The sequence below is a fragment of the Carboxylicivirga fragile genome (assembly GCF_050589805.1).
GTDB lineage: Bacteria > Bacteroidota > Bacteroidia > Bacteroidales > Marinilabiliaceae > Carboxylicivirga > Carboxylicivirga fragile.
In genome coordinates this window covers 1-57,671 of the sequence record NZ_JBNGOY010000036.1, presented here as the reverse complement: position 1 = coordinate 57,671, position 57,671 = coordinate 1, and the positions used below count along the sequence as shown (strand labels likewise).

Sequence of the window (57,671 nt, the reverse complement as noted above, 5' to 3'; positions counted from 1 at the left end):
ATTCATTATTGGCGAACCAAAGATAAGGCTGAAGTAGATTTTATTGTGAATGAAAAAGGGAGCATGGTGCCGGTTGAAGTAAAATTTTCAAACTTAAAGCGAGGAGCAGTAAGTCGCTCGTATCGTAGTTTTTTGACAGCTTATAAACCAATGTATGGTTATGTTATTAATTTGTCGCTAGACGATATAATTATTGTGGGAGAAACCGAAGTGCGTTTTATTCCATATTGGAAATTAATGTTCTTGTAAATGCAAATGATTATACTTATATAATTATTTTACTTTTGTGCACCTTAAATAGATAGTAATGAAACGACTTGTCTTTGCTGGTATTATTGTATTTGGAATCATCACAGCCTTAAAAGCACAAGTGGATACCTTGTCGATAAAGTTGGCCACTTATGGCACTCTTTCTTCACACGAACTAAACCCACTTTGGTCGCATGCCAATAACTGGGGATTATTCGATCAATACGGGAAGAGCAATGCTCTGGTATATGGAGGAATCAAACATACTTTTATTAATAAATCGAATTTCACGCTGAGCACTGGTTTTGGCGGAGTAATGAATGCTGATATTAAAAGAAGCTTTTTACACGAATTATATGTTAAAGGAGAAGTTTGGGAAATTGACTATTCCATGGGAATGGAAGCCTATAGTCCCATTACTTATGATGAAAAACTAACATCTGGTTTTTTTCTGATGAGCTCCAATGTGCGACCAATACCTCGAATTACCTTCGGCTTTAATGATTATATACCCTTGGGTTTTACCAAGAACTGGTTAGAGATTAAAGGAGGCATATCTCAAGGTGTATTAAATGATGACAGAGGAGAGAAAAGTAATAGTGCCAGTAATGTACTCTTGCACGAGAAGTGGGCCTATGCCCGATTGGGAAATGTAAAGTTGCAGCCCTATGCAGGAATCGTGCATTCGGCCTTATTTGGAGGTACTCGTCCTGATGGTACAAAGATACCTATTGATTTTTGGGCCACTTTTATGGCTAAAGGTTCAGCTAAGCTTGGTGGAGGTGAAGAGACTAATGCTGCCGGGGCTCATATGGGCCTATGGGATTTTGGCTTGTATTATAAACACGAGCTGTTAGATTTGCAATTTTATTGGCAGAAACCCTTTGCCGATGCCTCTGGTATGAAATTATGGAATGGTGAGAATAAGGATTATACCATTGGAATATTAGTTTATCCCAAAGAAATGTCATGGTTGAAGGGTATCTCAGTAGAAGTTATTAAACATGATGTGCAATCCGATTATGGCATACCTGATCCTTTGTATCCTGTGGATTATAATGGACACAAGGAAGGATCAATCATATGGAAAGATGATATAGAAGGTGATTTTGATAACTTTATGTACGAGGTATTTGGAGAAACAAGAACAGGATGGACCTGGCCTGAGGTAGATCGTTATATGCAAGTAGCCATGAATGAAGGTTATAAGTTTGGAGGCCGCGACGATTACATGAATAATGGGTCTTATTACACTGGGTGGACTTATTATGGTCAGTCCATGGGTACATCCTTGTACCATACAATCGAAACAGCCGATAAGTACAATTCTGGGAAAATTAATAAACATGGCAAATTCATCAACAATCGAGTTAATGCCATTCATTTAGGTGCGGAAGGTAGCATAACGAGTAGTTTGTCCTATTTATTCAAAGCAAGTTACACCATCAATAAGGGGAGTTATGCCGAAGAATTTGCCTATCGTTATAGTTGGGAACGAACTCCCAATTATTTTTATGAAGACAGTAAAAAACAATATTATACGATGTTTGGTGCTGTTTGGAAACTAGAAGCTGTTCCGGGATTGGCAGTTAATGGAACACTAGCCTATGATTTTGGGGATTTGTATGAATCGTTTGGATTTCGATTGGGTATAGTTTATCGACCAAAATTTAATTTATAGGTTTAATCCGCAGCGATGATGCTTTAAAACATGTATTGGTAATCAGGGTTTAGCGGAGCGATACAGGACAAAGACGATGTTTGCTTTGTTAAACAAATCTTAATTTCTATTTTTACACTGGAAACAAAACACACGCAATGCTGAGAGAAAAAGAGAAGGTTGTTCATAATGCTTTAGCAGCTTTAGACGTACTTATCGCCTGGATTTCATTTGAAATTGCATTGTGGTTTCATTTTGAGCAGTTGGCTTTCATTCGTAATAAGGACTCAGTCATTCTGCATTTACTTATTCTGGTTATTTGGTTAGTGCTTTCAAAGGGCCTGCGCTTGAATGAGTTATACCGTTCTCGCCCATATTCGGTGGTGCTCTTTAATGTGATAGTGATGTCTATACTAGGCTCTGGACTCTTGGCCTTATCAGTATTCGTGTTTAATCTCTTCTACATTGGCTTAGTTCCAATATTGTATTTTGGAGGCATAGTTACTTTGCTTACTTTTATTGAGAAAGTGCTGATATATCAGTATTTGAAAGGTGCACGAAAGCGAGGACTTAATTATCGAAATATATTAATTGTAGGAGATAAGTCAGCATCCACTTTCATCAATCAGATATTAAATAATCCCGAATGGGGTTATCGTATTGTAGGAATCATTGGTACAGATGAGTTAAAAGCGACACATCATGATGTGGCTCCATTTTTAGGTTCGGATGCCAATGTTGATCAGATATTAGCAGAAAGAACCATCGACGAATTAATATATTGCCAGGAGAAGGCAAGAATGGAGGAAATCATGTCTCACCTAACTTCATGTAATGAGGTAGGAGTGGTATTTCGCATGTCCTCACCCTTCTTTAATATGCTGACCAATAAAACACATTTACATTACTTCGATACTACACCAGTACTAACCATCTCGAATACACCAATGGATTATTTATCCTTAAAGTTTAAGGCTATTTATGACTTTGTAGTGTCGTTCATGGTGATTACTGTTTTTTCTCCGATATATATTGGTTTAGCTATTGCGATTAAATTAACATCCAAAGGACCAGTCTTCTTTAAGCAAAAGCGGGTAGGTATCCGTGGGCGTAAGTTTTGGGTGTATAAGTTTCGCACCATGGTTACCAATGCGGAAGATTTGAAGAAGGATTTAATGGATCAGAATGAAATGGATGGTCCAGCATTTAAAATGGAAAGAGATCCTCGCATTACAGGTGTTGGGCATTTTTTACGTAAGACTAGTTTGGATGAGTTGCCTCAGTTTTTTAATGTTTTATTAGGAGACATGTCAATTGTTGGACCACGCCCTCCAGTACCTTCTGAAGTTAAAGAATACGAACGTTGGCAATTGCGTCGTTTGTCGATGAAGCCCGGTATTACATGTATATGGCAGGTGAGTGCTTCGCGAAATGATATCTCGTTTGAAGAATGGATGCGCATGGATCTGGAATACATTGACAGTTGGTCTTTGAAGTTAGATTTTGTGATTATCCTTAAAACGGTTCGTACTATGTTGCGGGCGGATGGCAAGTAGAGTTATCTATGAAACGGTGGTTTCAAAATATTTTTTGATTTGCTTTTTCAAAATTAATGGTTGGTAATATTGCAATAGATGAACATTCAACCCATTTCAGGGTTGTGTTAGACTGTATTGGCATCCTCTGGGTTTCACCCAGGGTTATTAACGTTAAACCACTTCGTGGTTATAATACCAATTTAACTAATCGGTATAGAAGAATAATCCTGAAAGGATTGAACATTTATAGCCACGGATGAACATCGTGGTGTAAATAACAAAAACTCCACAACCCAGAATGGGTTGAATCAACCAACCTTTAAATATGATAGAGCCTTTTGTTTATTATCAAATCCTTGGTGTTTCTCATTTTTTAGTACTTTTGGTAAGCAAAAATTACCGAAATGATAAAATACCTCGTACTTAGTTTATTTGTTGTTTTAGTTTCCTGTTCTGATTATGAAGGAAAGGCTGACTTTATCCCTGATGAGGATGATATGGCTCTGTTGTTAGCTGACGTTTATGAAGTGGAAGCTGCCATATCCCAAGCAGGACGTTCAATCAACAAGGAGGATTCCAGTTTTGTCGGCTATTATCGTCAGGTTTTAAATGGGCATGGTTTGACTAAGCTAGAATTTGATTCGGCTGTAAGTTGGTATTCGGCAAACCCTTTAATTTTTGCAGATGTTTACGATGAAGTTATTTCTATATTAAGCGAAAGAGATGCGTTCTTGAAACAAGAAATGAGTAAAGAACGTGATCAAAAGTCGGATGAAATGGCTTTGATGCGTGATGTTGAGGATTTGTGGAAGGGAAAGCGGAAGTATAAGTTGCCATTTGATGAAGGCGATTCTACAGATGTTTTCTTACCATTTGAATTTGAGCTTGATTCATTGAAAAATGGAATTTTGCGCTTACATGCACGATATAAGTTTGGTAAAGCAAACGAACTGGATAGTGCCAGTATGAAGATGATTACCTTATTTGCTGATAGTACACGTGATACCTTAGTGTATCATATTCCCAAATCATTTAAAAGTGCAGCAGGCAGCCTCGCATTGCCTCTGAAGGATCAAAGGTCGTTAATAAGTATAGAGGGGCTTTTGTTTGAGCATGATACTGCAAAGGTATCGGATGTGGAAATTAATGAGGTGAAGTTGACTTTTATACCTACTGTTTTTAAAGGCCCTGATATAAAATTTAATGAGGAAATTTAGTTCGCATTATGCTTTAAGTGATGATGGAACGTGGATGAAAAGACCCATTATCGAAGTTGATGATGAGGGTTGTATCTTATCCATTAGGGAAACCGGTAATGCCTTTAAAGAAGAACCGGGCCTGGAATATTTCCCAGGTGTTATTATACCAGCCTTTGTTCGCTTTGTGAAAAAAGAAGATTTTTCGGAAACAAAACTCAAGCGGTTTATTATTGCTGGTGTTCGGCGTTTGGTATTCGATAATAAACCTCAGTTTATTATTCCTCCTAGTGTTAGTTGGGAAATAAAGCAGTTTAAGGAAGAAGTCGTTTTAAGTGATCCCTGGGAGAATATTAATGCTAATACAAAAGAAGGTCTATCATTGGCAGAAGCTCTATTGAAGGAAAGTAAGGAGCTTGCTCAAAGTGTTAACGTGTTTCCTGAATGGGGAAGTATTAATGTGGGGGCAAAGCCTGGTTTGTTGCTTTTGAAAGGAGTTGATTTAAAAACTTTCACCTTAACGGATAAGTTATCTATTCGTGTTTTAGTGGATTAATAAAAGAAAGAACTATGCATCAAAGTACAATGTTGGCCTTAAAGGCAGCTATTGCTGGAGGACAAGCAACCATGATGGTTTATAATCGTGGTGAAGTTAAAGTGATGCTAAAAAATGATCAGTCACCCCTAACGGAAGCTGATATTGAAAGTAATTTAGTCATTGAGCGATTGCTGCAAACGTCTAATTTACCTGTTTTAAGTGAAGAAGGTAAGCTGTTAAGTTATGAAGAAAGAAAGGGCTGGCATACGTTATGGATCGTTGATCCCATTGATGGCACCAAAGAGTTTGTGAAACGTAGCGGTGAGTTCACAGTTAACATTGCCTTGGTAGAGGATGGTAAGCCAATATTGGGCGTAATTGTTGCGCCGGCTTTAAATACTGTTTATTGGGGGGACGAATCAGGAGCCTACAAATCGATGCTTCATAAAAATTGGCTCAAGAAAACGGCAATGGATGTGGTTACTGATCTTTCACCAATAAAACTTCCATGTAAGACTACCGATCAATTTACTGTGGTTAGAAGTGTAAGCCATTATTCGGATGAAACAAAGGAATACATGCAGATGCTTGATGAGGAAATTCCTAATTCGGCAAGCTTAAGTATTGGCAGTTCTTTAAAGATGTGTGTATTGGCTGAGGGAGGTGCTCATTTATATCCGCGGCTTGGCCCAACTATGGAATGGGATACGGCTGCCGGCCAAGCTATATTGGAGGCATCGGGTGGACAATTGTTTGATTGGACAACTAAAGAGTCACTAAGGTATAACCGAGAAGAATTACTAAATCCCTGGTTTATTGCAACAGCTGTAAATCATAAGCCACTCGATTATTGGTTTAGTAAGGAGGAGGAAGAGTCCGAAGATTAATGTGTTTGGCAGCTTGTGGCTTATCACTTTTTGTTTTATGATTACAGTATTTCTTCCAGTTCGTAAAATAGATGTTAATATTCCTTATAAAATGACATTTCATCGGGTCATTTAGCTACTGCTTCGTTTATATTTTTGTATCTTCGCGACTCATTGTTGAATAATTAAATACATATCAAATGGCTGCAATAGACAGTTTTAACTTCGCAGGAAAAAAGGCTATCATTCGCGTTGATTTCAATGTGCCTTTAAATGATAAATTTGAAATTACCGATGATACGCGTATTCGCGCGGCGGTACCAACTATCAAAAAAGTATTGGCCGATGGCGGTGCTGTTATATTAATGTCTCACCTTGGTCGTCCTAAGGGAGAAGCTAAACCAGAATTTTCTTTAAAGCATATTGTAGCTCATTTATCTTCAACATTGGGAGTTGATGTTAAGTTTGCGCCTGATTGTGTTGGTGAAGAGGTGAAAGCTTTGGCCAGTGAATTAAAGGGTGGCGAAGTAATGTTACTTGAAAACCTACGTTTCCACAATGAAGAAACAAAAGGTGATGAAGGTTTTGCAAAGCAATTAGCTGAATTGGCTGATGTATATGTGAACGATGCCTTTGGTACTGCTCACCGTGCACATGCTTCTACAACTATCATTGCTCAGTTTATGGAGCAAAAGATGGCTGGTTACTTATTGGACAAAGAGATTAAATTCTTAGGTGATACTGTTGAGAATGCAGAAAAGCCATTTGTTGCCATTGTAGGTGGTGCTAAGGTTTCTGGTAAACTAGAAGTGCTTAAAACATTAATCAAGAAAGTCGATACAATCTTGATTGGTGGTGGTATGGCTTATACTTTCTTAAAAGCCCAAGGCCATAATATTGGAAACTCTTTGGTTGAAGACGATTTGGTTGATACAGCTAAGCAGATTCTAATTGATGCTAAAGCTAATGGTGTAAACTTCATGTTGCCGACTGATAATTTAGCTGCTGACAATTTTGCAAACGATGCTGATATTGTAACTGTAGGATGTGATATTCCTGAAGGTCGTATGGCTTTGGATGTTGGCCCTGAAACGGCTAAGGCTTATGCTGCTGAGATTGCAAGTGCTAAAACAGTTGTTTGGAACGGCCCAATGGGATGTTTCGAAATGCCTAACTTCTCAAATGGGACATTTACTGTATGTCAAGCTGTAGCTGATTCTTCTGCTGTTTCTATCATTGGTGGTGGTGATTCTGTTGCTGCAGTTAATCAAAGTGGTTTAGCTGATAAGATGAGTCACATCTCAACAGGAGGTGGTGCATCGCTTGAATTCCTTGAAGGAAAAGAATTACCAGGAGTAAAAGCCATTCGTGGTTAATACTTGTAGATAATATAACCAAGTTAGCTTGGTGAAAATGGCCTGTTACAATTTGTAGCAGGCTTTTTTTATGAAAGGATGACATCTTTATGCAAATAAATAATGAAAGATGTCATCCATACTTTTATTAGTCCTTGTATCTTTGAGGTCTAAAACAGAATAGATGACATTTTTGTATAATATAGGTATCGCTTTATATTCTTTTTTAATAACATTGGTTTCGCCATTTAACCAAAAGGCAAAATTGTTGCGTGCTGGACGAAAGGATACCTGGAGACGTTTAAAGGACTTATCTCTTGATGGACATGTGGTGTGGATTCATGCAGCTAGTTTGGGAGAGTTTGAGCAGGGGCGTCCGGTAATTGAGGCCATTAAGAAAAAGCATCCAGATTATAAAGTGGTGTTGACCTTCTTTTCGCCATCGGGTTTCGAGGTTCGTAAGAATTATGATTTAGCGGATCATGTTTTTTATCTGCCTGCTGATACAAAAAGTAATGCTAAGCGTTTTATTGACGCCATTAAACCAAAACAAGTATTCTTTATCAAGTATGAATTCTGGTATCATTACCTAGCGGCATTGAAGTCAAATGAAATCCCTGTTTATGGCGTTTCAATGATTTTTCGTGAGCAGCAAGCCTTCTTTAAGTCTTATGGAGCTTGGTTTCGACGCATGTTGAATGTATTTACAAAGTTTTATGTGCAAGATGAAACGTCGGGGAGTTTATTAGAGGATATTGAAGTTACTAACTACAGTGTTGTGGGCGATACGCGTTTTGATCGGGTTAGGGATATTGCACGTGCTTCGGAAGAGGTAGAGTTGGTCAATCGTTTTGTTGGCGATTCAAACAAGGTGATTGTAGCGGGAAGTACCTGGGCACCCGATGAGGATATTCTAATTGACTATATTCAGACTATTGGCAAGGATGTTAAATTGATTATAGCGCCGCACGAGATTCATGAGGAACACATACGTCAGATTGAATCTAAGTTAAAAGTGTCTTCGTTTCGGTATACACAAGCTCCTGATAATCCTAGTGACCATCAGGTAATGATAGTGGATACAATCGGAATGTTGTCAAGTATCTATAAATATGGCCAAGTTGCCTACATCGGTGGAGGCTTTGGTAAGGGCATTCATAATACGCTTGAAGCGGCCACCTATAATATGCCTGTGTTTTTTGGGCCAAACCATAAGCGATTTAAGGAGGCTTGTGATTTAATTGAAGTTGGAGCTGGATTTGTTGTTAATAATGCAATGGGATTTAATAATAAGCTTGAGGGCCTTTGGGATGATGATAATGAATTGCATAAGGTGTCGGATTTGGCGGGTAAGTACGTTAATAAAATGTGTGGCGCTACAAAAGTTATAATGGAGGAGATTTTCGTTTAAAACTTCTCTTCAAAAATAAAATATGTTGACCGAGTTAGGATTTCTGACTCGGTTTTTCTTTGACATTATTTTGTGTTGTTAATAAGTTTCCAAAAAATGGATAAGCTTTGTTTAATTTCAACATTATTTCGGTATTCTTTTGCGCCAAAAGTGACTGAACTGTGTGAGAATAAGGGCTGGAAATATATCCAATAGTTTAACTATTTTTATTTCTGGTTGTTTATAAAAATATCGTTTTGGGAAACTTTTAGGGTTTTGAAAAATCATAATCAAATCAAGATCAACACTTAAGGGTTTAAAAACGGACAACTTTTGCATGTTGTTGATAAGTATTGTTTGCCGAAAAGGTACACCTTTTCTATCTTGCAGTCACACAAAAAGAACAATCCTTTACTAGTAATATACAATTTATCAACGTCTTAAATTTTTGAGGAAGCATGGCAGTGAAAGAGATCGACCCGAAAACCGAAGTTATGAGAAAAACCTACACAAACGACGAAGCATTTAATTCATCATTGGAGTATTTTCAAGGAGATGAATTGGCAGCGCGCGTTTGGGTTAATAAATATGGATTGAAAGATTCAGATGGACATTTATACGAACTGAATCCGGATGAAATGCATTGGCGTTTGGCCAGAGAGATCTCTCGTATTGAAGAGAAATATCCAAATCCCATGTCTGCTGATAAAATTTATGGCTTATTAAAGAATTTTAAATACATCGTTCCTCAGGGAGGTCCAATGTCTGGTATTGGAAATGATTTTCAGGTTGCTTCCTTATCTAACTGTTTTGTGATTGGCGATGATGGGCCATCTGATTCTTATGGTGGTATCATGAAGGTAGATCAGGAGCAAGTGCAATTGATGAAGCGTCGTGGTGGTGTTGGTCATGATTTATCACACATACGCCCTAAGGGATCACCGGTTAAGAATTCAGCATTAACTTCTACGGGTATTGTTCCGTTTATGGAGCGTTTCAGTAATTCAACTCGCGAAGTAGCCCAGGATGGTCGACGTGGCGCTTTAATGTTGAGTGTTTCTGTTAAGCATCCCGATTCAGAGTCGTTTATTGATGCCAAGATGGAGCAGGGTAAAGTGACTGGTGCTAATGTATCGGTTAAGATGGACGATGCGTTTATGCAATCTGTGGTGGATGGTGAAAAGTACACACAGTACTATCCAGTAGATTCAAAAAAACCTACCTATACTAAAGATATTGATGCAACTGCCCTATGGCAAAAGGTTGTTCATAATGCCTGGAAATCTGCTGAGCCAGGTATCTTGTTTTGGGATACTATTATTCGTGAGTCGGTACCTGATTGTTATGCCGACTTAGGTTATCGTACTGTATCAACTAATCCGTGTGGTGAGATTCCATTATGTCCTTACGATAGCTGTCGTTTGATTGCCGTTAACTTATATTCATATGTTGAGAATCCATTTACCGATAAGGCAAAATTCAATTTCGACTTATTTAAGGAGCACGTAGGTTATGCTCAGCGCATGATGGATGATATTATTGATCTTGAATTAGAAAAGATTGATGGCATCTTAAATAAAATAAAGTCAGACCCTGAAAGCCAAACGGTAAAACGTGTTGAGCGTGAATTATGGGAGAATATCCGCCAAAAAGCTAATGAAGGCCGACGCACAGGTGTTGGTATTACAGCTGAGGGTGATATGTTAGCCGCTCTTAATTTGCAATATGGTTGTGATGCTGCCGTTGATTTCTCTATAGAAGTGCATAAGTCTTTGGCCTTAGCTGCCTATCGTTCATCGGTTGATATGGCTAAGGATAGAGGAGCGTTCCCAATCTTTGATTTTGAGAAAGAGAAAAACAATCCTTTTGTTAATCGTTTATTTGCAGAAGACAAAGCGCTTGAGGCGGATATGAAGCAGTATGGTCGTCGTAATATTGCGGCTTTGACCATTGCACCAACCGGAACAACCAGTTTAATGACGCAGACAACTTCGGGTATTGAGCCAGTGTTTATGCCGGTATATAAGCGTCGTCGTAAAGTTAATCCTAACGATCCTGAGATACGCGTTGATTTTATTGATGAGGTAGGTGATAGTTGGGAAGAGTATGTTGTTTTCCATCACAAATTTGTGACCTGGATGCAAGTGAAAGGTTATGATGTAACTAAAAATTATACACAGGAAGAGTTAGATGTATTGGTTGCTGAATCACCATATTACAAAGCAACATCAAACGATGTAAATTGGTTGAATAAAGTACGTATGCAAGGTGAGGTGCAGAAATGGGTTGATCACTCAATTAGTGTAACCATTAACTTGCCTGCAGATGCTACTGAAGAGTTGGTTGGTAAATTATACGTTGAAGCTTGGAAGAGTGGATGTAAAGGTGTAACTGTTTATCGCGATGGTAGTCGTGCCGGTGTATTAATTTCTAATTCAGAGAAAAAAGAAGAAAGTACTGGTAAGTTTCCTAAAAAACGTCCGACAGAATTGGATGCTGATGTGGTACGTTTTCAAAATAACAAGGAGAAGTGGATTGCCTTTGTCGGTTTAATTGATGGAAAACCGTACGAGGTATTTACAGGATTAGCCGATGATGAGGATGGTATATTATTGCCAAAATCTATTCAGTCAGGTAAGATTATTAAAAATCGTGATGAGGACGGAACATCGAGGTATGATTTCCAATTCAGTAATAAACGTGGCTATAAAACCACCATTGAAGGACTGTCGCATAAGTTTGATAAGGAATATTGGAACTATGCCAAGTTGATTTCTGGTGTATTACGCCATAGTATGCCTATCGATGATATCTTGGATCTTGTAGCGGGCTTACAATTAGATAGCGAGTCTATCAATACCTGGAAAAATGGTGTTGAACGAGCTCTTAAGAAATATATTCCGGACGGAACTGTTGCTAAAAAAGGAAAATGTGAAAACTGTAACTCTGATGAGCTAACCTATCAAGAAGGTTGCTTAATCTGTAAGAGTTGTGGTTCATCAAAATGTGGTTAATTATCTGCCAAATATTTTAACTAATAAAAAGAGGTATCCGATGGGTGCCTCTTTTTTCTTTATATGCGGATGACATCTTTCTATTGATTATTAATGAAAGATGTCATCCGTATTTTATATACAGGCATTTACTATATTTGCAAAAAAAACACGATATGACAGCTCGAAAAGTAAGGGTGCGCTTTGCACCAAGTCCTACCGGACCGTTGCACATTGGTGGTGTACGTACAGCCTTGTTTAATTACCTCTTTGCCAAGAAGCATGGTGGTGATTTTATTTTACGAATTGAAGATACCGATTCTACGCGTTTTGTAGAAGGAGCCGAAGAGTATGTGAACGATAGTTTGGCTTGGCTGGGAATGGCCGTTGATGAGGGTGTGAAAGAAGGTGGTGAGTTTGGTCCTTACAAGCAAAGTGAGCGAAAAGATATTTATAAGAAGTATGCCGATGAGTTAATTGAAAGCGGATGGGCTTATTATGCCTTTGATACTCCAGCAGAACTGGATGCTTTGCGTGCCACGGCTGAGGCTGAAAAACGCAACTTTGCCTATGATATGCATAACCGCATGCAACTGAAAAATTCATTGTCGTTAAGCGATGATGAGGTGAAGCAGCGAATGGATGCTGGCGAACCTTGGGTAATTCGTTTTAAAATGCCTGAGAATACGGATGTTCAAACCAATGACATGGTGCGCGGATCTGTTACTTTTAATACCAATACGCTTGATGATAAGGTGATTTTTAAAAGTGCGGATCAATTACCGACTTACCACTTGGCCAATATTGTTGATGACCACTTGATGGAAATTAGTCATGTGATTCGTGGTGAAGAGTGGTTGCCATCGGTACCTTTACACATCATGCTATACAAGGCATTGAAGTGGGAAGATACCATGCCGACATTTGCCCATTTACCTCTAATATTAAAGCCAACCGGAAAAGGAAAACTTTCGAAGCGTGATGGAGATAAAGGTGGTTTCCCTGTGTTTCCATTGAACTGGCAACTGGAAGATGGTGTAGCTGCAGGTTATAAAGAAAGTGGATACTTCCCCGAAGCGGTGAATAATCTACTAGCTCTGTTGGGCTGGAATCCTGGTACCGAACAAGAGTTGTTTTCAATCGATGAATTGGTTGAGAGTTTCAGTATAGAACGCGTGAATAAGTCAGGTGCTCGTTTTGATCCGGATAAGGCCAAGTGGTTTAATCAGCAGCATTTAATGCGTAAGGACAATGAAGAATTATCCTTATTATTTAACGATGAGTTGAACGAGCGTGGTGTTGTTGCTGATATTAGCTTTGTAGAGCAGATTGTTGCGATGGTTAAGGAGCGTGTTAATTTCGTGTCGGAACTATGGGAGCAGTCATTTTTCTTCTTTGAAGCACCAAGTGAGTATGATCCTAAGGTGGTTAAGAAACGTTGGAAGGGCGATGTTCCTGCTTTTATGGGTGATTTGGTGACTGAACTTGAAAAAGTGGACAACTGGGTGGCTGATGATATTAAGGCTGTTATTGCGGCTCAAATCGAAGCAAAAGGTTTAGGCTTCGGTTTGGTGATGAATGCATTTCGTTTAGCTCTTGTGGGAGGTGGTTTTGGTCCTGATTTAATGGTAATAGCCGAAATGCTAGGTAAAGATGAAACTATTTCGAGAGTAAAAGCAGCTGTAGAGAATATTGGATAGATTAAAAATGATAAGGAACGGTTCTTTATAGCAAGTCGTTTATAGAGAACCGTTCCCTTGCAAATAAAAAATAATCCCGCTCCAAGTTTTTTGGTAGCGGGATTATTTTTTCAATTAACAATTAACAATTAATCATTGATAATTAACCATTAGCTATTATTTTTTCTTCTTGCTCCAACTGTCTTTAAGAGTTACCGTGCGGTTGAAAATCACATCATCTTCTTTGGAGGCCTTATCGATGCAGAAATAACCCAAGCGTTGGAATTGGAATCGTTGTATACCATCCGCAAATTTTGAGTTGGCATCCATGTAATTCGGCTCAATAAAACAGGTATTAACAACTGATAAAGAATCAGGATTTAATAACTCAAGAAAATCTTTTTCCTTATTAGCATCAGGCGCCTCATCCATGAATAGGCGATCGTATTGTTTCACCTGAACCTGTTTGCTGTGTTCGATGCTTACCCAATGCAAGGTGCCTTTTACCTTACGCTTACTGCCTTCCATACCACTCTTTGTATCAGGATCGTAAGTGCAGTAAATTTCAGTTATTTCACCGTTTTCATCCTTTTTGATGTCTTCGCATTTTACGATGTAAGCGTTCTTTAGGCGCACTTCTCGACCAACATCCATGCGGAAAAACTTGCGAGGTGCATTTTCCATGAAGTCATCACGCTCAATGTAAATCTCACGGCTAAATGGCAAAGTGCGCGATCCCATTGTTTCATCTTCCGGATTATTGATGGCTTCCATCCATTCTACTTCACCTTCTGGGAAGTTGGTGATTATAACCTTAACCGGATTAAGAACCGCATAAACACGCGGTGCACGTTTGTTAAGGTCTTCGCGAATGCAATGCTCCAAAAGAGCAACGTCTATAATGTTTTCACGTTTGGCAATACCTATTTCATCTGCAAAGCGACGAATAGATTCGGGCGTATATCCTCTACGGCGTAAGCCAGAAACCGTTGGCATGCGTGGATCATCCCAGCCAGCAACGTAATTTTCATTCACCAATTGAAGCAGCTTACGCTTACTCATAACGGTGTAGTTAAGGTTTAAGCGTGCGAATTCAATCTGACGAGGTGTCGCAACCGGACGCTCCGGTAATTCATCAAGAATAGCGTTTAAGAACCATTCGTATAATGGACGATGAACTTCAAATTCCAAGGTGCATATCGAATGTGTAATGCCTTCAATAAAGTCCCCTTGTCCGTGCGCATAGTCATACATAGGGTAGATACACCAATCGTTGCCCGTACGGTGATGATTTGCATGAATAATACGGTACATTAGCGGATCGCGCATGTGCATGTTGGATGAGGCCATATCGATTTTGGCACGTAATACACATTCACCATTCTGAAATTCACCCTTGCGCATACGCTCGAACAAATCCAGGTTTTCTTCAACACTTCTGTTTCTAAATGGGCTTTCTGTGCCAGGAACAGTTGGAGTTCCTTTTTGTGAAGCAATTATTTCAGCACTCTGATCATCAACATAGGCTTTACCTTTTTTAATCAAGATAACAGCCCAGTCGTATAATTGCTCGAAATAATCAGATGTAAATTTTGGCTCATCATTCCATTCAAAACCTAACCAATTAACATCTTCCTTAATTGAATCTACATATTCAGTATCTTCTTTGGTAGGGTTGGTGTCATCAAAACGAAGGTTAGTACCTCCTTTATAATATTTTCCCAAACCAAAATTCAGACATATCGATTTGGCGTGTCCGATATGCAAATAGCCATTTGGCTCTGGCGGAAAACGCGTAAGTACAGCGCCTCCATTTTTATTTTCGTTTAAGTCGCTATCAATTTCCTGATGAATAAAATTTGTCTTGATCGTATCGTTCGGCTCCATCTGTATAATATTCAAGTATGTTCAATTTGAGAGTGCTGTCTGCAAGCACGAAGCACAAAAGTAATTGTTTTTAAGCTTAAATTTCTGCTCAATTGCGTATAAAAGATTATTTTCGGCAAAAAATTAAGCATATGAAGGAAGAAAAGTTACTTGGACTGATCGAATTGGAGGAGATGGAGTTTTATGCTTACCACGGATGTTTTGAAGAGGAGCAGGTGGTTGGTAACCGTTTTTTGGTAAATGTGAGTCTCGAAACAGAGTGTGCTAAGGCTACTCAAACAGACGATATACAGGATGCTTTGAATTATGTGGCTGTTTATGAATTGGTGAAAGAGCAGATAATGCAGAATTCGCACTTATTGGAACATTTAACAAAGCGGATGATTGATAGTATTATGGCTAAATTTCCGTATATCATTAAGCTTAAGGTGAAGGTATCGAAGATGAATCCTCCAATGGGCGGGCAAATGCGCTGTGTTAGTGTTACTTTAACTAATTAAGATGGGAAAGTCTGGGGTTAAAGATAAAGTCTGTCCCAAGTGTCAGGCTAAGTTTCAATGTTATGCTAACACTGATCAAGCTTGTTGGTGCTACAGTTTTGAAGTAAGTAAAGAAACCTTTAAGTTATTGTCTGATAAATACAAGGATTGCTTGTGTCCTTCCTGTCTGCCAAAATACGCTAAAAAGAAAGATTAAAAGTTGTAGGGGAATAAAATTATTACTTATATTTGCACCCCGAAAACAATGGTTCCTTGGCCGAGTGGCTAGGCACTGGTCTGCAAAACCAGGTACGGCGGTTCGAGTCCGCCAGGAACCTCTGCTTTAAATGGTAAAAGGATGATTTTCAGTAAGATGGAAATCATCCTTTTTATGTAGGGACACATATGTGATACGTTTGGTTAAAGTGTTGTTGTGGTTAAGTAAGGTTGGGAAACAATTTGTATAGTATAGACATGGACGGGAGAGAAAGAAAAAACATTAAGAAAGGAACTAAGGTAGCTATTCTTCAGAAGCAAGATGAGCGCTCAGGAACTTTAACTCATGGGGTTGTTCTTGACGTATTAGAGGATGTTGCATTTCAACTTAAAGGGATTGAGTGTCGATTGAAGACCGGACAAGTGGGAAGAGTGAAGATGATTAAGCTGTAATAGTTTAAAAGGAAATTTATTGGCTCCTAATCTCTATTGTTGAGGTTAGGAGCTTTTTTTTAGATTATTCGTTACTGTTTAGAAATTGACAACTTATTCATTCAGAATTGTGTTTAGTAACATTTTTAAACCTGACATTGATCAATTTATGAGCTAGAATTAAGCAATATTTTTGCAGCAAAATATTGAAAGAATAGTTCAGCTTAAATTATGTTGCAAAATACAGGCTCAGCTCTCAGCAATAACAGAAAGGTGCATGCCATCTTTTTTAGTCCGGCTCGCTCAACAAAGAAGATTGTTGAAGCAATTGCAAGTGGTATCTCTGATGAGTTTATTATTCATGATATTACACAAGGATTACATAAAACCATTGAGCTGAAGGCAGATGATATAGCTGTAGTTGGGGTGCCTGCATTCTCGGGTAAAGTGCCTCCTATTGCCGCTCAGTTAATTTCTAAAATAAAAGGTCAGGGAGCGCGAGCGATAGTGGCTTGCGCTTACGGTAACTGCCATTACGAAGATACCTTAAGTGAGCTAAGTAATATCTGTGTTAAAGCAGGATTTGTGCCCATTAGTTCAGGAGCTTTTGTATCGCGTCATTCCATGTTTCCAGAGTTAGGAAAGGGACGTCCTGATGAAAATGATTTGGCCAAGGCAAGAACGTTTGGCAAACAGAGTGTAAAGCATTCACGCATTACCTTAAAAGGTGAGCTAGACACTGATATCATTCCCTCCAATCGCCCTAAAGGTGTGGTGCCAGCCGTTGTTAAGTCTACATCTGATTGTAATTTCTGCAATATTTGTACGCGCTCGTGCCCAACAGGGGCCATTAGTCGTGATAACCCAAAGAAAACGGATAAGAAGAAATGCATTGCATGTGCCCGCTGCATAGAAATGTGTCCTTATGAAGCCCGTAAGTTTAAAGGTTTGATGTATCAGATTACCAAGAAACGTTTTGTTGAAAAACATCAATCGCGTAAGGAAAATGAGATTAATTTACCTTTGTAAATGCTGTTTTTTTAAAGTTTCTAATCAGGGCAGAGACCTTGTCGGCTAAGATTTAACGATTGCGAATTCTATCGCGATTCGCGCTTAATAAAAGGTTTACAAAAAGAGTTGAAAATATATCATCCATTGAAATAATGTGCTTTGATATAGAAAAAAGTTAACTTTGTACAATGACAAGGATGATGCAAGACATATTAAAACTCAGTGTTTCAGAACGTATATTAATGGTAGAAGCCATTTGGGATAGTATTGCAGAAGACGATGAAAAGCTTGAATTATCTGATGAAGTAACAGAGCTTCTAGATACTCGAATAGAAGCACATAAAAATAATCCAAGTGAAGGATCCAGTTGGGCCGATGTAAAAGCGAGAGTTAAAAAGCAGTTCTAATGTATGAGCTCATCATCAAGCCATTTGCTGAAGAAGATATAAAAGATGCAGCAAATTGGTACAATGGAAAAAGAGAAGGATTAGGGAATGAGTTTTTACTTGCATTGGAGGCCACTATAAATGCAATACAGCGAAATCCAAATAATTATCAGGTTGTTTATAAAGGTTTGAAGAGAGCTTTAACGGTTCGTTTTCCTTATGGAATATTTTTCACGGTGGAAAAAGATACCATATATGTTTTGGCAATCATGCATACAAGTCGGAGTCCAAAAATCTGGAAGAAAAGGAAATAACACCGCTTGGTGAAGGTGGGCAACTTCGTCGTTTGTAAAAGGTGGCCTAAAACGTAGCGACTGCGATTGCTATCACGTGCTAGGCTTAACGGGTTTTATAGTTAAAACTCTGATTTACAACTGAAGCTCATTTCAGCTAATGTTTCAGGATGAATAAAACTTATTTCTTCGGCATGCAATAGCAATCGTTCTGCTTTAAGTCCATATAATTCGTCACCAACAATAGGCGTGTTTAGTCCGAGCGGGTGAGCCGCATGTACACGCAATTGGTGAGTGCGGCCTGTGATGGGATAGAAGTGCACTAAAGTTTGTGTTTTAGTTCGCTCAATCACTTCCCACTTGGTGAGGGCCGGTTTGCCATATTCCCTACAAACTAATTGGCGTGGTCGATCATTTAAATCAACACGAAGCGGCAATTCAATAGTTCCTGAATTTTCTTTAATTAACCCATCTAATAGTGCCACATATCTTTTCTGGATGGTTTTATCAAGAAACTGTTTCTGTAGGTTTTCATGTGCAGCTTTTGTTTTGGCAAGAATCATTATGCCCGAAGTAGCCATGTCGAGACGGTGTACAACAAGTGGACCAGTGGCTTTAGGATAAAGCGCTTTTGCTTGTGTGAATACCGACTCAGCTTCTTCTTTGCCTGGAATGGATAATAAGCCGGCTGGTTTGTTGATGATGGCAATGGCATCATCTTCATAGAGTATTTCTATGGATAAAGTTTTGCCTTTTTGTTTTGAAGTTTCAATGTTCAATCCCGTTAGCATATGGCCGAGTATGGGTTCGCACTTACTTTTGCAGGCAGGATAGAAATAAGCATGTTTCCGAATTTCTTTTTTGGGAGATGGTCCCCACCAAAATTCTGCCATGGCCAATGGCTTCAGTTGATGTTGAAAGGCATATTGTAATAATTTAGGAGCACAGCAGTCGCCTGCTCCAGCTGGAGGTACATTCGCATCTGTCTGGCTAAAGATAGTACTGGCACTTTTTACATCTCCCTCACGGTTTAAAAAAAGGTAACTGTCGAATAGGCGCTTTTGAAGCTGAGCTGATTTTGTTTTGCGTAAACTTTTTAATTCACTTATTTTCCGAACATATGCGTGCAACTTATATTGTTTCTCTTCGATGTTCTTTTTGTGTTCTTTTTTAAGCTTATTAAAATTACTTTTCTCGGTCTGACTTTCTTTGATGAGTTGATTCAGGAGCTCTTCTTGATCTGCTTCTTTTTCGATCTCGATTCGTTTTATCTGTCTTTTCTTTTTTGAAGTGGCAAGGGCTATTTTACTTGTTTTAATCGCATCATCAGCTTTGTCTTTTGCAGTGTTTAATTCACAAATGAGTTGTTGCAACAAGGGAGAGTTTTCAGCTTCGAAAATTAAGTGATTAATCTTATTTAATTCAGCTTCTCCTTTCCGGAAAAACCCATCGGGATTTGTAATTTCAAACACTTGAGGAACAAAAGGAATGCTTGTGCATGAGTTTTGCTCATTGCCCGAATAGGCGGCAAGAAAGCCTATTTTGCCATCGTTATCTTCAATAATTAAAACGCCATACATCTTTCCTTTGATGTGGGAATCCTGAATCAGGAGATCTGATTGTATTTGTTTAGCTGCAAGTACGCACAGCGGATGAGGTGTGTAATTGAATGGGTTGGTAAAGTGCTCAGGTAGGATTACCGAGTCTATATTATTCTTAAATTCAATTAAACATTGCATTTTAATAAATTACAATAGATGCTTTGAATTGAAATTAGCTATTTCAATTCAAAGCTTGTAGTACCAATATTAAAACCATCGGCAAATAAATCGGCTTCATAGGTTCCAGATAGCAATTCGCCTTCCTCGGCATTATAGAATACACAAACATCTAATTCTTCACCGCCATATTCAATTACGCGACTGGCAGAAAAGTTGATCTCTTCACCTTCGTACTCGAATAAATCACTAATTGATTGTACCAATAAGGTATTGTCAGGTCGCATTAAGCGTAGGTAAATATTTTTCTCGCCAATGGAGGATGTAATGTTTTTTTGAATGGTGAAGCAAACTTTTATTTTGGAAACATTGCGAGCCTTCTTGGTTGCCCGGTTCTTCTTATTGAGCCCCTCAACCTCGTAGTTCATAGTTTCGAGCTGTGAGGCAATTTCAATTTTTTCTACCAATTGTTCCTTCTGCTTTTCCAGCTCTTTAAATGAGTCTTGAATATTGTCGTAGCGTTTGCGGTATTTTTTATTCTCGGCAGTTAATTCTTGGTTACGTTGGTTTAGCGAATCAATCTGCACAACAAAATTGCGCATCACATTACGAAGCGAACTAAGTTCTTTTTTGTACTCCCTAATTTTAGATGAATTGGTTGCCTTAACTGTTTTTATTTCTTCGATCAGATGCGAAATCTTTTCACGCTCTTGCTCAAGCATTAAGTTAAGCGTATCGTTCGATGAATTTAATGAGTCATAATCCAAGGCAAGTATTTGAAACTCCTCTGTTAGTAATACTTTCTCCTCATTTAATTCTTCAACCACAGCTTGGTATTCACTGCGATTACTAAAATACATATAAGTGATGGCTGCAATTATTACAATGGCAATACCAGATATGATGTAAACAAGTTTACTGTTTGATGACTTGCTTGTTGCTTCTTCCATAATAAAGTTAAAGTAGGTGTTTTATCTACGAACGCAAAGTTATCATTTTTTAGTTTGCTTACAATTGGAAAATTTACCAGATATTTCACTTTAAACTTTCACTTCTTGATGCTGAAAAGAAGTGTGCTATGTATATTTAGGGTCTTAAATTTTATTCTTTTAAATTTGCCAAAAATAAACGGATCGGTTTTGAAAAATAAATTATATCAAATAGGTGTCTTTGTTGGGATTTTTCTCATGATGTATTCGTGTGCCAATGTTGGAATGCCTACCGGTGGTGAAAAAGATGAGTTGCCGCCTGTGGTTGTTAAATCAACGCCTCGCGCTAATGCTTTGAATTATCAGAAAAACGAAGTTAGTATTGAATTTGATGAGCTGATAAAGCTTAATAATGTTCGGGAGAAGTTTGTTGTTTCGCCGCCCATGAATGAAGCGCCAACTGTTGAAGCCAGAGGAAATCGTTTGGAGGTAATCTTTAACGAAGACCTTCAGCCCAATGCAACCTATACACTTGATTTTGCCGATGCTATTGAGGACAATAATGAAAGTAATGTTTTGGAATCGTATAGTTTCTCCTTTTCAACCGGCGAATTCATTGATTCTTTACAAATATCTGGTAATGTATGGGAAGCTATGGATTTGGCTCCTTCCGAAGGGGTGTTTGTTCTTCTACATGAAAACTTAAATGATACTGCTGTTCAAACCTTGGTACCTATCCGTTTGGCAAAAACAAATTCGGTGGGCCAATTTACGCTCAAAAATATTCGTCCTGGTCAATACCGATTGTATGCGCTGGATGATGCCAATCGTAATTATAAGTTTGACCAGCCTGGCGAAATTATGGGATGGTCTGATATTGTTGTTGAGCCATCGTATGAGTACCGCGAATTTGTTGATACCATTCACATTGATTCGCTCGAAACGGATTCTTTACATTATCGTACTGAATTGGTTTATATTCCAGATAGTGTTGAGTTGTTTGTATTTCAGCATGATTATAAGAACCAGTACCTGCTAAGTGAGGAGCGAAAAGAAGCAGCAAAATTAACTTACTTCTTTAATCGACCTTTGGAAGAAGACGCTAAAATAAGTTTCACCGGGCAAGATGAGCTGGAAGATGTTTTTATGGTGGAGCGTTCTCTTAATAACGATACGGTTACCTATTGGTTAACCGATAGTACTATTTATAAGCAAGATTCTTTATCGATTAATTTGAGCTATATCATGCGCGATTCTATGGATGTAGCTTTCGAAAAGATTGACACCATTGCCATGTATCATTTTAAGGTGGGTGAGGATGAAAAGAAGAAGAAAAAGAAGAAGAAAAAGGATGACGAACCGGAGCCAATAAAATTGCTTAAGCTAAAGGATGTGAAAAGCAAGATTGATGTTTTTGGGACATTCAATTTTTATTTAGAATCACCGGCGATTAGCTTTGATAAAAATGCTATTCAGTTTTTTAAATATAATGATACAATTCCGGAGCCGATAGATCTTGAATTGGTGCAGGATACCATGCGCATTCGCCATTATAGTGTAGATCACAGATGGGAGCCCGGAGCTAAGTATGAAATGCAAATTGATTCTGCATCTATCGTTGATATTTATGGCTTGCATAATGGGCCTGTAAATGCAACTTTTACAATTAAGTCGCTTGAGGATTATAGTACTGTTTACGTTGATGTAATAGAGCCAGCCGATAATTGGCTATTACAAGTGGTGAATAAAAATGAGCTTGTTGTGCAACAGTTGGAAATACCAAAATCAGGGAAGTTAGGTTTTCGATATTTAAATCCTGGCGATTACATGTTGCGCATTGTAGTTGATGAGAACAGAAATGGTCAATGGGATAGTGGGAATTATTATGAGGGGATTCAACCCGAGTCGATCATTTATTATCATGATAAAATTAGTTTGCGCGCCAATTGGCAGCAGGAAATTCCTGGTTGGAATCCGCATAAATTCAGTGTCGATCAGTTTTCACGTCAGTATCGTAAACCAAAGAAAAAAGAATAAGTTATGTCTGTACTGCTTAATTTTGCTATGTTTCCAACCGATAAGGGAGACAGTGTTAGTCAATATGTTAGTCAATTAATTAAGAATATTGATCAGAGTGGAGTTACCTATAAATTGAATCCTATGGGAACTACTATCGAGACTGCTACCATGGCCGAAGCACTGGCCATTGTTCAGCAAAGCTATGATATTTTAGAGCCAATATCCGATCGGGTTTATTGTTCCATTAACATTGATGCTCAAAAGAACAAAGTTGGTCGCATAACTGGAAAGATTGCTTCTATTGAGAAGAAAATTGGAACTGTAAAAAAATAAGGCCTGATTATTGCTTTAGTGGCAATGTCAAATCAAATTCTCGGAATGTTAAATCGTTTGCTAAAAATAGTTTTTAGCGCATTACTGTTGTGTGCTTCTCTTTTATCAGGCCAGGCTCAGTGTGAGGATGTTAATGAGGCTTTTCAGCATGGGGAAGTTGTTAATTATCACGCCTATTATAATTGGGGCTTCATTTGGTTGAATGCTGGTCATGTTTCTTTTACAGTTGATTCAACCAGGTACGAAGGTAAGCCGGCTTACCAGATGAAAGCACACGGAGCAACTTATAAATCATACGATAAGCTTTATCGGGTTCGCGATACTTTCGAGGTTTATACTGATACTTTATTTATTGAGCCCTTTGCTTTTAAACGCATAACAAATGAGGGGAGCAAGCATGCCAGCTACCTTTATAGATTTGATCACGAAAAGCGATTCATTTCCGCTAAGATTCAGAAAGAGGATGAGGAATTAAAGAATTTAACATTCCCCTGGAAAGCTTGTTCCTTCGACATTCTAACCATGGTTTATAAGGCACGTAACATTGATTTCTCTCTTTATTCACCCGATGAGAAAATACCAATCAGTATGGTTGTGGATGGCGAAATTCATGATATTTATATTCGTTATCTGGGAAAAGAAGTGATAAAAAATAGAGACGGGCGTAGGTTTAATTGTTTAAAATTTTCACCCTTATTAGTTGAGGGAACCATTTTTGAAAGTGGTGAGGATATGACCGTTTGGGTAACGGATGATCAAAATAGAATTCCCATAATTGTTGAAGCAAAAATACTAATTGGCTCGGTTAAGGCTGTTTTTGTGGGAGCAGAAGGTTTGCGCCATACAATGACTGCTGAAATTGAAAAGAAGTAAAGTTGTATTATTTCTTATGGAATCGTTTGTACCAATCTGCCAAAGGCGCCTCAGATATCTCAACCAAGTTTTCAAATTGCACTTTTAAATCCACTGGAGCGTTAGCAACAATAAATGATGATTGGTAATGATGTAGCATGTCAATATCATTGTAATCATTACCAATTACACTCACATCTGTATCTTCTACATTAAGCTTTTTACAAAGTTGTTTAATGCCTTCAGCCTTTGAAACCTCAGAATTAAAAAACTCCATCCATATGCTTTTACCATCGATGGGCGAAGTGGCTCTAATAATTTTAATGCCGTCCAATTTTGATTCAATGGATTTAAATTGATCCATGTCTTTTACAAAAGCTAAAGTTTGTGAGTAATCGAGCTGAGGTAGTTTTGAATTCTCAGCTTCGGCATGCGACTTATTAAAATCAATGTAGCGTTCAAAGTCAGGATGCGGATTATTATTGGTTGAATGAAAAAATAAATGATTGTCAGGTATGGGGTGGTGAATGGTGTATTCTACTTCTAGTTGGTTGAGTATATTGCTAACCTTTTGAGTTTGCTCATAACCAAGGTTTGTGCTTTGAAGTAGTTTTTGAGTTTTCCAATTGTAAATACCAGCGCCAGACGAAAATACCAAATAATCAATCGGAAAATCCTTGTCAATTACAGATAGTGCAGATTGAAATGTTCGTCCGGTTGCAATGACACGGATGGTACCTTCTTGCCCAATCTTCTTCAGAACATCAATGTCAGCATCATTAAAACCATTCTGGCGATTGTAAATGGTGCCATCCAAGTCGCAGGCAAGAAGTTGTGTCATATTCTATTTTATTTCATCAATTTGGAATGGCGTTGCCTGGTAAACATAGTGGTTCAACCAATTTGAATACAGCAAACTTGCATGACTTCGCCATAAAACCATTGGATCTTTATCCGGGTCATTGTCTGGATAATAATTGTGTGGAACAGCCATGTCGAGCCCTTTAGCTAAGTCACGTTGGTACTCTTCGTTTAAAGTTTGCGCGTCATATTCTGAGTGACCAGTAACAAATATCTGGCGCCGATCCTTTGACATCACCATGTAAACGCCAGCTTTTTCCGAAGTTGAAAGAACAACCAAGCGATCATCCTTAACTAAATCATCTAATTTAATCTCTGTGTAACGCGAGTGAGGGGCATGAAACTGATCGTTAAAACCTCTCATAAGGGGCTCATCAGGTACAGATACAGTGTGTTTAAATACACCAAACATCTTTTTATAGAGCTTGTATTTTTTGATGCCAAAGTGGTGGTACAAACCGGCTTGAGCTCCCCAGCAAATATGAAAAGTACTGGTCACATTGGTTTTGCTCCAATCCATAATCTCCGTCAGCTCATCCCAGTAATTCACTGCTTCAAAATCCAAGAGCTCTACCGGAGCACCGGTAATTATTAAGCCATCGTACTTGTTTTGTCTGACCTCACTAAATACTTTATAAAATGATATGAGGTGCTCACGAGGTGTATTTTTCGACACATGACTTGAGGTCATCAAAAAATCAACTTCTACCTGTAAAGGACTGTTTGACAAGGAGCGTAGTAGGTGAGATTCCGTAGCAATTTTCAAAGGCATCAGGTTTAATATCAATATTTTTAATGGTCTGATATCCTGGTGAACAGCTTTGGATTCTCCAATTACAAATACATTCTCCTTTTCAAGTACATCGCGAGCAGGCAATGCATCGGGAATTTTAATTGGCATGTGGTTATTTTATTCTGGTGGTTAATGTTTTGCTTTGTTATCGTTTTATTAATCCATAAAACAGGATGTTCAGAATGTTTTCTATCTGAACCTTAAAGTCATCGAAGTTATTCTGTGATTTGAATAGAGGCACTTCTAAGCCTTTTAATGCGGTTGCAAACGCTACAGCTGCCATTGGTACATTTTTAACCTGAAAAGTGTTATCAGCAGTTCCTTCCTCAAGTATTTGAATAAGTAACTTGGCTTCCTCTTTTTCTCCTTTGGTTTTTAATCTTCCAAAAAATTCATAACCTCCAAGCATGTCATCTTTAAGCGCTTTCAAATAGTTCTCAAGCTGATGTATTGTTTCCATGCGTGTGATGATGTATTCACGGAGTTTACTTTTGGCATCATTTTCTGAATCCACTACTTTATGAAGTTTTGAGAACAATAGTTCTTCCTCCATTTCTATGACGGCCTGAAATATCTCTTCCTTATTTTTGAAATAATAATAAAGTGAGCTTTTACCCTTTCGAAGCGCTTGAGCTATATCTTCCATCGTGGTTTTCTTGTAACCAAATTTGGCAAAAAGCTCTCTTGCAGCTTCAATTATCGTATTGCGCATTCCATCATTTTGTGCACCAGAAGGATATGTGTCAGTCATAATCAGTTTATTCAGTTTTATAGCTGTGCTAAAATAGGAATAGTTTTCACGAAATAAAAACGCCAAATTAAATGTTCAATATTTAACTTGGCGTTTATCGCATGTAATCAGATTGTTATGTTTTTGTCGACTTTTTTGGTCGAAACATGTTATTTCTCATCTGCCAGGGCAAAATCCAGTTGTTTACGTTCTAAGTTGGCATTGGCAATAACTATCCTCAAATTTTCACCCAACTGATAACGACGGTTGTATTTACGTCCGATCAGGCAATATTCTTTTTCATCGAAATGGTAATAGTCATCATCCAAATCACGAATAGGAATCATTCCTTCGCATTTGTTTTCAAGTATTTCAACATAAAGACCCCATTCGGTTACGCCTGAAACCACTCCATCAAATTCCTGCCCCACTTTGTCTTTCATAAACTCAACTTGCTTGTACTTAATGGATGAACGTTCGGCATTGGCTGCGCGTTGTTCCATGTCGGAGCAATGTTCGCACATTTCTTCGTATTCATCTTCGTTAACCGAACCGCCACCTTTTAAATAGCGATCGAGCAAACGGTGCACCATCATATCAGGATAACGGCGAATTGGTGAGGTAAAGTGGCTGTAGTGTTTGAAAGATAAACCATAGTGACCAATGTTATGTGTGGAATAAATGGCTTTTGCCATGGTTCGTACTGCTAAAGTTTCCACCATGTTTTGCTCACCTTTGCCTTGCACTTCTTTTAGTAAGCGGTTTAAGGAAGCATTTACAGATTCTTCACCCTTAGGCAAAGCCTCGTAACCAAAACGACGAACAAATGAAGCAAAGGCCTCGTATTTGTCAGGGTTGGGCACATCATGAATTCGATAGACAAAGGTTTTAGCTTTGGAGCGACCTCCTTTATTCATTTCTTTCTTGCCAACAAGTTCGGCTACTCGTCTGTTAGCAGATAGCATAAACTCTTCTATCAGTTTATTGGCATCTTTCGATTCTTTAAAGTAGACACCCAAAGGTTTCCCGGTTTCGTCGATGTTGAATTTCACTTCAATGCGCTCAAAACCAATGGCACCATCTCTAAAGCGCTTATCCCGAAGAAGCTTAGCAAGTCTGTCAAGCGTTAGTATCTCTTTATTTAAATCACCTTCCCCGGTTTCAATTACCTGTTGTGCTTCCTCGTATGTGAAACGTCGATCAGAATAAATTACAGTTCGGCCAACCCAACTATCGAGTATTTCGGCCTGATCGCTTATTTCAAATACAACTGAAAAACATAACTTTTCTTCGTGTGGGCGCAGCGAGCAAATGCCGTTACTTAAATGTTCGGGTAGCATAGGAACAACCCTGTCGACCAGGTAAACAGAAGTCGCTCGGTCAAAAGCTTCTTTTTCGAGTATGCTATCTTCGGTAACGTAATGCGTCACATCGGCAATGTGAACACCAACTTCCCAATTACCATTATCTAACTTTTGGATGGACAAGGCGTCGTCAAAATCTTTAGCATCGGCAGGGTCAATGGTAAAAGTGGTTACTTCCCTAAAATCGCGTCGTTTTTTGATTTCTTCGGGTGTAATGCCCGCATCCATCTTTTCAGCTGCCGCATTTACGTTTTGTGGATATTTGTAAGGCAAGTTAAATTCAGCTAAAATTGCATGCATCTCGGTTTGGTTGTCTCCAACATCACCCAGTACATCAACAATTTCACCAATTGGGTTTTTTGCTCTTTTGGGCCATTCAACAATACGTGCTATTGCCTTTTGCCCACCCTGAGCATCATTTAATTTATTTGATGGTATGAAAATGTCGTGTTGCATGACACGATCATCAACCACTAAGAATGCTAAACCTCTTGAGATTTGCATAATTCCCACGAAGGTCTCTCGTTTGCGCTTCAATATTTCAATGACTTCACCTTCTGGCTGTTTATTTCGCCTTCGTGCATTCTGAAACACCTTAACGCGATCGCCGTTGAGGGCTTTATTCATGTTGTTGCGTGGAATAAATACATCTTCTTCACTACCATCATCAGGTACCACAAAGGCTGAGCCTGAAGCAGTCATGTCAATGACACCAGTAACGGTTGAACCGCGACTCAGTAGTTTGTATTTTCCAGCAATAACTTCGGTGAGGTAACCTGACTCATGTAATTCAGTCAGTATAATTTGAACCATTTGTCGGCCACTTTTCTTTTTTACTTCGAGAAGGGCTGAAACTTGTTTGTAGTTAAAAGTACGTTTGGGCTGGTTAAAAAATAAGCCTTGTATTAATTGACGTAATTCTGTTTTTCTTGATGGATTTTTCTTTTTCTTCTTTTGTCCCATGTTCTAAATTATTTCTTGGGGTATATATGATAATATTGACAATATAAGTTTAATTGTGCTGAGTTGTGTCTGAAATTATTCTAAAAAAGCTAAAATAATCTTGATAAGTTGGTGATTTAAATGGTAAGCATAGTTTGCGTGAGGGCATAAAAAGTGAGATTTAATTACAACCTTTTAACAGTAAAAGCCGTATCATTTCATGATTTCGAATTAATTATTTCTGGTCAATGACCCTAAATAACCTGAACTTGAATGGTTAATGATATGAGATTAGTATTTGCAAGTATATTATTCCTAATGTTTTTTTCTCTTGAGGGACAGAGTTATCGTGTCTATGAAGGAGATACAATTAATGTGACGGATGCCCGAAAATTGAAGCAGGGTTTATGGATCAGTTTCGATAATGTTGGTGAAAGAATTACCGAAAAAGGAACATATCTAAACAATCGAAAGCATGGTGTTTGGGAGGCCTTTTACCCATCGGGTGCAAAAAAGCATGAAATTTCTTATAAAAAAGGCGCGGCCATTGGGCCTTCTCGTTTTTTTCAAGAAAACGGTAAAGTGTCGGAAGAAGGCTATTGGAACGTTGATCACTGGGAAGGGCCTTATAAGTTTTACCATAAGTCGGGTAAATTAGCTTACGATTGGAACTACAACGAAAAAGGAACCCGTAGTGGCGAGCAGAAATACTATCATGAAAATGGTGCTTTAAAATATAAAGGTGAGTGGGATAGTGGAAAGACGGTTGGTTCGTTAAAGATATTTAATCAGGAAGGCCAGCTCATTACCGAGCGCATATACGACGATGGTAAGTTTGCTGATAATGTGGTTCACGAACCAGTCAAGGAAGAAGCGCCTGCCAAGGAAATATCTTCATTCAATGGTACAGGCATGAGCATCGTGTACAATCTGCAAGGAAAACCTGAGCGAAAAGGATTTTTTGTAAGGGGTAAACTTTTTAATGGACAGTACTACCAGTATGATGAAAAAGGCGAACTTGTTTCGACTCAGCATTATGAGAATGGTGAACTAAAAAGAACAGAGACCGCAAAAAAATCACAATAATTTGTAATTTAGCAGCTTGTTAAAAGAGAGCTAGATTGACGAGCATGGAAAACAAATTATTTATTTACAATACTCTTTCGCGTAAAAAAGAAGAATTTCAACCGCTTAATGAAAAGCATGTTGGATTGTATGTTTGTGGGCCAACGGTATATGGTGATCCGCACTTAGGGCATACGCGTCCGGCAATTACCTTCGATATATTATTCCGTTATTTAACGCACATCGGCTATAAAGTACGATATGTGCGTAATATTACCGATGTTGGTCATCTTGAAAGTGATGGTGATGTTGGTGAAGATAAAATAGCCAAGAAGGCTCGATTGGAAGAATTGGAGCCAATGGAAGTGGTGCAGTTTTATACTGATCGTTACCACCAGTACATGGATCAGCTAAACGTTCGTAAACCTAGTATTGAGCCACGTGCCTCAGGGCATATTATTGAGCAATTACAAATTGTTGAGGATATATTGGCAAAAGGATTAGCCTACGAAAGTAATGGTTCAGTGTATTTCGATGTTGAGAAATATAACAAGGATCATAACTATGGTAGATTATCGGGGAGAAATATTGAGGATCTTTTGAGCACTACCCGCGAATTGGATGGTCAGAGTGAGAAAAAGCAAAGTTACGACTTCGCTTTGTGGAAGAAGGCTTCACCAGAACACATAATGCGATGGCCTTCGCGCTTTAGCGATGGATTTCCTGGTTGGCATTTGGAGTGTTCGGCCATGAGTGCACGTTACCTGGGAACCGAATTTGATATCCATGGTGGAGGAATGGATTTGTTATTTCCGCATCACGAGTGTGAGATTGCTCAGAGCACGGTTGCTAACGGTCACACGCCGGCACGCTACTGGATGCACAACAACATGATTACCATTAATGGACAGAAAATGGGTAAATCATTGGGTAACTTCATCAATCTGGAGCAGTTTTTTGACGGCAAGCATGAACTGTTGGAACAGGCATACAGCCCGATGACCATACGTTTCTTTATCATGCAAGCTCATTATCGCAGTACGCTTGATTTCTCTAATGAGGCTTTAAAAGCAGCTCAAAAGGGAATGGAACGCTTGCTGGAAGGATATTCAAAATTGGATAAGCTAGCTGCCGGAGAAACATCTTCCTTTGATTTACAAGAATTAAAAGAGAAGTGTTATGCTGCCATTAGTGATGATTTAAATACGCCGATATTAATTGCTCATTTATTTGAGGCTGTTAAGCAGATCAATAATATGTTGTCAGGATCAGCTTCGTTATCTGCTGATGAACTGGATCAGTTCAAAACTTTCATGAAAAATATGGTGGTTGATATACTCGGATTGCAAATGGAAAGTCAGTCGCAAGAATCGGGTAATGATGAGGTGTTGAGCCAGACAATAGAGTTGTTGCTAAATTTACGAATAGAAGCTAAGACGAATAAAGACTGGGCTACTGCTGATCGAATTCGAAACGAATTACAAGCTATGGGTGTTGTTGTGAAGGATACCAAGGATGGCTTTGAATGGGGTTTAAAATAAATCGTTTACATGCTAATGATAAAAAATATAATTAAAGATGCAGGTTTAACTTTTATGCTAGGCCTGCTTTTTTTTGCTTGTTCATCTCCGGGTAAAAAAGACGAAAAGAGTTCTGGTCAATTAGAACAAAAAGCACAAGTTAAAACGCCAGTTTTTAATGCCGATTCAGCCTATCATTACATTGATAAGCAAGTGGGGTTTGGGCCGCGTGTGCCAAATACTGAAACACATGCGCAATGTGCTTTATATCTGGAAAGTAAAATGAAACGTTTTGGTGCTGAGGTGATTGTTCAGGAAGCTGATGTAGTTGCTTTTGATAATACTGTTTTGAAAGCTAAAAACATTATTGCACAATTCAATCCTGATAAAAACGATCGTTTGCTCTTATTCGCCCATTGGGACTCGCGACCATTTGCTGATCATGATGCAGATGCAAGTAAGCACAATAGTCCTATTGATGGAGCTAACGATGGTGCAAGTGGAGTAGGAGTTTTAATGGAGATAGGGCGTCAGATAGGTAAGGCAGGTATTGATATGGGTATTGATATCATCTTTTTCGATGCTGAAGATTATGGACAGCCCGATCATCTTGATTTACCCTATAAAGAGCATACCTGGTGTTTGGGTTCGCAGTATTGGGGAAAGAATCCACATCGCGATGGCTACTATGCCCGTTATGGTATTTTATTAGATATGGTTGGTGCTGAAAATGCCCTGTTTTTCCAGGAACTACATTCCTTACAATATGCACCCGAATTGAATCAGCATGTATGGAACATTGCATCTGACATTGGTTATGGGAATCATTTTGTTTTTGAAAAAGGCGGCATGATAACGGATGATCATGTGTATGTGAACAAGTATCGCAACATTCCTTGCGTTAATATTATTCAATTTAATGCTTCGTCAGAAAGTAGTTTTGGAGATTTCTGGCATACGCACGATGATAACATGAGTAATATTAATAGAGCTACTTTAAAAGCCGTTGGACAAACAGTGCTTGAAACCATTTATAGAGAGAGGTAGGGATGTGAGATGTTGGTATGTACGATGTAGTAATATGACACAGTTAACTTGCTTTATCAATTTGTTAATTTGAAGATGAATCAATTTGAAAATGTGTTGTAGTGATCTTATTTACGGACTTCGGACTTCTAACTAAAAGCTTTTTAAAATGTTACTTCCTTATCTAAATGAGAATCTAATTGAAGCTGGTTGCGATGAGGCCGGACGAGGTTGTTTGGCGGGCCCAGTGGTAGCAGCTGCAGTAGTATTACCCAAAGACTTTCGACATGAGTTATTAAATGATTCAAAGAAGTTAAGTGAGAAACAGCGAGATAAATTACGACCAATCGTTGAGAAGGAGGCCTTGGCATGGGGTGTTGGCTTTGTTGATTTTGATGAAATTGATAAGATTAATATTCTGAATGCTTCTTTCCTTGCCATGCATCGCGCCATAGAGCAGCTTAAAGTGCTACCCGCACACTTATTAATTGATGGTAATCGATTTAAACCATATGAAGGTATAGATCACACTTGTGTGATAAAAGGAGATGGTAAATATTTATCCATTGCCGCAGCAAGTATTTTGGCAAAAACCCATCGTGATGAATACATGCAGAAAATGCATGAACAGTATCCTGTATATGCCTGGGATAAAAATAAGGGTTATCCAACTAAAGCACATCGGCATGCTATAAAAGCACATGGTCCAACACCTATTCATCGCATGAGCTTTCGCTTGTTGGATGAACAATTGAGTTTGGATTTGTAGCACAAAAAAAACCGGCACTAGGCCGGTTTAAATATTGTTTAGTTTGGCTTAGAAAGCGTAACTAGCTGTAATTTGGAAACCTTTAGATTTTGCACTCCCATCTTCCTCAGTATTCTTGTTTAACTCGGATAAACCTAAAATGTAACGAGCTTCAATACCTAAGCCATTTTCTAAATCATAACCTAAGCCTACGGCTAAACCAAAGTCTATTCCTTTCAGACTATCCTTAAAATCGTAGGATTCAGATGTAATGTGTCCATCAATTGAGCTATCATAACTTGTTTTGGCAGATAAAAGAAAGTCCATTTGAGGACCTGCTTGTAAATTAAAACCAGAAGAAAGGTAGTATTTGGCAATGATTGGTATTGATAAATAGTTGGTTTTAATTGAGCCTTTATTATAGTCATTACCTTCACTGTAATTAATTTTTGCGCCTTTCATGGAATACAATAATTCAGGTTGAATCGCAAATTTTTCTGAAACCGAATATTTGGCAAATGCACCAATTGTTAACCCCACTTTGTATTCCAAACCAGGATCATAATCTACCTCAGTAATTTTCAGGTTTGCAATGTTAATACCAGCCTTAGCTCCAAATTTAACTTGTGCAAACGAGCTTGATGCGATTGCCAATAAGGCAACAAGAACTAATAATTTTTTCATAATTGTTTGATTAGGTTTATGATTAAAAGTATATATAATATAGTTTGATATTTAGATCAATAAGATTGTTTAAAAAGCATAACCTGCGGTAAATTGTACAACACCATGTTTACCATCAGTATCAATTTCATTTGAGTCTACAATATCGGTTAAGCCAAGATTATATCTTAAGTCAAATCCGAGCCCCATGTCTAGATCGTATCCAACTCCAAAGTTAATGCCAAAATCGAGGTTTTTGAATTGATCTTTAACATCAACATCAACCTTTCGGCCTAGAAATTCCATTTTTACTTTTGATGATATAAGGTATCCAACTTGAGGTCCAAACTGGAAGTTTAAACCTTTGTCAAGATAATATTTGAGCATTAAAGGGAAGTTGAGGTAATCAAATGTAGTTGTCACATCAATATTAATGCCTTCTTCAACGGCAGTTTCTTTTGAACCTTGAGGAGAATAAATAACTTCAGGTTGAAACACAAGTCTTTCCGCCATTGGAACACGAACAAAACCACCAAAAGCAGGTGCAATTCTGTTGTCAGTGTCCTTAAAGCCTTCTCCAGATCCGTTGGCAAGATTAACGCCGAGTTTTAAACCATATTTAGTTTGAGCTAAAGAGCTTGTTGTTATCGCAATTACTGCAATAATTAAAATTAGTTTCTTCATAAGTAAAAAGGATTAGGTTATAATATTTACCACTGGTGAAGATAATAATTTTTAATTGAGAATTACATCGATTGTATTTTTTTTGATGTTTTGAGCAATTCTTGATTGTGTTAAATGAGAATTTTAGGCATAAAAAAACCGGCACAAGGCCGGTTTAAATATTGTTTAGTTTGGCTTAGAAAGCATAACTAGCTGTAATTTGGAATACTCCATTTTTTCCGTCAGCCTCATCATAATCGGCAACATTAGTTAAACCTAAGTTATAACGAACATCAAATCCAAGACCAAAATCAAGCTCATAACCAGCTCCAAAATTTAATCCAAAGTCAACACCTTTCATTTGATCCTTAATATCTTCTTCTTCCTCTTGACCATTAGCTTCCATTTTGAATTTAGCTGATAATAAAAATCCAACTTGAGGACCAGCTTGTAAACTAAATCCTTCAGTAACATAGTACTTTGCCATTAATGGAATGTTTAAGTAATCCGTTTTCATAGTTACATCAACATTTACACCTTCATAGCTTTCTGACCCAGCAGCACCTTGCATCGAATACAATAATTCTGGTTGAAATGCAAATTTCTCTGACAACTCAAATTTCGCAAAACCACCAAATACAAATGAAGTTCTTGAATCTAAACCTTCTCCGTCATCACCAGTAATACTTGCGATGTTTGTACCTGCTTTAACACCAAATTTAACTTGTGCAAACGAACTTGCCGAAATTGCCAATACGGCAACAATAACTAATAACTTTTTCATGATTGTTTGATTAGATTTAATTTTTATTAAACGGTAGCGAATGTAGAAGTATTTTTTATAATAACAAACAGTTTTGAGTAGCATTTTATTTGTTCGATATCAATTGCAGCTTAGCTTGTGGCGTATTTAGGAATTGTTTTAGTGGTGTTGGTGTAAGAAATGTTGCCGTTCGTCAATTGTTGATAAATACAAGTGATTATAGTCTTAAACATGTAAATTTACTAGGACAGAGTTCTTTGATAGAGGTGGCACTCATACAGTAATTCGTAATACTAGATTTTTATACCTAAATTTGGAAACATTAACATTAATGCTTGCTGCTCTTGAAAAAAGTTTTGTTACACAGTGTATTTTTTTTCCTTTTCATTGGAGTTTTGCTTCCAAATCAAATTTTGGCTGCTGGTTCTACAGATTCCTTATTGATTGCCAAAGCACGTAAGGCCATTGAAATTTCTGCTACAAATCCGGATAGTACCAAGCTTCTTGTTGAGCGTATTTTTAGTGATTATTCCAAAACTGATACTACGGTATTGGCATATGCCAATAAGGCCTTGGGAGAGTATTATTATTACACTCAAAATTTTGATTCGGCTAAAATTGTCTATAAAAAGGCTTTGGATGCTTTTATGTGTGTGAAGGATACGATATACATTGCAACAGTATACAACGATTTAGGTTTGATAGATTATTATCAAGGAGCATATGACCATGCATTGTTTTATTTTTCGGAATCGTTAAAACAAGAAAAGTTATTAGATAATGAATTGGGTATTGCCAGTTCGCACCACAACATTGGTATGGTATATGGGCGTTGGGAAAGATACGACCAGCTATTTGAACATTATAATAAGGCACTTTTGATTTATGAAAGACTGGATGAAAAAGAAAGCATAGCCGGCCTGACCAATAATATGGGTGTAACATATGCTTCAATGGAGTTGTATGAGGAGGCCTTGAAGTGTTATAAAAAATCGTACATGGCATTTAAAGAGATGGGCGATAAGGCTGGGGTGGCAACTATTTCAAGTAATTTGGGGTGTCTGTTTGTTTATTTAAAACAAAACCAAAGGGCACTTGCCTACTTTAACGAAGCTTTGGATTATTTTAAAGACTCGGGAGATCAGCGAAACCTAATAGCAACATACTCTAGTACCGGTGATGCATTTATGGCAGTGAATAATAAAAAAGAGGCCATGAAGTATTATTTGTTAGCTGAAGAAGAAAATAAAAATCTGGGATTAAAGGCTCTTAAAAAAGATAATTATTACGCCCTGTATAAAGCTTACAAAGAGATGGGGCAATATGAGAATGCTCTAAGTGTATATGAACAATATAATGCTATTAAAGATTCCATTTTTACAACAGCTAAATATGAGCGTCTGATAGAGTTAGAAAAAAAATACCATGTTGAGAAAAGTGAGAAAGAGCTGATTGAATTGCGTTCCAAAGAAGATAAGATTGAATTGTATCTCTGGATGTTATCTATTTTTGTTGTTCTTTCGGTTGTAATTGTGAGCATTGGACTTTATGCCATGAAAATGAAAGAGCGTCAGCGCCGTTTAATGATGGAGCAAAAAGTGCTGCGTAATCAAATGAATCCGCATTTTATCTTTAATGCACTTTCGGCCTTACAATGTGTTATTCTGGAGGAGGATAAAGATGAAGCAATCAGTTTTATTTCAGATTTTTCATCACTTATGCGTTTGGTGCTGCAGTATGCCAAGGAAGAGAGTATTAGCCTTGAGAAAGAGCGCGAGATTTTGCAGCGTTATATGAGTTTGCAAAACAGACGTTTCGATAAGAAAATTAATTACCAAGTGGAGGTTGATCCAGAAATCACAGTTAATAAAACCATGATACCACCTATGCTTACTCAGCCGTTTTTGGAGAATGCGCTGGAACATGGCGAGTTGAGCTTGTGTGAAAATGCAACTGTTAAGGTTAAGTTTGAGCGTAAAGACAAAACTTTGGTTTGTTCCATAGAGGATAATGGAGTTGGCATTAAAGCTTCAAAGGCCAGTAAGAGAAAGAGCTTGCATAAATCTGTTGCCATGGATTTAACAAAAGAGCGCATTGCTTTGCTTTATGGAAACCTAAACAAAAGTCAAGTAGAGATGCAAGTAGATGATTTGTCTGACTTTGGCTCAAAAGGTACGCGAATCACTTTTGTTATACCCTTTCAGGAGATGAATTAAAAAACGTCCTGTGATACAATAGAAATACACAGGAGGTTTTTTGAAAATGCACAGGAGGCTTTTTCTTTTGTATCAAAAGGAGCATTTCTCTATAATAAAACAGTAATTGAAGAGTCTCCCGTTAAAAGTTTTTAGAACTATTACTTTCTTCCAAAATCAGCAGGTATTTCGCCCCAGTTTTTTGTGTCCCATTTTAATATGGGAGTGGTGTAAGTGTTTGTTTTAAGCCATTGCTCAGCACGTTTTACCAGGGCAAAAAGTTCTTTGGTATCTGCATTTACTTCTAGTTTTGTCTTACACTTTTTATTTTTCACCCAGCCAATAGCAATCTTTGAATCGGAATAAACCGGAACGGGTGAATTGTGTTTTTTTAAAAACGATAGTCCATGAACCAGAGCAAGAAACTCACCAATATTATTAGTTCCAAGGTCAAACTTGAGGTGGAAGAGCTGTTCTTTAGTTTTTGTGTTGACACCTTGGTATTCCATTACTCCAGGGTTACCACTACAAGCGGCATCTACCGAGATGCTATTGTAATAGATGTTTTGTTTCGAATTAATGGCATTAGATGTTTTTGCTTTATTGCTAAAGTTGGCATATTGGCCATAGGTACCTTTCATGGCTTTTTCTGCTTCGACTAATGTGGCAAATCCTTTGTATTGAGCTCCGTTAAAGCCTTTTATCTGAGCTTGACATTCGGGCCACGAAGAATAGATGCCTGGTTTGGCACCCTTCCACACCACATAGTATTTATTCTTTTTTGCCATACTTTCTTAATAATGCCCTGCAAAGCTAGTTTTTTAGCATTGTATATACAACAAAGCCATCAGCAATAAACCGATGGCTTTGAATAATATTGTTGACGGTTAATTATTTAACCAAAGTCATTTCATCAATAAGGTTAGTCGCACCTGCATACTTGTCGATAATGAAAAGTACATAACGGATGTCAACATTGATACACTTCTGAAGTTCTGTTTCAAAAGCAATATCACCACTCATAGCTTCCCAGTTGCCATCAAAAGCTAATCCGAATAAGTGACCTTCGGCATTAATTACCGGGCTACCACTGTTACCACCCGTAATGTCGTTGTTTGAAGTAAAACAAACTGGCATGTAACCTGCAGCATCAGCATACTGGCCATAGTCTTTGTTCTTCCAAAGCTCTTTTAGTTTAGCTGGAACTTCAAACTCAAAGTTATCAGGATCTTCTTTTTCCATGATACCTTCGATGGTTGTGAAATGCTTGTATTTTACACCATCTTTAGGTTCGTAATCGCCAACTGAACCATAAGATAAACGCATTGTGAAGTTAGCATCCGGATAGAATACTTTGTCTGGTTGCATTTCAAATAAGCCAGCAGTAAATAAGCGGTTGTTTTTATCAATAGCAATGGCGCTCTCAGCTTCCATTCCTTTTATCTCGCGGTATTTTTCAATTGAAGAAACACCACCAATAAATGCATAATCCTTTTGGAGAACTTTCAAAGATGGTTTTTCAAGGAAAGCTTTGAAGCGAGCTTCGTTCATGAAAACTGATTTGTTATAAACGTAATCAGCAAATTTCTGGAAGTCACCTTTGAATTTTTTGTTAATGGTAGCATAAAATGATGGATGGTATTTAGCTTCAATGTCGTCGTTGTACATTTTAAGTAAAGCACCAATTACTTTACGATCCGTTTCAGGGTTGTAATCTTTGAAGAATCCTTCGCCTGCTTTTTTAAGGCCTGCAACAGCTTTATCAATATCTTCTTGATTTTCTTCTTCTAATGCTTTTTCAAGACCAGTAGCTCGGTAGGCAAAGTATAAAACTTCGGCACCACGTATTTGACACTCAGCTAAAAATGATGTTGCTTTTACAAATGAAGCGCGGTTAGCATATGATTTTTCTAATTCGGCTAATACATTTTCGTACTTAGCTTTTCTGTCGGCGTCAGCATTTACCCAGTTTGTAAATTCAGTTTCTAACTCACGTTTCTGTCCCAGTACATTTAGTTTCTCCAATCCGCGGTTCATACCAATACTGTTTTTCCAGTAGTTAGCACTCCCTGCAAACTTTGAGGCATATTGAATGTTTACTTTTTCGTCAGCACGCATGTCTTTTAACCAGATGTCTTGTTTTACGCCACGAGGCTTGATACGAGCTTCGTTAACAATTTGCATGCGCTCTTCAATACCCCATGATGTAAGGTAACGTTGAGTGCTTCCTGGGAAACCAACAGTCATTGCAAAGTCGTCCATCTGCACACCTTTTAACGAAACCGGAAGGTGATGAGCTGGTTTGTATGGTTTGTTGTCTTTCGAATATTCGGCTGGTTTGCCATCAGGGCCACAATAAACACGGAACATGCTGAAGTCACCAGTGTGACGCGGCCACATCCAGTTGTCGGTATCAAAACCGAATTTACCAATTGATGATGGAGGAGCACCAACAAAACGCACGTCGTTGAATTTTTCGTAAGCAATTAAGAAAAACTGGTTGCCTTCGAAATAATCTTGTACTCTTATTTGATATTCGTTTCCTTCTTGTGCTTCTTTAACGAGTTCTGCCGATACTTCTTTAATTTTTGCTGCGCGATCAGCTTCGCTCATATCATCGTTCAATTCAGCATTTACCTTTTCAGTTACATCGGTCATGTATTTTAAAAAGGTTACTGATAAACCCGGAGCAGGTAATTCTTCGTCGAAACTCTTTGCCCAAAAACCATCCTTTAAATAGTTGTGATCAACTGAGCTTAGTTCTTGAATGTTACCATATCCACAGTGGTGGTTGGTTAAGATTAGTCCTTGATCAGAAATCATCTCTCCAGTACAGCCACGTCCAAAAATAACGATGGCATCTTTAAGGCTTGAATTGTTAACGCTATAAATATCTTCTGCAGAAAGTTTCATTCCCATTTCCTGCATTTTATTCATATTTAGCTTACTCACAAGTGGTAATAACCACATTCCTTCGTCAGCCTTTGCCATTTGGCTAAAGCTAATTATACCTGTTAAAAACAGTATTGCTATTCGTTTCATAAAAGTGTTTTAATTCGCCCGACTTACAGTATTAGACTCTTCTAATGTTTTTGAAAACAGTAGATTAGGAGTATTGTGTTGTGAGCGACCATTTATTTACTATCTATTTATTATCAAAGTTGCGGTGGCAAAGATAAAATTTTTCGTTAAACCTAGAAGTGAAAGTGTTTTGGAGGACTTAAAATTTTAATACAAAAAAACCGGATAATAAATTATCCGGTTCGCTTTCCCGACAGCAGTATTGTTTTCCCGCTTGTCCCTGACAAATTTGAATTGACCTTAGGCCAATTGTCTTTTATTAAAAAATACACCCTTTGGCTCACTCGTTAGGTATGCATTGTTTTTACCGTTGCTTAACCTTGTTGATTCCGGATAGTTTAAAAATGTTTCGTAAAACTTAACCTGCTCAAAGTAGTTTAGTTTTAGCTTTGTCGGACTCATAAGGTACTTACGTGTCCAAAAATTCACCGGATCGTAAAAATTAACTACTTGAAGACCTTTGATTTTTAAGAAGTAGTCAAGTAATTCTTCTTCTGAATATTTCTCATTGGTCATTTCATGCATCGAAGAAATTATTCCCTTCTTTTGATGATTTCCCTCACTAAACAGCATTGATTCCAAATTACCAATGGCATTTTTCTCAGCCAAGAGAATGATTCCTTTTTTCCAGAACCAAATTCCGAATGCGCTTAGTGCTATTAATGTTATTATTACAGAAGTGATCATTATAGTTGCTCTTTGGTTTAATTATCTATCTCCACAAAAATCGTTCACAATACCTTCTACTTAAATTTTTCAATATTGTTGCGTTTTTGTTGTCAATGGATAATACTTTCGTAGTTAATATTAGTTAATCATTGTTGATGAAATGATGAATTATTCTGACCAAAGTGCAGTAGTGAATGTTGAAAAAATAAACCTTTATTTTTTAATGTCGGTAAAATAAGGTAAGTGGCAACTTTTAAAGTTGTTGAGAAGTTTAATTCTGGTATTTAACTGCTTAAATTCTGTTTCTGGTAATAAATGAATTTGACTTTGCGATATGCTTTTAAAACCAAAAAAATCATTTAGGCGATCTGCCAAATATTCTTGTTCGTATTGACCAGGCGTAGGAATCAATATGGCTCTTCGATTCATAACAAATAAATCCATCAAGGTAGAGTAACCTGATCGACAGATAATAGTTTTACTCGCCTTAAGTAGCTGCTTTAATTGAAAGCTCTGACAATTGGCCATGAATGATACTGATCCAATAGCTGGCTTTTGATTTTTTTGCCCAGGAAGCCCTTGTAGTATTAATGTGCTAAGGTTTGATTCTGAGAATTTGTCGATGAGTAATTGTTCAAGTATGCTGCGTTGAGGTTCAGGTCCCGAAAGAATAACTAAACGATCAGGTGCGAGCTTAGTTGATTTTTCGGTATTTTCATTTGTAACTGATAGGCGAGATAAAAGACCGATATAATTGGTGGGTATCTTTGTCTTAGCACTTGAAAGCCTACCGGATAAGTTTGTCGATGTTTGACTATCCGGAATCCATAAGGCATCAAATTGATTAATTAATGTGGTAATAATCTTTGTGCTTGTCCAATTAATCCATTTAAATTTTGGACCTGTTTCAGGCGATGTTTGATGAGAAATGATAATTGAAGGAATGGCTGAATTGCGAAAGCCATAGCGGTTATCGGATATTATAATGTCGATGTTATTCTTCGCAATTATTTTTTCTACCTGATTTTTATCCTTATAAATAGAGCTAATAAAAGAGGGTAGTTGAAATAATAGTTTTAGCCATTGTTGCGAGCCCTTCGAAAATTTCACCCTAAACCCTTTAGTATATATGTATTCAAGTTCAGGAAAAGTTTCTTTTAGAATGTCAATGGATGGCGATTCTCCTGAGATTATACATGTGTGCCCATCATTTCTTAATTTATGAATGATAGGAATTAAACGCGTTGCATGACCTAAGCCCCAGTTTAATGGACTGATTAAGATGATTTTGCTTGGTTCACGTTTAGGCTCCATTTATGAATTATCCTGATACCGATACTATATGGCCTCTTTTTTCTGCTTTATTCGCAATCGCTTTGAGCGTATCTAAGGGTACCTTTTTTAAAGAATTATAAGGCGTATCACGCTCAATGGTATATATCATCACCTTTTCAGGTTTAATAATATCTAAAGCGTCAAGCCACGAATTGATATCTGCATCAGACAGGTTACTGATGTCTTTACCCTCTAACTCCCCTGCAACAAACATGGTTTGAATTATGAGTTGACCTTTAAAATCAACCAATTGAGCAATGGTTTTTTCTAAATCGAATGCGTAATTCGGCTGGTCCAGTCGAAGAATGGTTTCCTTTAATCCTGAATCAAGCTTTTGTATGTTGTCATCAATTTTAAGCAATGCTTCAACAACCTCTTTTTTATGCAAACGCGATGCATTTGATAAAACCGCAATTCTAGCCTCGGGGCAATGTGCATTACGCAACTCAATGGTATCGTTAATAATAGCAGAAAACTCAGGGTGCAATGTAGGCTCACCATTTCCTGCAAAGGTTATTACATCAGGTTTTAAGCCTTCTTTTTGCATGTCGATAAGTTTGGCCGCTAGCCGTTCTTTTACTTCCATTCGAGTGGGCATCACATCCTTATTATCTCCTAACTCACCATTTAATCCGCACTCGCAATAAATACAATCAAAGGAGCAGACTTTACGATTGTTTGGTAGTAAATTCATACCTAAGGAAACGCCAAGACGGCGACTCATTACAGGGCCAAAAACGGTTTTGTCAAATAAAAATGTCGACATGCTTTTTTTTGCAAAGGTAGTATTTTGTGTGGTATCGAAAAGGCTTAGTTTAGCTTGTTTTGTAACGCTAAAACTCGTTTTTCGCAACCAACTAAATTATTATCTTTGGGGATTGTTTTTACAGCTAGTACATGAAGTTTAAAGAGGTAATAGGGCACGATATAATTAAGCAACATATGATTAGGATGGTCAATGAAGGCCGTGTTAGTCATGCTCAGATGTTGGCGGGTCCCGAAGGGATTGGGAAACTAAATTTGGCACTTGCTTTTGCTCAATACCTGAATTGTAGCGATCGGCAAGAAGACGACTCTTGTGGTGTATGTTCGTCATGTACTAAGTACGAAAAGTTAGTACACCCCGATCTGCATTTTGTATTTCCTGTTGTAAAAAGCCCAAAGCATAAGAATCCGGTGAGTGATTCTTATATCGCTGAATGGCGGCAATTTGTGCGCGAAAAAAAGTATTTCAACCTAAGGCAATGGTATGGTAAGTTGGAATCTGACAAACAAGGTTTGATCTATAGTCAGGAGAGCCAGGAGATTATTAAAAAGCTAAGCTTAAAGACTTTTGAAGCTGAGTTTAAGGTCATGATTATTTGGTTGCCTGAAAAAATGCATGTGTCGGCAGCAAATAAGTTGTTGAAATTGCTAGAGGAACCACCTCAGGGTACCGTGTTTTTATTGGTGTCTGACGATCCATCTTCGGTATTAGGAACCATTCAGAGCCGTTCACAACTCTTAAAAATTCCAAGAATTGATGGTGCTGCCATAAGCAAAGCTTTGGTTGATGAGTACAGTATAGATGCTACAGAAGCTGAACGTTTTGCAAAGTTGGCATCAGGCAGTTTTGTTGCCGCTCAGGAAATTGTTGATCAAAGTGATGAAAGAGCATTCTTTTTCGACCGTTTTGTGAATCTAATGCGTCAGGCCTACGCACGTAAATTATTCGATTTAATTGACTGGTGCGACGAAATGAATTCGCAACCCAAAGAACGACTTAAAAACTTCCTGGAATTTTCACTACGTCTGGTACGTGAAAATTTCATGATGAATATTCAAGAAGAGGAATTGTTGTATCTTACACCGGAAGAAGAAAATTTTTCAACGCGATTTTCACCCTTTATTAATGACAATAACGTGTTGGAATTGAGTGAAGAATTTAGTTTAGCACATTCTCATCTTGAACAAAATGGGAACGCACGTATTATATTAATGGATTTGTGTTTGAAGGTGATCATATTATTAAAGCAATAATAGAGACCTGGCAAATTCTCAAGGCTTAAATTTGAGTCTTTTATTTTTTGATATTATGGAAGAAGAGGTACTACAAGATAAAGAAAAGAAGGGATGTTCTGGCTGTACAAGTCGGTGTGGCAAATTAGATGTTTTTGATTGGCTGGATGATTTGCCAGATAGCATTAATAGCACCGATGTAATAGAAGTACAGTTTAAGAACACACGTAAGGGATATTTTAGAAATAGTAATGGTTTAAAATTAGCGAAGGGCGATGTTATTGCCGTTGAAGCCTCGCCGGGTCACGATATTGGTACGGTTACTTTAACCGGAGAGTTGGTTTTACTTCAGATGAAGAAAAACAATATTTCGGCCAGTACCTTCGAATTTAAGCGGGTGTATCGTAAAGCCAAACCTGCTGATATTGAAAAGTGGGAAGAAGCTAAGAACCTTGAGCATGAAACCATGCTTGAATCACGCCGATTAGCTGAGCGCTTGAACTTACATATGAAAATTGGTGATGTAGAGTACCAAGGTGATCGTACTAAAGCTATCTTCTATTATATTGCTGATGAACGTGTTGATTTTCGTGAGTTAATTAAGGTCTTAGCCGAACGTTTCCGTGTACGTATTGAAATGCGTCAGATTGGGGCTCGTCAAGAGGCGGGTAGAATTGGCGGAATTGGTCCTTGTGGTCGTGAGTTGTGTTGTTCTACTTGGATGACTAATTTTGTTTCGGTAACAACCAATGCAGCGCGTTATCAGGAGATTTCATTAAATCCTCAGAAATTGGCCGGGCAGTGTGGTAAGCTTAAATGCTGTTTAAATTATGAGTTGGATGCTTATTTGGATGCGCAGGCTGATTTTCCAAGAATAACAACAGTATTAGAAACCGAAGAAGGACCATACTATCATTTCAAAACAGATATTTTCCGCAGAGTAATGTGGTATAGTACCGAGAAAGATTTCCCTGCAGGAGTTGTTGAGGTGCCAGTTGACAGAGTGAAAGAGGTTATTGTAAATAATAGACGTGGGAAGAAGGTTGATAAATTAGTGAAGGAAGACTTCAGTAAATTGGCGGCAGCGGAACCTAGTTATCAGAATGTTATTGGACAAGAAAGCTTAACGCGTTTTGATGAGAATAAGAAAAAGAAACGTCGACCAAATAATCAAAAAGGGAAATCAAAAAGACGATTTAAACCAAAACCACGTAAAGATGGCGGCAAGGATAAAAAATAGTGTTGTTGCAATATTGCTTGTGCTCGCATTTTCTTCTTGTGGAGATAATGCAATATTCGATCAATATGTAACAATCCCTGATAATGGTTGGCACCAGGATTCAATGGCTGTGTTTAAGGTAGACATTGAAAATGCTCAAAACACATATGATGTAATTATAAATGTGCGTAATCGATCGCATTATCCGAATAGTAACTTGTGGTTATTTGTTGATGTCATAAGTCCGAGTGGAAAGGTAATGCAACAAAAGGTAGATTGCATATTGGCTGACGACAATGGCCGTTGGTTAGGGTCGGGTTGGGGCGATTTATTTCATGTTGAGGTGCCTTATCAAAAGGGCGTTAAATTTGCTGAAACAGGTTCGTATACATTTAGAATTGTACAAGGGATGCGAACTGAAGATTTGAGTGGTATTTATAACATTGGCTTACGTATTGAAGAAGCTGAAGGGTTAGAAACAAAATAGAATAGCAGAAGGTGGGAAAGAATAAGCTGAAGAAGTTTGCCGAGATGGCAACTTACGACCATGTTTTTCAGGCGGATTATAGCGATTTAAAAAATGAATCATTTGCCTTAAAAGGTAAGTGGGGAACAGAGTTTTTTAAGAATGATAAACCCATTGTATTAGAATTGGGCTGTGGCAAAGGTGAGTACACAGTAGGATTAGCCGAACTTTTTCCCGACAAAAACTTTATTGGTATCGATATTAAAGGGGCGCGTATGCACCGTGGTGCAACTGATGCTAAGGAAAAAAACTTAAGCAATGTTGCTTTTTTGCGCACCCGAATTGAGTTGATCACAGCTTTTTTTGATACCGGTGAGGTGGACGAAATATGGTTAACTTTTCCCGACCCACAGATGAAAAAGGTGAATAAACGTTTGTCATCGACTCGCTTTCTTAAATTATATACCCAGTTTCTAAAGCCGGATGGCTTGGTTCATCTTAAAACAGATTCGAATTTCTTGTATACTTACACCAGTGCTTTGGTTAAGGAAAATAAGTTTGAAGTTGAAGTGAATGAAACCGATTTATACAGCTCTAGCTATCAGGGGCCAATTTTATCCATTCAAACATTTTACGAGGCCAAATGGATTAACCATGGTTTGAGCATTAAATATTTGCAGTATCGTTTGCAAGAAAGAAATGAATGGATGGAGCCGGATATTGAAATTGATTTTGATGATTACCATAGTGCAGGTCGTGGCGTCAAAATCAAGGAATCCATTAAGATTCAACCACAAGCCCGAACCAAAGGTAATTAGTAACTTCGCAGTACGTAATGGCTAAATCAAGCGACTTCTTCGAACGCGTTTATCAGGTGGCAGAATTGGTGCCCCATGGTCGAGTTACATCTTATGGTGCTATAGCACGTTATATTGGCAGTGCTCGAGGCGCTCGTATGGTTGGTTGGGCTATGAATAAGTGTTCGGGTTGGCATCGCTTTGTGCCAGCTCATCGGGTTGTAAATAGTAAAGGACTTCTGACAGGTAAGCACCATTTTTCTGGTGGTGAAACCATGAAAGAACTTTTGCAAAACGAAGGTATTGAAGTCGTAGAGAATCAGATTATCAATTTCGAAAAGGTATTTTGGGATCCTACAAAGGAATTAGAAATTTAAATGGATTAAGTTTGCCCTATAGGTATGCAGAAATAAAATGTTGACCCTACGCCCTCTTCACTTTCAAGCCAAATTTTACCATTTAACATTTCAACATAGGCTTTGCAAATAGCTAAGCCAAGCCCTACACCTTCTTTTTTCTGTATTAAATCACTACTGCTGGTTTGTACGAATCGATTAAATATTATTTTTTGGTGTTCAGGAGTGATACCTATTCCAGTGTCTTTCACATGGAAATGTACCATGTTGAATTCAATTGTAATTCCTAGCTCAATTATTCCTTCATTACTGTATTTTATGGCATTATTAACAAGGTTGCTGAGTATGGCAATTAATTTTTCCTTGTCAGAAGTGACGATCTGTCTTTTCCTTGATTCGGTCAATTGCAGATTTAATTGCATACCTTTGTTTTCGACTTCGGTTTTGAAAAAGTTATAAATATATTTCGATACTTCTCCAATGCTAAATTCGGAGATGCTTACCTCCATCTGACCGGCTTCAATTTTAGATAAATCAACAAGGTCGTTAATAATGCTTAGCATGCGCTTGCCGCTATTTTCAATTATCTCTATGTATGAGCTTTGTTCGGCACTTTCTAATAGTGGTTGCTTCAAAAGTTGAGCAAAGCCAAGTATGCCATTCATGGGTGTTCTGATTTCGTGGCTCATGTTAGCTAAGAAAGCCGATTTTAAGCGATCACTTTCCTGCGCCTTTTCCTTTTCTTTAATAAGTTCTATTTCTGCATTTTTTCGTTTCGTAATGACTTGCGATATTCCTAGTAATTCCTTTGGTTCACCAGCTGCATTTCTCGATATTATTTTACCTCGTCCATCCACCCAAACCCAATTGCCATGCTTTGATCGTATTCGAAATTCGCAGTAATATTCAGCTACATTTCCCATTACATGTTCGTTGAAAGCTTCCATAACATTTGGAAGGTCATCGGGATAAATCATATTGGTAGCTGCCTCAATGGTGTTTGGTAATTCATCTTTATTGTATCCCAAGTAGTAATAAAGGTGAGGTGTACTCTTAACTGTTCTAGTTTCAAAATCATTCTTAAAAACGGATGCATGATTGATTTCGAGTGATAATGTTTGTGCTTTTTGACTTTCAATTAAGGATGTCTCTGATTCAATGGCTTGCACATCGTCACAAGCAAGCATTAGTAATTTTCCATGAATGCTGGCAATGGGTCGAAGTGTATCTACGGTATCCAAACTTAGGCTTGTCTTTGTTCCTAGTATTAACTGACCATAATCACTGAGGTTAAGCTTGTAAAAGTAGGCGCCATCATATTTATAAACTGTATTATTAGTCGAAAAGTGGTTTATTATTATTTCCCACTTAAGATTTGTATTTGAATGAAAAGTCTCTACGTCTGTTACTTCCCCGCCATAATTTTTTAGTATTTTAAGTGAAGTGCAATTTAATAGTTTGGAGTATAGAGGAACACATTTTTTGATGATGCCTGCTTCACAAGTTTCATCGTAAGCACAAGTAGCTAGATTTAATAGTGACTCATTATCTAAAACAACTTTTGGCATAAGTTTCTATTTTGAAGCGATGGAATCTAAATATGATATTAGCAATTGGGCTTTTTCTTCTCATAGAGAATTGTGTATAAAACTCATCTATGTGTTTCAATAACCATTAATGTACTTAAATATATAAAAATAAACCTTTGCGTTTATAAAAGCAGCTATTTGATTGCTATAAAATGTGGGTGTTTATAATGGTTAGTAATAACTCTTTCTTCATAGTTCAGATTTTCTAAAATTATTCACTATTTTTACAAGGTTTAAATAAAGATAAGCATGGAATACTATCCGAACTTAATATTAGATGCCTTAAAGCATGTTGTTCATCCTGGTAAAGGAAAAGACATTATCTCACTTGGAATGGTTGAGGATGACCTGCGTATAGATGGGAAACGCATTAGTTTTAGTCTTTTGTTTGATCGTGCCAACGATCCTTTGGTTGGGTCATTAAAAAAAGCTTGTGTCAAAGCCATTCATTCTTATGTTGATGAAGAGGCCGAGATTGAAGGTAATATATACGTTAAGGTAAAGCCAAAAACGAAACCTATCGTAGCTAAACCACTGGAAGGTGTTAAAAATGTAATTGCTATTGCATCGGGTAAAGGTGGTGTTGGTAAATCAACAGTAACGTCTAATCTTGCAGTGGCTCTTGCTAAAGCAGGTTATTCGGTTGGTTTGTTAGATGCTGATATTTTTGGGCCTTCTGTACCAATCATGTTTCAAACAGAGGATGAACGTCCAGTACTTGAAAAAATTGATGGGAAAGATCGTATTTTGCCTGTTGAAAAGTACGGTGTTAAAATGTTGAGCATTGGTTACTTTGTTAACCCTGAAGATGCTTTGGTTTGGCGTGGCTCAATGGCAACCAATGCGCTTAAACAGCTAATTAACGACGGTAAATGGGGAGAGTTGGATTACTTATTGTTGGATTTGCCTCCAGGAACAAGTGATATTCATCTAACCTTGGTTCAAACCATAAGCATTACTGGTGCTGTTGTGGTTACTACGCCACAAAACGTAGCCTTGGCTGATGCCGTTAAAGGTATTAGCATGTTTAAGAGTAAAAATATAAATGTGCCGGTGCTTGGTTTGGTTGAGAATATGGCCTGGTTTACGCCTGAAGAGCTACCACAAAACAAATATTACATTTTTGGTAAAGATGGTGGTAAAACCTTAGCTGCTAAACTTGAGATACCGATGCTTGGGCAAATACCAATCGTTCAGAGTATACGAGAAGGTGGTGATAAAGGAGAACCGGTCGCATTAAACGAATCATCGATGACAGCTATGGCCTTTGCTGATTTAGCTCAAAAGGTAGTTGAGCGTGTTGAGCATCGTAATGCTGCTATGCCACAAACCAAGATTGTAGAAATTAAAAAATAAACTGATGGGAGAAGATAAAGCAAAACTCTTGAATGAGGTTGAAGAAGCGCTTGAGTCAATTCGCCCCTATTTGCAAGGCGATGGCGGTAATATTACCCTTATTGATATTACTGACGAATATGTAGTTAAAGTTCGTTTGGAAGGATCGTGTCAGGGCTGTCCATTGAGCATGCAAACCCTAAAGGGAGGTGTTGAAATGGTTGTGAAGAAATCAGTGCCGCAAATAACTGAGGTTATAGCAGTGGAGGATGGTGTTTAGAATTGCTTACTGATTAAAGACCTAAAATTTTATTGACCCCGCATTTGCCTTTCTGGCTAGTGCGGGGTCAAATATTTTTATCTTATTAATGATTCATTTTTTTAGCATTAATCTTTTAACAAGTAGATAACTTAAAGTTGCTGTTTAAGTTCTTATTTTTGTGGAGTATGTTAATGAAAGTTCGACATATTATACGACAAGTTCTGATGCTTGTTATGGTGGGTCTATTTTTACTTACGACTAGTGGCTTCAGATTGCATAGCCATTATTGTAGTCATAAGGGTGAAACAAGCTACTCCATTCTAATTCCTGTTGAACAATGCAGTTGTCAGGAAATGCAACAATCTTCATGTTGTAGCCTATCTATTGAGGAAAAACATGCTGACTGTAATGAAGGTTGTTGTTCTGATGTACAATCCTTTTCCTTATTAAAATTAGATGGTTTACATCATGCCCAGATAAGTTCACTGCCTCTGATTACTTGTCTTAACTTTTTAAAGTTCTCTATATTAATTGGTGATTTCTCTAAGGATGGGAGGGATGCTATTCTTGTGCATTTGCCTAATGAGACTGTTCCACCGTTGCCTAGGCAACAATTTCTTTCTAGAATTCAAGTGTATTTAATTTGATACCCACTTCTGTGTCTATGATTAAAACTGTGCATTTGCCCGGTTTTGAATTGTAGTAGTTTCAATTTTAAATACAAATACGATGAAAATTAGTATAAAGAATCTGCTTTTTGCAGTATTCACTCTGTACTTATCTTTTGGCATACAAGCCCAAGAGGTGAGTGGTGTGGTTGTGGGTTTTGATGATAATATGCCCTTGGTGGGTGTTAATGTTTATTGGCAAGGCACAAGCGAAGGCACCATCACTGATGCAGATGGTAAATATCAAATAAAACGCTCAAATCAATCTTCATTTCTCGTTTTTAGCTATGTTGGGTACGAAGATGAAGTACATGAGGTCAGTAGTATTGGAAAAATTAATGTGTCCTTGAAGTCCGGGGCAAACATTGATGAAGTAACCGTTGAGCATCGGGTTAGAAGCTCCAGTGTATCAAAGCTAAACCCAATTTTCACAGTTAATATTTCGGATAAAGAGCTGTCAAAATTCGCCTGTTGTAATCTCTCTGAAAGTTTTGAAACTAATGCCTCTGTTGATGTGTCCTTTGCCGATGCGGTATCGGGGATTAAACAAATAAAAATGTTGGGTTTATCAGGCCGTTATTCCCAGTTGATGATGGAGAATATACCTATTATCAGAGGAGGAGAAGTGGCCTTTGGACTCAATTACATACCCGGTACCTGGATGGAAAGTATTCAAGTTTCTAAAGGAACTTCTGCTGTAAAGAATGGTTACGAGAGTATGACAGGCCAGATTAATGTTCAATATAAAAATCCGGCTGGTAAAGAAAAAATGCATTTCAACCTATATGGTAATCAGGATGGTAAAGTTGAGGCTAATGCTGGTGTTGATTTTAAGGTGACTGATAAGTGGAGTAGTAATGTTTTACTGCATGGTAGTTCTAATATTCGGGAGTTGGATATGAATAAGGATGGTTTTTTGGATAAGCCCTTATCTTCAACAATAATTGGTATGAATAGATGGAACTACCTTAGCGATAAAATGACCGCCAAATTAGGCTTGTCTGTATTATCAGAATCGCGAGAAGGAGGGCAATTACTTTATGATCACAATCAGTCGCAAAAAGAACAGGATGCTTATGGAATAGGCATTGATGTTAAGCGCTTGAATGCCTTTTCTAAGTTGGGCTTTGTTTTTGATCGACCAGCAACAAGTTTAGGATGGATTACTTCAGCCAACCTCTTTCAACGATCATCGTTTTATGGGAATAATGATTTGGATGTGGATCAGTTAAATTTATATACAAACCTTATTTATCAGTCGTATGTAAATAATACGCAACATACCTATAATGCTGGGCTTAGCTTAGTTTTTGACGATAACCAAGAGGAGTTGAATAATATAAATACTGGTTTTAAGGAGTTTGTTGCAGGTGGATTTATTGAGTATAATTATATTCCTTCAGAACGTTTTTCTGTACTGCTTGGCTTGCGAAATGATTATAGTAGTTTGCATGGTAATTTCATCACGCCCCGTTTTCATACCAAGTATTCCATCAGTGAAAAACTTATATTGAGGGCATCAGCAGGAAAAGGTTATCGTACACCTTCAATAGTAAGTGAAAATACCCAGTTCTTGGCAAGTTCAAAACAATTTATAATACATGATAAGGTAGTTCAGGAGGAAGCATGGAATTACGGACTTAGCCTGAGCAAGGATTTGACAATTAATAAGCGTGAAGCGACTTTTTCAGTGGAATTTTTCCGTACCGATTTTCAGAATCAATTAATTGTTGATTTAGATCAGAATCAACAGGAGGTGCATTTTTATAATTTAGATGGAAAGTCATATGCCAATAGTATACAGATTGAGGCTTTCTATGAGTTGTTTAAGCGCTTTGAGTTAACAGCAGGTTATCGCTATAATGAGGTTAAGGCTACGTATAATGGCCAATTGAATCGAGCGCCTTTTGTGAGTCGTTACAAAGCAATGTTATCGGGTCAATATCGCACAAATATGGATAAGTGGCAATTTGATATGACTATGCAAATGCATGGTGATCAGCGTTTGCCATCGGCTTCATACAATGGTGAGGACTTGCCAACAATATCAGATGAATACATAAATTTAATTGCTCAGGTAACCAAGAACTATCGGAATTGGAGTTTTTACGTGGGTGCCGAAAATTTAACAGCCTATACCCAGGATAATGCCATTGTAGATCCGGAAAATCCTTTTGGAAGTAGTTTTGACGCAAGTCGTATATGGGGGCCAATTTATGGGCGTATGTTTTATTTTGGTATTAAATACAAATTAGATCGTTAATCATGAAAAAAGGAAAAATATGAAACGAATAATAGCATTATGCATTGTAGCAATTTCATTAATTGCCAATGCGCAGGATAAAAAGAGTACAAACTCAACAGTTTTTAAAACGGACATTACATGTCAGAATTGTGAAGCGAAAATAATGAAACAGTTGCCCTATGAAAAAGGGGTGAAGGAGGTTGTGGTTGACGTTGAGCGTAAGTTGGTGACGGTGACGTATAAGCAATCTAAAAACACAGATGAGCAATTAGGGAAAGCTATTGAGAAATTGGGTTATCAGGCCACTTTCTTAGGGCATCCAAACTATGTTAGTGTTAAAGGTAATTGCGATATGTGTAAGGCACGAATTGAGGAAGCGGCTATGAATGTTATGGGTGTTAGTATGGCTGTTTGGAATGTGAATAATCAGGAGCTTAATGTCATTTTTGATGAGTCGCAGCTTGATTTAAAGGCAATTGAATCGGCCATTGCCAAAGCCGGGCATGATACTCAAAACATTGCAGCAAAGGATGAAAGTTATAAAAGCTTGCCTGATTGTTGTAAGTACAGGAAGTAATGCATGTTTCCGCTTACTTATTTCACCTTAAATGAAGCCAAGGTTTTGCTATTTTACGATTGACAGTACAATTTATTTTCTAACTTTGCACACCTTATTGGCTTCGTAGTTCAATGGATAGAATGTAGGATTCCGGTTCCTATGATGCGGGTTCGATTCCCGCCGAGGTCACAATTAAGATCTTTAAATGATATCAAAAGCCTGCAAATCGATTGATTTTCAGGTTTTTTCATTTTTACACAAATCGAAGTAATCTAAAATAATCCATCCAAATACCTATTTTTTGTGACCTATTCCGTGACCTCTAGTTCTATTTAACAGGTGAGGTCACAGATTTTTGTTATATTAGTGGTAGCAAAGGCTTCAAAGGAAGTTGAAAATAATTATAGATGATTGATTTTGGTTCTGTTTGACAATTTTCTGTGACCTCAAAGGAGGTTTTTTGAAATCAAACACAAATAATACACACCAAAATCAAAAATGATGAACAACACGCAATCATTCGGCCTGCAGTTTATTGTACGCCACAAAAGCAAATTATCCGAGATGGCAGGGATTTATATAAGGATAACTGTCAACCGAAGGAAAACAGAAGTTTCTACAAAGTTATTTTGTCCTAATGACCTTTGGGATAAAAAGAAGGAGAAGGTAATGGGTGGTACAAATTTTAATCACCACCATATTAATAAGCTACTGGAAGAAAACAGAGCAAAGATTCAGAGTATCTATCATGACTTGAGGATTAAAGAACAGCTTATAACACCTCAGATAATTAAAAATTATTTTCTGGGCATTAAAGAGGAGGGGAGAACGCTTTTGCGTTTAGTCGATTATCATTACTCCACGCAAAAATCCATTCTTCGTGCCAGCACGATACGGCATTATAAAGTAACCTATAAGTATATAAAGGCTTTTTTGAAGAAAAAATTAAAAACGTCAGATATCTATTTACGTCAAATTGATTACCGTTTTATTGTTGATTACGAAGTCTTTCTCAATGAATATAAAATGCTTGAAAATTACAAAGGCTTATCACAGAATTCAGTAATGAAGCACCTGGCTTGGCTTCGTTGTATACTAAATTTAGCCGTTCGCTTGAAGTGGATGATGAATAATCCATTTGATACTTACAAATTAAGATACAAAAAATCAGAAAGAGGCTTCTTGAGTCAGGAAGAATTAACGATGATAGAGGAGAAGGAGATAGATATCCATCGCCTGGAATTGACAAAAGACCTTTTTATTTTCTCTTGTTATACCGGTTTGGCTTATATGGATATGCAGAGTCTTACCGATGAAAATATCCACATAGGCATTGATGGTTATAAGTGGATTATTACCAAGCGCCTGAAGACAGATATACCTGTCAGGATACCCTTGCTGGCAAAGGCTGAAGAATTAATTATGAGATATAAAGAACACCCCAAAGCAGTTAATAAAGGCACTATTTTTCCACCGATTACCAATCAACGGCTCAATGGCTATTTAAAAGAAGTGGCAGATATATCCGGTGTAAAAAAGCACTTAACCTTCCACATGGCTCGTCACACATTCGCAACCACTGTTACATTATCTAATGGAGTGCCCATCGAAACAGTTAGTAAGATATTGGGTCACACCAAAATTGCCACCACTCAAATATATGCCAAGGTTTTAGAGAACAAAATAAGCGAAGATATAAATATGCTACGCGATAAATTAGAAACGAACTCAAATGATCATAAAAATAGATCATCCGTTTAAGTTATATTTGTCAATATTCGACTAAAATTAATTGCGATTGGTCAAATTTAGCTTTGTTTTAGTGTGTCTGGTGTATAATTTAGCATTAGCAGTTCCGAATTGTTTGGAACTGCTTTTTACACCATAACCTAAATTAGTCGCCAATGACCTATTTTCTTCACCACATGGAAAAATTGGTTTCCAACATCAGCAATGCAGAGAGTTGCCTATTAAAACAAAGTAAAGAAACAAGCTTATCAATCTCAGATGAGATAGAGGATATTCCATTATCCATCAAGAACAAGCTACTCCATAAATCAGCTCAGCAGCTATCAAAGAAGAAACTATCAAACGTCATCTGTTTTTACCAATCAAATCTTATACGATTGATTGATGAGCTATCCAAAAAGGAATGTTCTTGTCCAGATAAAGCTACCTGTCTTGAAACCAACCTTCAACCATTAATTCAGAAACTGGCCAACGTTCTTATATTCATAAATAATCAATTCAAAAATTACATTGACTTTAGTGCAACCCTACCTTTAATTTGTGAAACAAATCACCGCTCAATCATTAAAGAGCGCTATCTCAGGCTTATAAATAACCTCATTAGCCATAGTTTTTCTTCGGAGATGATTTTTATTATGGCTCATCCAATAAGCGATTTCATAAATAAACATAAGAGTAGCTACACCTACCACGACAAATTCTTCTTATACGCTTGGCTTGAAAGATTGGAATTGGTACTTCTTGAAATAACCATAAACACTGAGCACAATGATTTGCTTTGTAAATTAATGATAGCCAATAATCTCAATTCCGATGAATGCATTGACTACTTCATACGTTTCATCACAGATAAATATAATGCAGAGGCTACTAAAACAGATCAACTACAAGTATTGGGCTATTTCTTAAAGTGCATTAAACAAACCGTTATTTTCAGAAAGTCTGGCTATATCTTAGGTAAGACATCGCTGCAAGAAACTTTGGTCAATTGGCTCTCTCTCGAAATTGAATACATTAAGAATAGCTGCCACATTAACGAGCAAAAAATCAATCCCTTATTGACAGATCGTACGCACAAAGTAATAACCAATCTCTCAGTTGCTCAATTGGGATGTTTCATTAGACTATGTGTTGAGTCAGGTATTTTTCCAAAACGCAATAAGAAACAGCTCATTACCTACTTTGCTAAGCACATATCTACTTCTAACCAAAACAACATATCTTATAATAGTTTAAAAAATCAGTTTTATGATCCTGACAAAAGCTCAATTGATGAATTAAAAACCATCGTCTTAAAACAGCTCAAATTATTTCAAGAAAATAAATTTTAATTTTTTTTCAAAAACACAAACAACACACTATCAATTTATTAACGAGGGGTGACACAGGGGTGATGTCACCCCGTGTCACTGTTTTCGTATTGAGCTATTTCTTTCCTTTGTTCTCGTTCAAAATCAATCATCTATTATCAAGTCATTTACGAGTACAAAAACGACTATTATGAGAACAGAAAAAGCAAAGATGTACCTCGAGCAACTACTAACAACAGAGGATCTATCAGAATTTAAAAAAGTCCTTCTCAAGGATATCGAGAAACTCATTAAGGAAACGGTCAAACCAACACCCAAAACATGGCTCAAGTCCAACGAGGTTAAAGAGCTACTGGAAGTTTCCAATGGCACATTGCAAAATCTTCGTAACAACGGCGCACTTCCCTTTACCAAAATAGGTGGTGTCATCTACTACAACCGCGACGACATCCAAAAGATGCTTATCCAGCACAAACAGTCATTCTAGTTTCTAACAGGCGAAGCCGTTCTATCAGAAGCGAAGCTTCGTTCTATCATCTAAAGCGCAGCGAAATTTAACCAAGTGGCAAATCACTTCGGACTACTAACTACTGACTAAAAAATGAACTACATCAAGCACCTAAACAACACTTTTGCCATGATGGACCAAGTGCAAACCTTCAAACCCTATCACATAAGTCT

The 57,671-nt window shown here is 37.7% G+C and carries 53 protein-coding genes and 2 tRNA genes (1 of these 55 running past the window's edge); 39 read left to right on the top strand and 16 right to left on the bottom strand.

Annotated elements, in window-relative coordinates; all coding sequences use genetic code 11:
• The 10 genes from ACRD7B_RS15805 to gltX all read left to right on the top strand — a co-directional run.
• A protein-coding gene (locus ACRD7B_RS15805) for an ATP-binding protein (protein WP_430825559.1) crosses the window boundary here: on the top strand, nucleotides 1-249 show its final stretch. The gene continues 993 nt to the left of window position 1, outside the view; 249 of the gene's 1,242 nt are visible here — the last part of the coding sequence; the start codon falls outside the window, past its left edge; its stop codon occupies nucleotides 247-249.
• A 58-nt stretch (nucleotides 250-307) separates the two neighbouring features.
• Nucleotides 308-1,930: a capsule assembly Wzi family protein gene (locus ACRD7B_RS15800; protein WP_430825557.1), complete on the top strand. Its 1,623-nt coding sequence runs from the start codon at nucleotides 308-310 to the stop codon at nucleotides 1,928-1,930.
• A gap of 137 nt (nucleotides 1,931-2,067) precedes the next feature.
• Nucleotides 2,068-3,465, top strand: a complete 1,398-nt coding sequence (locus ACRD7B_RS15795) for a sugar transferase (protein ID WP_430825556.1) — start codon at nucleotides 2,068-2,070, stop codon at nucleotides 3,463-3,465.
• A gap of 386 nt (nucleotides 3,466-3,851) precedes the next feature.
• Entirely contained in the window at nucleotides 3,852-4,664 is an 813-nt protein-coding gene (locus ACRD7B_RS15790) for a DUF4296 domain-containing protein (protein WP_430825555.1), read from the top strand.
• Entirely contained in the window at nucleotides 4,651-5,199 is a 549-nt protein-coding gene (locus tag ACRD7B_RS15785) for a hypothetical protein (protein WP_430825554.1), read from the top strand. Before ACRD7B_RS15790 ends, ACRD7B_RS15785 begins: the two co-directional genes overlap by 14 nt.
• 14 nt (nucleotides 5,200-5,213) lie before the next feature.
• Nucleotides 5,214-6,068, top strand: coding sequence for a 3'(2'),5'-bisphosphate nucleotidase CysQ (gene cysQ / locus ACRD7B_RS15780; protein WP_430825553.1), 855 nt, complete (start codon nucleotides 5,214-5,216; stop codon nucleotides 6,066-6,068).
• Between the two features lie 179 nt (nucleotides 6,069-6,247).
• Nucleotides 6,248-7,423 carry a phosphoglycerate kinase gene (locus tag ACRD7B_RS15775; RefSeq protein ID WP_430825552.1) on the top strand — a complete coding sequence of 392 codons (1,176 nt, stop codon included), beginning with the start codon at nucleotides 6,248-6,250 and terminating at the stop codon, nucleotides 7,421-7,423.
• A gap of 163 nt (nucleotides 7,424-7,586) precedes the next feature.
• The gene (locus ACRD7B_RS15770; protein ID WP_430825551.1) at nucleotides 7,587-8,813 is read left to right on the top strand and encodes a 3-deoxy-D-manno-octulosonic acid transferase; all 1,227 of its coding nucleotides are present in this window, start codon (nucleotides 7,587-7,589) and stop codon (nucleotides 8,811-8,813) included.
• 437 nt (nucleotides 8,814-9,250) lie between these two features.
• Nucleotides 9,251-11,806, top strand: a complete 2,556-nt coding sequence (locus ACRD7B_RS15765; protein WP_430825550.1) for an adenosylcobalamin-dependent ribonucleoside-diphosphate reductase — start codon at nucleotides 9,251-9,253, stop codon at nucleotides 11,804-11,806.
• Between the two features lie 155 nt (nucleotides 11,807-11,961).
• The gene (gltX, locus tag ACRD7B_RS15760; RefSeq protein WP_430825549.1) at nucleotides 11,962-13,485 is read left to right on the top strand and encodes a glutamate--tRNA ligase; all 1,524 of its coding nucleotides are present in this window, start codon (nucleotides 11,962-11,964) and stop codon (nucleotides 13,483-13,485) included.
• Nucleotides 13,486-13,641: 156 nt separating this feature from the next.
• Here gltX and ACRD7B_RS15755 read toward each other — a convergent pair whose 3' ends face one another.
• The gene (locus tag ACRD7B_RS15755) at nucleotides 13,642-15,351 is read right to left on the bottom strand and encodes a glutamine--tRNA ligase/YqeY domain fusion protein (RefSeq protein ID WP_430825548.1); all 1,710 of its coding nucleotides are present in this window, start codon (nucleotides 15,349-15,351) and stop codon (nucleotides 13,642-13,644) included.
• A gap of 131 nt (nucleotides 15,352-15,482) precedes the next feature.
• Between ACRD7B_RS15755 and folB the strand changes: the two genes are divergently transcribed.
• The 7 genes from folB (at nucleotide 15,483) to ACRD7B_RS15720 (ending at nucleotide 18,189) form a co-directional block, all read left to right on the top strand.
• Nucleotides 15,483-15,851 carry a dihydroneopterin aldolase gene (folB, locus tag ACRD7B_RS15750; protein WP_430825547.1) on the top strand — a complete coding sequence of 123 codons (369 nt, stop codon included), beginning with the start codon at nucleotides 15,483-15,485 and terminating at the stop codon, nucleotides 15,849-15,851.
• A 1-nt stretch (nucleotide 15,852) separates the two neighbouring features.
• The gene (locus tag ACRD7B_RS15745) at nucleotides 15,853-16,047 is read left to right on the top strand and encodes a cysteine-rich CWC family protein (RefSeq protein ID WP_430825546.1); all 195 of its coding nucleotides are present in this window, start codon (nucleotides 15,853-15,855) and stop codon (nucleotides 16,045-16,047) included.
• Between the two features lie 50 nt (nucleotides 16,048-16,097).
• Nucleotides 16,098-16,168 (top strand) — tRNA-Cys (locus tag ACRD7B_RS15740).
• A 136-nt stretch (nucleotides 16,169-16,304) separates the two neighbouring features.
• A complete protein-coding gene (locus ACRD7B_RS15735) occupies nucleotides 16,305-16,499 on the top strand; it encodes a YwbE family protein (protein WP_430825545.1) in 195 nt (64 codons plus the stop codon).
• A 210-nt stretch (nucleotides 16,500-16,709) separates the two neighbouring features.
• Nucleotides 16,710-17,507 carry a 4Fe-4S binding protein gene (locus tag ACRD7B_RS15730; RefSeq protein ID WP_430825544.1) on the top strand — a complete coding sequence of 266 codons (798 nt, stop codon included), beginning with the start codon at nucleotides 16,710-16,712 and terminating at the stop codon, nucleotides 17,505-17,507.
• Between the two features lie 179 nt (nucleotides 17,508-17,686).
• The gene (locus tag ACRD7B_RS15725; protein ID WP_430825543.1) at nucleotides 17,687-17,896 is read left to right on the top strand and encodes an addiction module protein; all 210 of its coding nucleotides are present in this window, start codon (nucleotides 17,687-17,689) and stop codon (nucleotides 17,894-17,896) included.
• Nucleotides 17,896-18,189: a type II toxin-antitoxin system RelE/ParE family toxin gene (locus tag ACRD7B_RS15720; protein WP_430825542.1), complete on the top strand. Its 294-nt coding sequence runs from the start codon at nucleotides 17,896-17,898 to the stop codon at nucleotides 18,187-18,189. Before ACRD7B_RS15725 ends, ACRD7B_RS15720 begins: the two co-directional genes overlap by 1 nt.
• A gap of 101 nt (nucleotides 18,190-18,290) precedes the next feature.
• Here ACRD7B_RS15720 and ACRD7B_RS15715 read toward each other — a convergent pair whose 3' ends face one another.
• Together ACRD7B_RS15715 and ACRD7B_RS15710 are read right to left on the bottom strand one after the other, a co-directional pair.
• Nucleotides 18,291-19,907: an RluA family pseudouridine synthase gene (locus ACRD7B_RS15715; protein ID WP_430825541.1), complete on the bottom strand. Its 1,617-nt coding sequence runs from the start codon at nucleotides 19,905-19,907 to the stop codon at nucleotides 18,291-18,293.
• Between the two features lie 38 nt (nucleotides 19,908-19,945).
• On the bottom strand, nucleotides 19,946-20,836 hold the full coding sequence (locus ACRD7B_RS15710) for a hypothetical protein (RefSeq protein ID WP_430825540.1): 891 nt from the start codon (nucleotides 20,834-20,836) through the stop codon (nucleotides 19,946-19,948).
• A gap of 189 nt (nucleotides 20,837-21,025) precedes the next feature.
• Between ACRD7B_RS15710 and ACRD7B_RS15705 the strand changes: the two genes are divergently transcribed.
• From ACRD7B_RS15705 to ACRD7B_RS15695, 3 genes are read left to right on the top strand one after another with little or no spacing between them, the layout of a single operon-like run.
• Complete coding sequence (locus tag ACRD7B_RS15705) at nucleotides 21,026-22,852, top strand: Ig-like domain-containing protein (protein ID WP_430825539.1); 1,827 nt, start codon at nucleotides 21,026-21,028, stop codon at nucleotides 22,850-22,852.
• A gap of 3 nt (nucleotides 22,853-22,855) precedes the next feature.
• A complete protein-coding gene (locus ACRD7B_RS15700) occupies nucleotides 22,856-23,167 on the top strand; it encodes an MTH1187 family thiamine-binding protein (RefSeq protein WP_430825538.1) in 312 nt (103 codons plus the stop codon).
• Between the two features lie 45 nt (nucleotides 23,168-23,212).
• A complete protein-coding gene (locus ACRD7B_RS15695) occupies nucleotides 23,213-24,040 on the top strand; it encodes a DUF3108 domain-containing protein (protein ID WP_430825537.1) in 828 nt (275 codons plus the stop codon).
• A 7-nt stretch (nucleotides 24,041-24,047) separates the two neighbouring features.
• Here ACRD7B_RS15695 and ACRD7B_RS15690 read toward each other — a convergent pair whose 3' ends face one another.
• The 4 genes from ACRD7B_RS15690 to rnr form a co-directional block, all read right to left on the bottom strand.
• Complete coding sequence (locus ACRD7B_RS15690; RefSeq protein WP_430825536.1) at nucleotides 24,048-24,860, bottom strand: HAD family hydrolase; 813 nt, start codon at nucleotides 24,858-24,860, stop codon at nucleotides 24,048-24,050.
• A gap of 3 nt (nucleotides 24,861-24,863) precedes the next feature.
• The gene (gene metA, locus ACRD7B_RS15685; RefSeq protein ID WP_430825535.1) at nucleotides 24,864-25,781 is read right to left on the bottom strand and encodes a homoserine O-acetyltransferase MetA; all 918 of its coding nucleotides are present in this window, start codon (nucleotides 25,779-25,781) and stop codon (nucleotides 24,864-24,866) included.
• A 37-nt stretch (nucleotides 25,782-25,818) separates the two neighbouring features.
• Nucleotides 25,819-26,424: a TetR/AcrR family transcriptional regulator gene (locus ACRD7B_RS15680; protein WP_430825533.1), complete on the bottom strand. Its 606-nt coding sequence runs from the start codon at nucleotides 26,422-26,424 to the stop codon at nucleotides 25,819-25,821.
• A gap of 149 nt (nucleotides 26,425-26,573) precedes the next feature.
• On the bottom strand, nucleotides 26,574-28,730 hold the full coding sequence (rnr, locus tag ACRD7B_RS15675; RefSeq protein WP_430825532.1) for a ribonuclease R: 2,157 nt from the start codon (nucleotides 28,728-28,730) through the stop codon (nucleotides 26,574-26,576).
• Nucleotides 28,731-28,994: 264 nt separating this feature from the next.
• Here rnr and ACRD7B_RS15670 point away from each other — a divergent pair, with 264 nt between their 5' ends.
• The 4 genes from ACRD7B_RS15670 to rnhB all read left to right on the top strand — a co-directional run bounded on the left by ACRD7B_RS15670 (nucleotide 28,995) and on the right by rnhB (nucleotide 33,089).
• Nucleotides 28,995-29,795 carry a toxin-antitoxin system YwqK family antitoxin gene (locus tag ACRD7B_RS15670; RefSeq protein ID WP_430825531.1) on the top strand — a complete coding sequence of 267 codons (801 nt, stop codon included), beginning with the start codon at nucleotides 28,995-28,997 and terminating at the stop codon, nucleotides 29,793-29,795.
• A gap of 44 nt (nucleotides 29,796-29,839) precedes the next feature.
• Nucleotides 29,840-31,315, top strand: coding sequence for a cysteine--tRNA ligase (gene cysS, locus ACRD7B_RS15665; protein WP_430825530.1), 1,476 nt, complete (start codon nucleotides 29,840-29,842; stop codon nucleotides 31,313-31,315).
• A gap of 15 nt (nucleotides 31,316-31,330) precedes the next feature.
• Entirely contained in the window at nucleotides 31,331-32,341 is a 1,011-nt protein-coding gene (locus tag ACRD7B_RS15660; RefSeq protein WP_430825529.1) for a M28 family peptidase, read from the top strand.
• A 148-nt stretch (nucleotides 32,342-32,489) separates the two neighbouring features.
• The gene (rnhB, locus tag ACRD7B_RS15655; protein ID WP_430825528.1) at nucleotides 32,490-33,089 is read left to right on the top strand and encodes a ribonuclease HII; all 600 of its coding nucleotides are present in this window, start codon (nucleotides 32,490-32,492) and stop codon (nucleotides 33,087-33,089) included.
• A gap of 48 nt (nucleotides 33,090-33,137) precedes the next feature.
• Here rnhB and ACRD7B_RS15650 read toward each other — a convergent pair whose 3' ends face one another.
• The 3 genes from ACRD7B_RS15650 to ACRD7B_RS15640 form a co-directional block, all read right to left on the bottom strand.
• Nucleotides 33,138-33,752 carry a porin family protein gene (locus tag ACRD7B_RS15650; RefSeq protein WP_430825527.1) on the bottom strand — a complete coding sequence of 205 codons (615 nt, stop codon included), beginning with the start codon at nucleotides 33,750-33,752 and terminating at the stop codon, nucleotides 33,138-33,140.
• Nucleotides 33,753-33,821: 69 nt separating this feature from the next.
• Entirely contained in the window at nucleotides 33,822-34,415 is a 594-nt protein-coding gene (locus ACRD7B_RS15645; protein WP_430825526.1) for a porin family protein, read from the bottom strand.
• A 175-nt stretch (nucleotides 34,416-34,590) separates the two neighbouring features.
• On the bottom strand, nucleotides 34,591-35,178 hold the full coding sequence (locus ACRD7B_RS15640; protein WP_430825525.1) for a porin family protein: 588 nt from the start codon (nucleotides 35,176-35,178) through the stop codon (nucleotides 34,591-34,593).
• 323 nt (nucleotides 35,179-35,501) lie between these two features.
• Here ACRD7B_RS15640 and ACRD7B_RS15635 point away from each other — a divergent pair, with 323 nt between their 5' ends.
• A complete protein-coding gene (locus ACRD7B_RS15635) occupies nucleotides 35,502-37,373 on the top strand; it encodes a tetratricopeptide repeat-containing sensor histidine kinase (protein WP_430825523.1) in 1,872 nt (623 codons plus the stop codon).
• Nucleotides 37,374-37,513: 140 nt separating this feature from the next.
• Here ACRD7B_RS15635 and ACRD7B_RS15630 read toward each other — a convergent pair whose 3' ends face one another.
• From ACRD7B_RS15630 to ACRD7B_RS15610, 5 genes are all read right to left on the bottom strand, one after another.
• Nucleotides 37,514-38,140, bottom strand: coding sequence for a ribonuclease H1 domain-containing protein (locus tag ACRD7B_RS15630; RefSeq protein ID WP_430825522.1), 627 nt, complete (start codon nucleotides 38,138-38,140; stop codon nucleotides 37,514-37,516).
• Between the two features lie 103 nt (nucleotides 38,141-38,243).
• On the bottom strand, nucleotides 38,244-40,394 hold the full coding sequence (locus ACRD7B_RS15625; protein WP_430825521.1) for a S46 family peptidase: 2,151 nt from the start codon (nucleotides 40,392-40,394) through the stop codon (nucleotides 38,244-38,246).
• 279 nt (nucleotides 40,395-40,673) lie between these two features.
• Nucleotides 40,674-41,120, bottom strand: coding sequence for a hypothetical protein (locus ACRD7B_RS15620; protein WP_430825520.1), 447 nt, complete (start codon nucleotides 41,118-41,120; stop codon nucleotides 40,674-40,676).
• Nucleotides 41,121-41,315: 195 nt separating this feature from the next.
• Nucleotides 41,316-42,416, bottom strand: coding sequence for a glycosyltransferase (locus ACRD7B_RS15615; protein ID WP_430825519.1), 1,101 nt, complete (start codon nucleotides 42,414-42,416; stop codon nucleotides 41,316-41,318).
• 7 nt (nucleotides 42,417-42,423) lie between these two features.
• Nucleotides 42,424-43,203 (bottom strand): radical SAM protein, encoded by a 780-nt coding sequence (locus ACRD7B_RS15610; protein ID WP_430825518.1) that lies wholly within the window; start codon nucleotides 43,201-43,203, stop codon nucleotides 42,424-42,426.
• 131 nt (nucleotides 43,204-43,334) lie between these two features.
• Between ACRD7B_RS15610 and ACRD7B_RS15605 the strand changes: the two genes are divergently transcribed.
• Genes ACRD7B_RS15605 through ACRD7B_RS15585 form a run of 5 tightly spaced genes read left to right on the top strand, consistent with a single transcriptional unit; the run spans nucleotide 43,335 to nucleotide 47,294 of the window.
• On the top strand, nucleotides 43,335-44,456 hold the full coding sequence (locus ACRD7B_RS15605; RefSeq protein ID WP_430825517.1) for a DNA polymerase III subunit: 1,122 nt from the start codon (nucleotides 43,335-43,337) through the stop codon (nucleotides 44,454-44,456).
• Between the two features lie 55 nt (nucleotides 44,457-44,511).
• Nucleotides 44,512-45,675 (top strand): PSP1 domain-containing protein, encoded by a 1,164-nt coding sequence (locus ACRD7B_RS15600; protein WP_430825516.1) that lies wholly within the window; start codon nucleotides 44,512-44,514, stop codon nucleotides 45,673-45,675.
• Entirely contained in the window at nucleotides 45,653-46,141 is a 489-nt protein-coding gene (locus tag ACRD7B_RS15595; protein ID WP_430825515.1) for a gliding motility lipoprotein GldH, read from the top strand. The genes ACRD7B_RS15600 and ACRD7B_RS15595 overlap by 23 nt, the downstream gene beginning before the upstream one ends.
• 11 nt (nucleotides 46,142-46,152) lie before the next feature.
• Entirely contained in the window at nucleotides 46,153-46,938 is a 786-nt protein-coding gene (gene trmB, locus ACRD7B_RS15590) for a tRNA (guanosine(46)-N7)-methyltransferase TrmB (RefSeq protein WP_430825514.1), read from the top strand.
• A 17-nt stretch (nucleotides 46,939-46,955) separates the two neighbouring features.
• Nucleotides 46,956-47,294: an MGMT family protein gene (locus tag ACRD7B_RS15585; RefSeq protein WP_430825513.1), complete on the top strand. Its 339-nt coding sequence runs from the start codon at nucleotides 46,956-46,958 to the stop codon at nucleotides 47,292-47,294.
• A 5-nt stretch (nucleotides 47,295-47,299) separates the two neighbouring features.
• On the opposite strand, the gene ACRD7B_RS15580 is transcribed toward ACRD7B_RS15585, so the two are convergent.
• A complete protein-coding gene (locus ACRD7B_RS15580; RefSeq protein WP_430825512.1) occupies nucleotides 47,300-48,841 on the bottom strand; it encodes a sensor histidine kinase in 1,542 nt (513 codons plus the stop codon).
• A 270-nt stretch (nucleotides 48,842-49,111) separates the two neighbouring features.
• Here ACRD7B_RS15580 and ACRD7B_RS15575 point away from each other — a divergent pair, with 270 nt between their 5' ends.
• From ACRD7B_RS15575 to ACRD7B_RS15535, 9 genes are all read left to right on the top strand, one after another.
• Nucleotides 49,112-50,218 (top strand): Mrp/NBP35 family ATP-binding protein, encoded by a 1,107-nt coding sequence (locus ACRD7B_RS15575; protein ID WP_430825511.1) that lies wholly within the window; start codon nucleotides 49,112-49,114, stop codon nucleotides 50,216-50,218.
• Between the two features lie 4 nt (nucleotides 50,219-50,222).
• Nucleotides 50,223-50,477: a NifU family protein gene (locus tag ACRD7B_RS15570; protein WP_430825510.1), complete on the top strand. Its 255-nt coding sequence runs from the start codon at nucleotides 50,223-50,225 to the stop codon at nucleotides 50,475-50,477.
• Nucleotides 50,478-50,644: 167 nt separating this feature from the next.
• Complete coding sequence (locus ACRD7B_RS15565; protein ID WP_430825509.1) at nucleotides 50,645-51,106, top strand: HYC_CC_PP family protein; 462 nt, start codon at nucleotides 50,645-50,647, stop codon at nucleotides 51,104-51,106.
• Nucleotides 51,107-51,188: 82 nt separating this feature from the next.
• The gene (locus ACRD7B_RS15560; protein WP_430825508.1) at nucleotides 51,189-53,390 is read left to right on the top strand and encodes a TonB-dependent receptor; all 2,202 of its coding nucleotides are present in this window, start codon (nucleotides 51,189-51,191) and stop codon (nucleotides 53,388-53,390) included.
• Nucleotides 53,391-53,409: 19 nt separating this feature from the next.
• Nucleotides 53,410-53,949 carry a heavy-metal-associated domain-containing protein gene (locus ACRD7B_RS15555; RefSeq protein ID WP_430825507.1) on the top strand — a complete coding sequence of 180 codons (540 nt, stop codon included), beginning with the start codon at nucleotides 53,410-53,412 and terminating at the stop codon, nucleotides 53,947-53,949.
• A 99-nt stretch (nucleotides 53,950-54,048) separates the two neighbouring features.
• Nucleotides 54,049-54,120 (top strand) — tRNA-Arg (locus ACRD7B_RS15550).
• A gap of 312 nt (nucleotides 54,121-54,432) precedes the next feature.
• Nucleotides 54,433-55,692 carry a site-specific integrase gene (locus tag ACRD7B_RS15545; RefSeq protein WP_430825506.1) on the top strand — a complete coding sequence of 420 codons (1,260 nt, stop codon included), beginning with the start codon at nucleotides 54,433-54,435 and terminating at the stop codon, nucleotides 55,690-55,692.
• A 143-nt stretch (nucleotides 55,693-55,835) separates the two neighbouring features.
• The gene (locus tag ACRD7B_RS15540; RefSeq protein ID WP_430825505.1) at nucleotides 55,836-57,011 is read left to right on the top strand and encodes a hypothetical protein; all 1,176 of its coding nucleotides are present in this window, start codon (nucleotides 55,836-55,838) and stop codon (nucleotides 57,009-57,011) included.
• Between the two features lie 169 nt (nucleotides 57,012-57,180).
• A complete protein-coding gene (locus tag ACRD7B_RS15535) occupies nucleotides 57,181-57,477 on the top strand; it encodes a helix-turn-helix domain-containing protein (protein WP_430825504.1) in 297 nt (98 codons plus the stop codon).
• Nucleotides 57,478-57,671: the final 194 nt, after the last annotated feature.

What these genes read in the sequence shown, in the direction of transcription:
- ACRD7B_RS15800 (WP_430825557.1), top strand. Translation starts at nt 308, where the DNA reads ATGAAACGACTTGTCTTTGCTGGTATTATTGTATTTGGAATCATCACA.
- ACRD7B_RS15795 (WP_430825556.1), top strand. Translation starts at nt 2,068, where the DNA reads ATGCTGAGAGAAAAAGAGAAGGTTGTTCATAATGCTTTAGCAGCTTTA.
- ACRD7B_RS15790 (WP_430825555.1), top strand. Translation starts at nt 3,852, where the DNA reads ATGATAAAATACCTCGTACTTAGTTTATTTGTTGTTTTAGTTTCCTGT.
- ACRD7B_RS15785 (WP_430825554.1), top strand. Translation starts at nt 4,651, where the DNA reads ATGAGGAAATTTAGTTCGCATTATGCTTTAAGTGATGATGGAACGTGG.
- cysQ (WP_430825553.1), top strand. Translation starts at nt 5,214, where the DNA reads ATGCATCAAAGTACAATGTTGGCCTTAAAGGCAGCTATTGCTGGAGGA.
- ACRD7B_RS15775 (WP_430825552.1), top strand. Translation starts at nt 6,248, where the DNA reads ATGGCTGCAATAGACAGTTTTAACTTCGCAGGAAAAAAGGCTATCATT.
- ACRD7B_RS15770 (WP_430825551.1), top strand. Translation starts at nt 7,587, where the DNA reads ATGACATTTTTGTATAATATAGGTATCGCTTTATATTCTTTTTTAATA.
- ACRD7B_RS15765 (WP_430825550.1), top strand. Translation starts at nt 9,251, where the DNA reads ATGGCAGTGAAAGAGATCGACCCGAAAACCGAAGTTATGAGAAAAACC.
- gltX (WP_430825549.1), top strand. Translation starts at nt 11,962, where the DNA reads ATGACAGCTCGAAAAGTAAGGGTGCGCTTTGCACCAAGTCCTACCGGA.
- ACRD7B_RS15755 (WP_430825548.1), bottom strand. Translation starts at nt 15,351, where the DNA reads ATGGAGCCGAACGATACGATCAAGACAAATTTTATTCATCAGGAAATT.
- folB (WP_430825547.1), top strand. Translation starts at nt 15,483, where the DNA reads ATGAAGGAAGAAAAGTTACTTGGACTGATCGAATTGGAGGAGATGGAG.
- ACRD7B_RS15745 (WP_430825546.1), top strand. Translation starts at nt 15,853, where the DNA reads ATGGGAAAGTCTGGGGTTAAAGATAAAGTCTGTCCCAAGTGTCAGGCT.
- ACRD7B_RS15735 (WP_430825545.1), top strand. Translation starts at nt 16,305, where the DNA reads ATGGACGGGAGAGAAAGAAAAAACATTAAGAAAGGAACTAAGGTAGCT.
- ACRD7B_RS15730 (WP_430825544.1), top strand. Translation starts at nt 16,710, where the DNA reads ATGTTGCAAAATACAGGCTCAGCTCTCAGCAATAACAGAAAGGTGCAT.
- ACRD7B_RS15725 (WP_430825543.1), top strand. Translation starts at nt 17,687, where the DNA reads ATGATGCAAGACATATTAAAACTCAGTGTTTCAGAACGTATATTAATG.
- ACRD7B_RS15720 (WP_430825542.1), top strand. Translation starts at nt 17,896, where the DNA reads ATGTATGAGCTCATCATCAAGCCATTTGCTGAAGAAGATATAAAAGAT.
- ACRD7B_RS15715 (WP_430825541.1), bottom strand. Translation starts at nt 19,907, where the DNA reads ATGCAATGTTTAATTGAATTTAAGAATAATATAGACTCGGTAATCCTA.
- ACRD7B_RS15710 (WP_430825540.1), bottom strand. Translation starts at nt 20,836, where the DNA reads ATGGAAGAAGCAACAAGCAAGTCATCAAACAGTAAACTTGTTTACATC.
- ACRD7B_RS15700 (WP_430825538.1), top strand. Translation starts at nt 22,856, where the DNA reads ATGTCTGTACTGCTTAATTTTGCTATGTTTCCAACCGATAAGGGAGAC.
- ACRD7B_RS15695 (WP_430825537.1), top strand. Translation starts at nt 23,213, where the DNA reads ATGTTAAATCGTTTGCTAAAAATAGTTTTTAGCGCATTACTGTTGTGT.
- ACRD7B_RS15690 (WP_430825536.1), bottom strand. Translation starts at nt 24,860, where the DNA reads ATGACACAACTTCTTGCCTGCGACTTGGATGGCACCATTTACAATCGC.
- metA (WP_430825535.1), bottom strand. Translation starts at nt 25,781, where the DNA reads ATGCCAATTAAAATTCCCGATGCATTGCCTGCTCGCGATGTACTTGAA.
- ACRD7B_RS15680 (WP_430825533.1), bottom strand. Translation starts at nt 26,424, where the DNA reads ATGACTGACACATATCCTTCTGGTGCACAAAATGATGGAATGCGCAAT.
- rnr (WP_430825532.1), bottom strand. Translation starts at nt 28,730, where the DNA reads ATGGGACAAAAGAAGAAAAAGAAAAATCCATCAAGAAAAACAGAATTA.
- ACRD7B_RS15670 (WP_430825531.1), top strand. Translation starts at nt 28,995, where the DNA reads ATGAGATTAGTATTTGCAAGTATATTATTCCTAATGTTTTTTTCTCTT.
- cysS (WP_430825530.1), top strand. Translation starts at nt 29,840, where the DNA reads ATGGAAAACAAATTATTTATTTACAATACTCTTTCGCGTAAAAAAGAA.
- ACRD7B_RS15660 (WP_430825529.1), top strand. Translation starts at nt 31,331, where the DNA reads ATGATAAAAAATATAATTAAAGATGCAGGTTTAACTTTTATGCTAGGC.
- rnhB (WP_430825528.1), top strand. Translation starts at nt 32,490, where the DNA reads ATGTTACTTCCTTATCTAAATGAGAATCTAATTGAAGCTGGTTGCGAT.
- ACRD7B_RS15650 (WP_430825527.1), bottom strand. Translation starts at nt 33,752, where the DNA reads ATGAAAAAATTATTAGTTCTTGTTGCCTTATTGGCAATCGCATCAAGC.
- ACRD7B_RS15645 (WP_430825526.1), bottom strand. Translation starts at nt 34,415, where the DNA reads ATGAAGAAACTAATTTTAATTATTGCAGTAATTGCGATAACAACAAGC.
- ACRD7B_RS15640 (WP_430825525.1), bottom strand. Translation starts at nt 35,178, where the DNA reads ATGAAAAAGTTATTAGTTATTGTTGCCGTATTGGCAATTTCGGCAAGT.
- ACRD7B_RS15630 (WP_430825522.1), bottom strand. Translation starts at nt 38,140, where the DNA reads ATGGCAAAAAAGAATAAATACTATGTGGTGTGGAAGGGTGCCAAACCA.
- ACRD7B_RS15625 (WP_430825521.1), bottom strand. Translation starts at nt 40,394, where the DNA reads ATGAAACGAATAGCAATACTGTTTTTAACAGGTATAATTAGCTTTAGC.
- ACRD7B_RS15620 (WP_430825520.1), bottom strand. Translation starts at nt 41,120, where the DNA reads ATGATCACTTCTGTAATAATAACATTAATAGCACTAAGCGCATTCGGA.
- ACRD7B_RS15615 (WP_430825519.1), bottom strand. Translation starts at nt 42,416, where the DNA reads ATGGAGCCTAAACGTGAACCAAGCAAAATCATCTTAATCAGTCCATTA.
- ACRD7B_RS15610 (WP_430825518.1), bottom strand. Translation starts at nt 43,203, where the DNA reads ATGTCGACATTTTTATTTGACAAAACCGTTTTTGGCCCTGTAATGAGT.
- ACRD7B_RS15605 (WP_430825517.1), top strand. Translation starts at nt 43,335, where the DNA reads ATGAAGTTTAAAGAGGTAATAGGGCACGATATAATTAAGCAACATATG.
- ACRD7B_RS15600 (WP_430825516.1), top strand. Translation starts at nt 44,512, where the DNA reads ATGGAAGAAGAGGTACTACAAGATAAAGAAAAGAAGGGATGTTCTGGC.
- ACRD7B_RS15595 (WP_430825515.1), top strand. Translation starts at nt 45,653, where the DNA reads ATGGCGGCAAGGATAAAAAATAGTGTTGTTGCAATATTGCTTGTGCTC.
- ACRD7B_RS15585 (WP_430825513.1), top strand. Translation starts at nt 46,956, where the DNA reads ATGGCTAAATCAAGCGACTTCTTCGAACGCGTTTATCAGGTGGCAGAA.
- ACRD7B_RS15580 (WP_430825512.1), bottom strand. Translation starts at nt 48,841, where the DNA reads ATGCCAAAAGTTGTTTTAGATAATGAGTCACTATTAAATCTAGCTACT.
- ACRD7B_RS15575 (WP_430825511.1), top strand. Translation starts at nt 49,112, where the DNA reads ATGGAATACTATCCGAACTTAATATTAGATGCCTTAAAGCATGTTGTT.
- ACRD7B_RS15570 (WP_430825510.1), top strand. Translation starts at nt 50,223, where the DNA reads ATGGGAGAAGATAAAGCAAAACTCTTGAATGAGGTTGAAGAAGCGCTT.
- ACRD7B_RS15565 (WP_430825509.1), top strand. Translation starts at nt 50,645, where the DNA reads ATGTTAATGAAAGTTCGACATATTATACGACAAGTTCTGATGCTTGTT.
- ACRD7B_RS15560 (WP_430825508.1), top strand. Translation starts at nt 51,189, where the DNA reads ATGAAAATTAGTATAAAGAATCTGCTTTTTGCAGTATTCACTCTGTAC.
- ACRD7B_RS15555 (WP_430825507.1), top strand. Translation starts at nt 53,410, where the DNA reads ATGAAACGAATAATAGCATTATGCATTGTAGCAATTTCATTAATTGCC.
- ACRD7B_RS15545 (WP_430825506.1), top strand. Translation starts at nt 54,433, where the DNA reads ATGAACAACACGCAATCATTCGGCCTGCAGTTTATTGTACGCCACAAA.
- ACRD7B_RS15540 (WP_430825505.1), top strand. Translation starts at nt 55,836, where the DNA reads ATGACCTATTTTCTTCACCACATGGAAAAATTGGTTTCCAACATCAGC.
- ACRD7B_RS15535 (WP_430825504.1), top strand. Translation starts at nt 57,181, where the DNA reads ATGAGAACAGAAAAAGCAAAGATGTACCTCGAGCAACTACTAACAACA.